The organism is Pseudomonas sp. KBN12P06040 (assembly GCF_037574965.1).
Classification (GTDB): Bacteria; Pseudomonadota; Gammaproteobacteria; order Pseudomonadales; family Pseudomonadaceae; genus Pseudomonas; species Pseudomonas aeruginosa.
In genome coordinates, this window is record NZ_JBBELS010000001.1 from 564,020 (window position 1) to 618,671 (window position 54,652).

At 67.7% G+C, this 54,652-nt stretch carries 58 protein-coding genes (2 of these 58 cut by a window edge); 30 read left to right on the forward strand and 28 right to left on the reverse strand.

Going from position 1 to position 54,652, the window contains the following annotated elements; all coding sequences use genetic code 11:
• The 6 genes from rloA2 to VQ067_RS02595 all read left to right on the forward strand — a co-directional run.
• On the forward strand, window positions 1-57 hold the 3' portion of the coding sequence (gene rloA2, locus VQ067_RS02570) for a retropepsin-like aspartic peptidase RloA2 (protein ID WP_003084733.1). It extends 453 nt beyond the left edge of the window; the window shows 57 of its 510 coding nt (coding positions 454-510); its start codon lies off the left edge, out of view; it ends in the stop codon at window positions 55-57.
• Window positions 58-141: 84 nt separating this feature from the next.
• Window positions 142-831: a two-component system response regulator CreB gene (gene creB / locus VQ067_RS02575; RefSeq protein ID WP_009315076.1), complete on the forward strand. Its 690-nt coding sequence runs from the start codon at window positions 142-144 to the stop codon at window positions 829-831.
• Entirely contained in the window at window positions 831-2,255 is a 1,425-nt protein-coding gene (gene creC / locus VQ067_RS02580) for a two-component system sensor histidine kinase CreC (protein WP_003084735.1), read from the forward strand. Before creB ends, creC begins: the two co-directional genes overlap by 1 nt.
• A 101-nt stretch (window positions 2,256-2,356) precedes the next feature.
• On the forward strand, window positions 2,357-3,715 hold the full coding sequence (gene creD / locus VQ067_RS02585) for a cell envelope integrity protein CreD (RefSeq protein ID WP_003084736.1): 1,359 nt from the start codon (window positions 2,357-2,359) through the stop codon (window positions 3,713-3,715).
• A 49-nt stretch (window positions 3,716-3,764) separates the two neighbouring features.
• Complete coding sequence (locus tag VQ067_RS02590; protein ID WP_003084737.1) at window positions 3,765-4,067, forward strand: hypothetical protein; 303 nt, start codon at window positions 3,765-3,767, stop codon at window positions 4,065-4,067.
• Window positions 4,064-4,249, forward strand: a complete 186-nt coding sequence (locus VQ067_RS02595; protein WP_003084739.1) for a hypothetical protein — start codon at window positions 4,064-4,066, stop codon at window positions 4,247-4,249. Before VQ067_RS02590 ends, VQ067_RS02595 begins: the two co-directional genes overlap by 4 nt.
• Here VQ067_RS02595 and VQ067_RS02600 read toward each other — a convergent pair.
• Together VQ067_RS02600 and VQ067_RS02605 are read right to left on the reverse strand one after the other, a co-directional pair.
• The gene (locus VQ067_RS02600) at window positions 4,212-4,832 is read right to left on the reverse strand and encodes a glutathione S-transferase (protein WP_003084740.1); all 621 of its coding nucleotides are present in this window, start codon (window positions 4,830-4,832) and stop codon (window positions 4,212-4,214) included. The two genes, VQ067_RS02595 and VQ067_RS02600, sit on opposite strands and share 38 nt — an antisense overlap.
• A gap of 18 nt (window positions 4,833-4,850) precedes the next feature.
• A complete protein-coding gene (locus VQ067_RS02605; protein ID WP_003111755.1) occupies window positions 4,851-5,801 on the reverse strand; it encodes a Vgb family protein in 951 nt (316 codons plus the stop codon).
• 85 nt (window positions 5,802-5,886) lie between these two features.
• Between VQ067_RS02605 and VQ067_RS02610 the strand changes: the two genes are divergently transcribed.
• On the forward strand, window positions 5,887-6,744 hold the full coding sequence (locus VQ067_RS02610) for a PP2C family serine/threonine-protein phosphatase (protein WP_003084748.1): 858 nt from the start codon (window positions 5,887-5,889) through the stop codon (window positions 6,742-6,744).
• Window positions 6,745-6,916: 172 nt separating this feature from the next.
• Here the strand turns inward: VQ067_RS02610 and fiuA are convergent, their stop codons facing one another.
• The 3 genes from fiuA to VQ067_RS02625 all read right to left on the reverse strand — a co-directional run bounded on the left by fiuA (window position 6,917) and on the right by VQ067_RS02625 (window position 10,900).
• Window positions 6,917-9,310, reverse strand: coding sequence for a TonB-dependent ferrichrome receptor FiuA (gene fiuA, locus VQ067_RS02615; RefSeq protein ID WP_003084757.1), 2,394 nt, complete (start codon window positions 9,308-9,310; stop codon window positions 6,917-6,919).
• Between the two features lie 103 nt (window positions 9,311-9,413).
• Window positions 9,414-10,385, reverse strand: a complete 972-nt coding sequence (locus tag VQ067_RS02620; protein ID WP_003084760.1) for a FecR domain-containing protein — start codon at window positions 10,383-10,385, stop codon at window positions 9,414-9,416.
• A complete protein-coding gene (locus VQ067_RS02625; protein ID WP_003084762.1) occupies window positions 10,382-10,900 on the reverse strand; it encodes an RNA polymerase sigma factor in 519 nt (172 codons plus the stop codon). The genes VQ067_RS02620 and VQ067_RS02625 overlap by 4 nt, the downstream gene beginning before the upstream one ends.
• Window positions 10,901-11,068: 168 nt before the next feature.
• Between VQ067_RS02625 and VQ067_RS02630 the strand changes: the two genes are divergently transcribed.
• From VQ067_RS02630 to VQ067_RS02640, 3 genes are all read left to right on the forward strand, one after another.
• A complete protein-coding gene (locus tag VQ067_RS02630; RefSeq protein WP_003084765.1) occupies window positions 11,069-11,818 on the forward strand; it encodes a glutathione S-transferase family protein in 750 nt (249 codons plus the stop codon).
• Window positions 11,819-11,957: 139 nt separating this feature from the next.
• Window positions 11,958-12,362: a PaaI family thioesterase gene (locus tag VQ067_RS02635; RefSeq protein WP_003084769.1), complete on the forward strand. Its 405-nt coding sequence runs from the start codon at window positions 11,958-11,960 to the stop codon at window positions 12,360-12,362.
• Window positions 12,363-12,411: 49 nt separating this feature from the next.
• Complete coding sequence (locus VQ067_RS02640; RefSeq protein WP_003084771.1) at window positions 12,412-12,981, forward strand: TetR/AcrR family transcriptional regulator; 570 nt, start codon at window positions 12,412-12,414, stop codon at window positions 12,979-12,981.
• 33 nt (window positions 12,982-13,014) lie between these two features.
• Here the strand turns inward: VQ067_RS02640 and VQ067_RS02645 are convergent, their stop codons facing one another.
• Together VQ067_RS02645 and VQ067_RS02650 are read right to left on the reverse strand one after the other, a co-directional pair.
• Window positions 13,015-14,742 carry an NCS1 family nucleobase:cation symporter-1 gene (locus VQ067_RS02645; RefSeq protein ID WP_003084774.1) on the reverse strand — a complete coding sequence of 576 codons (1,728 nt, stop codon included), beginning with the start codon at window positions 14,740-14,742 and terminating at the stop codon, window positions 13,015-13,017.
• A gap of 347 nt (window positions 14,743-15,089) precedes the next feature.
• Window positions 15,090-16,016, reverse strand: coding sequence for a LysR substrate-binding domain-containing protein (locus tag VQ067_RS02650; RefSeq protein ID WP_023435396.1), 927 nt, complete (start codon window positions 16,014-16,016; stop codon window positions 15,090-15,092).
• A gap of 87 nt (window positions 16,017-16,103) precedes the next feature.
• Between VQ067_RS02650 and VQ067_RS02655 the strand changes: the two genes are divergently transcribed.
• On the forward strand, window positions 16,104-16,580 hold the full coding sequence (locus VQ067_RS02655; protein ID WP_003084777.1) for a GNAT family N-acetyltransferase: 477 nt from the start codon (window positions 16,104-16,106) through the stop codon (window positions 16,578-16,580).
• Between the two features lie 78 nt (window positions 16,581-16,658).
• Here the strand turns inward: VQ067_RS02655 and VQ067_RS02660 are convergent, their stop codons facing one another.
• Complete coding sequence (locus tag VQ067_RS02660; RefSeq protein WP_033990537.1) at window positions 16,659-17,597, reverse strand: LysR family transcriptional regulator; 939 nt, start codon at window positions 17,595-17,597, stop codon at window positions 16,659-16,661.
• Between the two features lie 103 nt (window positions 17,598-17,700).
• Here VQ067_RS02660 and pcaD point away from each other — a divergent pair, with 103 nt between their 5' ends.
• Both pcaD and VQ067_RS02670 read left to right on the forward strand, forming a co-directional pair.
• Complete coding sequence (gene pcaD, locus VQ067_RS02665) at window positions 17,701-18,498, forward strand: 3-oxoadipate enol-lactonase (protein WP_003121785.1); 798 nt, start codon at window positions 17,701-17,703, stop codon at window positions 18,496-18,498.
• A 43-nt stretch (window positions 18,499-18,541) separates the two neighbouring features.
• Window positions 18,542-18,985 (forward strand): hypothetical protein, encoded by a 444-nt coding sequence (locus VQ067_RS02670; RefSeq protein WP_033990538.1) that lies wholly within the window; start codon window positions 18,542-18,544, stop codon window positions 18,983-18,985.
• A gap of 47 nt (window positions 18,986-19,032) precedes the next feature.
• Here VQ067_RS02670 and VQ067_RS02675 read toward each other — a convergent pair whose 3' ends face one another.
• Entirely contained in the window at window positions 19,033-21,210 is a 2,178-nt protein-coding gene (locus VQ067_RS02675) for a malate synthase G (RefSeq protein WP_003111109.1), read from the reverse strand.
• A gap of 306 nt (window positions 21,211-21,516) precedes the next feature.
• Here VQ067_RS02675 and VQ067_RS02680 point away from each other — a divergent pair, with 306 nt between their 5' ends.
• Both VQ067_RS02680 and VQ067_RS02685 read left to right on the forward strand, forming a co-directional pair.
• Window positions 21,517-21,960 (forward strand): GNAT family N-acetyltransferase, encoded by a 444-nt coding sequence (locus VQ067_RS02680; protein WP_003105215.1) that lies wholly within the window; start codon window positions 21,517-21,519, stop codon window positions 21,958-21,960.
• A 31-nt stretch (window positions 21,961-21,991) separates the two neighbouring features.
• Window positions 21,992-22,507, forward strand: a complete 516-nt coding sequence (locus tag VQ067_RS02685) for a glycine cleavage system protein R (RefSeq protein WP_003084789.1) — start codon at window positions 21,992-21,994, stop codon at window positions 22,505-22,507.
• A 689-nt stretch (window positions 22,508-23,196) separates the two neighbouring features.
• On the opposite strand, the gene rarD is transcribed toward VQ067_RS02685, so the two are convergent.
• From rarD to VQ067_RS02720, 7 genes are all read right to left on the reverse strand, one after another.
• Window positions 23,197-24,093, reverse strand: coding sequence for an EamA family transporter RarD (gene rarD / locus VQ067_RS02690; protein ID WP_003121788.1), 897 nt, complete (start codon window positions 24,091-24,093; stop codon window positions 23,197-23,199).
• Between the two features lie 202 nt (window positions 24,094-24,295).
• A complete protein-coding gene (locus VQ067_RS02695; RefSeq protein WP_003084794.1) occupies window positions 24,296-25,270 on the reverse strand; it encodes a serine/threonine protein kinase in 975 nt (324 codons plus the stop codon).
• Window positions 25,271-25,331: 61 nt separating this feature from the next.
• The gene (locus VQ067_RS02700) at window positions 25,332-26,090 is read right to left on the reverse strand and encodes a TOBE domain-containing protein (protein WP_003103305.1); all 759 of its coding nucleotides are present in this window, start codon (window positions 26,088-26,090) and stop codon (window positions 25,332-25,334) included.
• Window positions 26,091-26,157: 67 nt separating this feature from the next.
• The gene (locus tag VQ067_RS02705) at window positions 26,158-26,478 is read right to left on the reverse strand and encodes a YfiM family lipoprotein (protein ID WP_015502244.1); all 321 of its coding nucleotides are present in this window, start codon (window positions 26,476-26,478) and stop codon (window positions 26,158-26,160) included.
• Between the two features lie 41 nt (window positions 26,479-26,519).
• Window positions 26,520-27,245: a ComF family protein gene (locus tag VQ067_RS02710; RefSeq protein WP_004365178.1), complete on the reverse strand. Its 726-nt coding sequence runs from the start codon at window positions 27,243-27,245 to the stop codon at window positions 26,520-26,522.
• A gap of 138 nt (window positions 27,246-27,383) precedes the next feature.
• On the reverse strand, window positions 27,384-27,677 hold the full coding sequence (locus VQ067_RS02715; protein ID WP_003084806.1) for a hypothetical protein: 294 nt from the start codon (window positions 27,675-27,677) through the stop codon (window positions 27,384-27,386).
• A 53-nt stretch (window positions 27,678-27,730) separates the two neighbouring features.
• The gene (locus tag VQ067_RS02720) at window positions 27,731-28,657 is read right to left on the reverse strand and encodes a LysR family transcriptional regulator (RefSeq protein WP_003129068.1); all 927 of its coding nucleotides are present in this window, start codon (window positions 28,655-28,657) and stop codon (window positions 27,731-27,733) included.
• Between the two features lie 117 nt (window positions 28,658-28,774).
• Between VQ067_RS02720 and VQ067_RS02725 the strand changes: the two genes are divergently transcribed.
• From VQ067_RS02725 to VQ067_RS02745, 5 genes are all read left to right on the forward strand, one after another.
• Complete coding sequence (locus VQ067_RS02725; protein WP_003111232.1) at window positions 28,775-29,533, forward strand: 5-oxoprolinase subunit PxpA; 759 nt, start codon at window positions 28,775-28,777, stop codon at window positions 29,531-29,533.
• 76 nt (window positions 29,534-29,609) lie between these two features.
• Entirely contained in the window at window positions 29,610-29,858 is a 249-nt protein-coding gene (locus tag VQ067_RS02730; RefSeq protein WP_003084813.1) for an acetyl-CoA carboxylase, read from the forward strand.
• A 10-nt stretch (window positions 29,859-29,868) separates the two neighbouring features.
• Window positions 29,869-31,245, forward strand: coding sequence for an acetyl-CoA carboxylase biotin carboxylase subunit (locus tag VQ067_RS02735; RefSeq protein ID WP_023092334.1), 1,377 nt, complete (start codon window positions 29,869-29,871; stop codon window positions 31,243-31,245).
• Window position 31,246: 1 nt separating this feature from the next.
• A complete protein-coding gene (locus VQ067_RS02740; protein WP_023092335.1) occupies window positions 31,247-32,125 on the forward strand; it encodes a 5-oxoprolinase subunit B family protein in 879 nt (292 codons plus the stop codon).
• Complete coding sequence (locus VQ067_RS02745; RefSeq protein ID WP_003084819.1) at window positions 32,115-33,092, forward strand: 5-oxoprolinase subunit C family protein; 978 nt, start codon at window positions 32,115-32,117, stop codon at window positions 33,090-33,092. The genes VQ067_RS02740 and VQ067_RS02745 overlap by 11 nt, the downstream gene beginning before the upstream one ends.
• 43 nt (window positions 33,093-33,135) lie before the next feature.
• Here the strand turns inward: VQ067_RS02745 and VQ067_RS02750 are convergent, their stop codons facing one another.
• Window positions 33,136-33,345, reverse strand: a complete 210-nt coding sequence (locus VQ067_RS02750; protein ID WP_074241054.1) for a fimbrial protein — start codon at window positions 33,343-33,345, stop codon at window positions 33,136-33,138.
• Window positions 33,346-33,694: 349 nt separating this feature from the next.
• Between VQ067_RS02750 and bioB the strand changes: the two genes are divergently transcribed.
• From bioB to VQ067_RS02795, 9 genes are all read left to right on the forward strand, one after another.
• Complete coding sequence (gene bioB, locus VQ067_RS02755; RefSeq protein WP_033990540.1) at window positions 33,695-34,753, forward strand: biotin synthase BioB; 1,059 nt, start codon at window positions 33,695-33,697, stop codon at window positions 34,751-34,753.
• Between the two features lie 105 nt (window positions 34,754-34,858).
• Window positions 34,859-36,064: an 8-amino-7-oxononanoate synthase gene (gene bioF, locus VQ067_RS02760; RefSeq protein ID WP_033990541.1), complete on the forward strand. Its 1,206-nt coding sequence runs from the start codon at window positions 34,859-34,861 to the stop codon at window positions 36,062-36,064.
• Window positions 36,057-36,779 (forward strand): alpha/beta fold hydrolase, encoded by a 723-nt coding sequence (locus VQ067_RS02765; RefSeq protein ID WP_003084828.1) that lies wholly within the window; start codon window positions 36,057-36,059, stop codon window positions 36,777-36,779. Before bioF ends, VQ067_RS02765 begins: the two co-directional genes overlap by 8 nt.
• The gene (gene bioC / locus VQ067_RS02770; RefSeq protein ID WP_015502249.1) at window positions 36,772-37,596 is read left to right on the forward strand and encodes a malonyl-ACP O-methyltransferase BioC; all 825 of its coding nucleotides are present in this window, start codon (window positions 36,772-36,774) and stop codon (window positions 37,594-37,596) included. The genes VQ067_RS02765 and bioC overlap by 8 nt, the downstream gene beginning before the upstream one ends.
• Window positions 37,597-37,599: 3 nt before the next feature.
• Complete coding sequence (gene bioD, locus VQ067_RS02775; protein ID WP_033990542.1) at window positions 37,600-38,286, forward strand: dethiobiotin synthase; 687 nt, start codon at window positions 37,600-37,602, stop codon at window positions 38,284-38,286.
• A gap of 108 nt (window positions 38,287-38,394) precedes the next feature.
• The gene (locus VQ067_RS02780; protein ID WP_003084835.1) at window positions 38,395-38,625 is read left to right on the forward strand and encodes a hypothetical protein; all 231 of its coding nucleotides are present in this window, start codon (window positions 38,395-38,397) and stop codon (window positions 38,623-38,625) included.
• Window positions 38,626-38,965: 340 nt separating this feature from the next.
• Window positions 38,966-40,771: a phenylacyl-CoA dehydrogenase gene (locus VQ067_RS02785; protein ID WP_003084842.1), complete on the forward strand. Its 1,806-nt coding sequence runs from the start codon at window positions 38,966-38,968 to the stop codon at window positions 40,769-40,771.
• Window positions 40,772-40,983: 212 nt separating this feature from the next.
• Complete coding sequence (locus VQ067_RS02790) at window positions 40,984-42,780, forward strand: acyl-CoA dehydrogenase C-terminal domain-containing protein (protein WP_033990543.1); 1,797 nt, start codon at window positions 40,984-40,986, stop codon at window positions 42,778-42,780.
• A 274-nt stretch (window positions 42,781-43,054) separates the two neighbouring features.
• The gene (locus VQ067_RS02795) at window positions 43,055-44,833 is read left to right on the forward strand and encodes an acyl-CoA dehydrogenase C-terminal domain-containing protein (protein WP_020751128.1); all 1,779 of its coding nucleotides are present in this window, start codon (window positions 43,055-43,057) and stop codon (window positions 44,831-44,833) included.
• 334 nt (window positions 44,834-45,167) lie between these two features.
• Here VQ067_RS02795 and nirN read toward each other — a convergent pair whose 3' ends face one another.
• The 11 genes from nirN to nirS are packed head-to-tail and all read right to left on the reverse strand — an operon-like array spanning window position 45,168 to window position 54,160.
• The gene (nirN, locus tag VQ067_RS02800; protein ID WP_033990544.1) at window positions 45,168-46,649 is read right to left on the reverse strand and encodes a dihydro-heme d1 dehydrogenase; all 1,482 of its coding nucleotides are present in this window, start codon (window positions 46,647-46,649) and stop codon (window positions 45,168-45,170) included.
• A complete protein-coding gene (gene cobA, locus VQ067_RS02805; protein WP_033990545.1) occupies window positions 46,640-47,482 on the reverse strand; it encodes a uroporphyrinogen-III C-methyltransferase in 843 nt (280 codons plus the stop codon). Before cobA ends, nirN begins: the two co-directional genes overlap by 10 nt.
• 10 nt (window positions 47,483-47,492) lie before the next feature.
• Entirely contained in the window at window positions 47,493-48,656 is a 1,164-nt protein-coding gene (gene nirJ / locus VQ067_RS02810; RefSeq protein ID WP_003084852.1) for a heme d1 biosynthesis radical SAM protein NirJ, read from the reverse strand.
• Window positions 48,650-49,165 (reverse strand): siroheme decarboxylase subunit beta, encoded by a 516-nt coding sequence (gene ahbB / locus VQ067_RS02815; protein WP_003084858.1) that lies wholly within the window; start codon window positions 49,163-49,165, stop codon window positions 48,650-48,652. The genes nirJ and ahbB (VQ067_RS02815) overlap by 7 nt, the downstream gene beginning before the upstream one ends.
• Window positions 49,140-49,583 (reverse strand): Lrp/AsnC family transcriptional regulator, encoded by a 444-nt coding sequence (locus VQ067_RS02820; protein WP_003084860.1) that lies wholly within the window; start codon window positions 49,581-49,583, stop codon window positions 49,140-49,142. Before VQ067_RS02820 ends, ahbB (VQ067_RS02815) begins: the two co-directional genes overlap by 26 nt.
• Window positions 49,576-50,100 carry a siroheme decarboxylase subunit beta gene (gene ahbB, locus VQ067_RS02825; protein ID WP_003111534.1) on the reverse strand — a complete coding sequence of 175 codons (525 nt, stop codon included), beginning with the start codon at window positions 50,098-50,100 and terminating at the stop codon, window positions 49,576-49,578. Before ahbB (VQ067_RS02825) ends, VQ067_RS02820 begins: the two co-directional genes overlap by 8 nt.
• Complete coding sequence (locus tag VQ067_RS02830; RefSeq protein WP_003084864.1) at window positions 50,097-50,549, reverse strand: AsnC family transcriptional regulator; 453 nt, start codon at window positions 50,547-50,549, stop codon at window positions 50,097-50,099. Before VQ067_RS02830 ends, ahbB (VQ067_RS02825) begins: the two co-directional genes overlap by 4 nt.
• 8 nt (window positions 50,550-50,557) lie before the next feature.
• Entirely contained in the window at window positions 50,558-51,736 is a 1,179-nt protein-coding gene (gene nirF, locus VQ067_RS02835) for a heme d1 biosynthesis protein NirF (protein WP_003084866.1), read from the reverse strand.
• Window positions 51,733-52,092, reverse strand: a complete 360-nt coding sequence (gene nirC, locus VQ067_RS02840) for a cytochrome c55X (protein ID WP_033990546.1) — start codon at window positions 52,090-52,092, stop codon at window positions 51,733-51,735. The genes nirF and nirC overlap by 4 nt, the downstream gene beginning before the upstream one ends.
• Entirely contained in the window at window positions 52,089-52,403 is a 315-nt protein-coding gene (gene nirM / locus VQ067_RS02845) for a cytochrome C-551 (RefSeq protein ID WP_003084872.1), read from the reverse strand. Before nirM ends, nirC begins: the two co-directional genes overlap by 4 nt.
• Window positions 52,404-52,453: 50 nt before the next feature.
• Entirely contained in the window at window positions 52,454-54,160 is a 1,707-nt protein-coding gene (nirS, locus tag VQ067_RS02850; RefSeq protein WP_003111532.1) for a nitrite reductase, read from the reverse strand.
• Between the two features lie 215 nt (window positions 54,161-54,375).
• On the opposite strand from nirS, the gene nirQ reads away from it, so the two are divergent.
• Window positions 54,376-54,652: the 5' end (the start) of a transcriptional regulator NirQ gene (gene nirQ, locus VQ067_RS02855; RefSeq protein WP_003084875.1), read on the forward strand. 506 nt of this gene lie beyond the right edge of the window; 277 of the gene's 783 nt are visible here — the first part of the coding sequence; the start codon lies at window positions 54,376-54,378; the stop codon falls past the right edge of the window.

Consider the following 54,652-nt stretch of genomic DNA (forward strand, 5'->3'; position numbering starts at 1 on the left):
CACGTCGCGGTCGATCCCTCCGAGCGCTTCGTCGCCGACAAGCCCACCTGCAAGTAAGCGTCCTACGCCACCGGCGGCGCGATTGACGCGCGCGCCGGCTTGCGGCACCGTTCCGGCATTCCCGTCAGCCGCCGTCACGCCATGCCGCATATCCTGATCGTCGAAGATGAAGCCGCGATTGCCGACACCCTGCTCTACGCCCTGCAGGCCGAAGGCTTCGCCACCACCTGGGTGACCCTCGCCGGCGAGGCGCTGGCGTTGCAGGAGCGCCAGCCGGCGGACCTGCTGATCCTCGACGTCGGTCTGCCGGACATCAGCGGTTTCGAGGCCTGCAAGCGCCTGCGGCGGTTCTCCGAGGTGCCGGTGATCTTCCTCACCGCGCGCGATGCCGAGATCGACCGCGTGGTCGGCCTGGAGATCGGCGCCGACGACTACGTGGTCAAGCCGTTCAGCCCGCGCGAGGTGGCGGCTCGGGTCAAGGCCATCCTCAAGCGCATGGCGCCGCGCCCGGCGGCGCTGGAAGGGGCCACGCCGAGCGGGCCGTTCCAGGTCGACGAGGAGCGCGTGCGGATCCACTACCGCGACACCCCGCTCAACCTCACCCGCCACGAGTTCCGCCTGTTGCAGACGCTGCTCGGGCAGCCCGAGCGGGTATTCAGCCGCGAGCAGTTGCTCGACGCCCTCGGCGTCGCCAGCGAGGCCGGCTACGAGCGCAACATCGACAGCCACATCAAGAGTCTGCGCGCCAAGCTGCGCCAGGTGAACGAACGCGGCGAAGCGATCCAGACCCATCGCGGCCTGGGCTACAGCTACAGCCCGGACCACGCCTGATGCCGCTCGGCGTTCGGATCTTCCTGGTCTACTTCCTGTTCGTCGGTCTCACCGGCTACTTCGTGCTGAGCACGGTGATGGACGAAGTGCGCCCCGGCGTGCGCCAGTCCACCGAGGAAACCCTGGTGGACACCGCCAACCTGCTCGCCGAGATCCTCCGCCAGGACGTGAAGAACGGCACTCTGGCACAGAGCGACCTGCCGGAGATGCTCGAGGACTACGGCAAGCGGGTGCCGCAGGCGGATATCTGGGGCTTGCGCAAGGAGGCGGTGAACCACCGCATCTACGTCACCGACGCCAGCGGCAAGGTGCTGCTGGACTCCGCCGGGGTGGCCGTCGGCCAGGATTATTCGCGCTGGAACGACGTCTACCTGACTCTTCGGGGCCAGTACGGCGCGCGCTCCAGCCGCGAAGACCCGGACGACCCGGATTCCTCGGTGATGTACGTGGCGGCGCCGATCAAGGATGCCGGGAAGATCATCGGGGTGGTTTCGGTGGCCAAGCCGAACAGCAGCCTGCAACCCTACATCGACCGCTCGCAGCGGCGCCTGGCCTGGCTCGGTGCCGGGCTGATCGCCCTCGGGCTGCTGGTCGGCGGCCTGCTCTCCTGGTGGCTCAGCGGCGCGCTGCGGCGCCTCACCCAGTACGCCCAGGCGGTCAGCGAGGGGCGCCGCGCCGAGCTGCCGCGCTATCGCGGCGGCGAGATGGCGCAACTGGCCGACGCGGTGGAGCGCATGCGCACGCAATTGGAGGGCAAGGACTACGTCGAGCGCTACGTGCATACCCTGACCCACGAATTGAAGAGCCCGCTGGCGGCGATCCGTGGCGCCGCCGAGTTGCTCGACGGCGAGATGCCGGCCGAACAGCGGGCGCGCTTCGTCGGCAACATCGCCGGCGAGAGCGAGCGCCTGCAACAACTGATCGAGCGCCTGCTGAGCCTGGCCCAGGTGGAGCAGCGGCAAGGCCTGGAGGAGGTCGGCAAGGTCGACCTGCGGGAGATCGCCGCGTCCCTGCTGGAAGGCCAGGCGGCGCGTATCCAGCGCCAGCGATTGCGGGTGGAGAATCGCCTGGAAGGTCCCTGCGAGGTTCGCGGCGAGCAGTTCCTGCTGCGCCAGGCGCTGGCCAACCTGCTCGACAACGCCCTCGACTTTACCCCGCCCGGCGGCATCCTTCGCCTGCTCGCCGAGGCCGACGGCGAGGGTATCGCCCTGCGCCTGTTCAACCAGGGGCCGGCGATTCCCGACTACGCCCTGGCGCGCCTCACCGAACGCTTCTACTCGCTGCCGCGCCCGGCCAGCGGGCGCAAGAGCACCGGGCTGGGACTGAACTTCGTCGCCGAGGTGGCGCAACTGCATGGCGGCCGGTTGCAGGTCGGCAATCGCGACGACGGCGTCGAGGCGCTGCTCTGGCTGCCGCGCGGCTGAGGCGTCTCCACGGAAACTCCATCGACTCTCCACACGGCGACCCGAAGCCCGCCATCGCGGCGCCGCAGACTTTCCGCCATCACCCCGACGGAGAGTCCCCCATGAACCGCACGCTGGCCTACAAGCTCGGCGCCATCGCCCTACTCATCCTGCTATTGCTGATTCCCCTGTTGATGATCGACGGCCTGATCCGCGATCGCCAGGAGGTTCGTGACGGCGTGCTGCAGGATATCGCCCGCAGCTCCAGCTACAGCCAGCGCCTCACCGGCCCGCTGCTGGTGGTACCGTACCGCAGGACGGTGCGCGAGTGGGTCACCGAGGAGAAGACCGAGAAGCGCGTGTTGCAGGAGCGCGAGCAGCGCGGCGAGCTGTACTTCCTGCCCGACCGCTTCGCCCTCGACGGGCAGATGCGCACCGAGCTGCGCTACCGTGGCATCTACCAGGCGCGCCTGTACCACGTCGACAACAAGGTTGCCGGCTACTTCCAGGTGCCTGCGCACTATGGCATCGAAGAAGACTTGGAGGACTACCAGTTCGAAACGCCGTTCCTGGCGATGGGCATCAGCGACATCCGCGGCATCGAGAATGCCCTGCGCCTGTCCCTCAACGGTGCCAGCGTCGACTTCGAGCCGGGTAGCCGGGTCGGCCTGCTCGGCAGCGGTGTGCACGCACCGCTGCAAGGCGTCGACGGGCGCCAGGCGCAGCGCCTGGAGTACGCCTTCGACCTGTCGTTGCTCGGCAGCGAGCGGCTGGACATCGTGCCGGTGGGCCGCGACAGCCAGGTCATCCTGAAGGCCGACTGGCCGCACCCGAGCTTCGGCGGCGAGTTCCTGCCCAGCGAGCGGGAGATCACCGCCCAGGGCTTCACCGCGCGCTGGCAGACCAGCTTCTTCGCCACCAACATGGAAGAGGCGCTGCGCAGTTGCGTGGAGGAGCAGCGCTGCGACGGTTTCCAGGCGCGCGCCTTCGGCGTCGGCCTGGTCGATCCGGTGGACCAGTACCTGAAGGCCGACCGCGCGATCAAGTACGCGCTGCTGTTCATCACCCTGACCTTCGCCGGCTTCTTCCTCTTCGAGGTGCTCAAGCGCCTGGCGGTACACCCGATCCAGTACGCGCTGGTCGGCCTGGCGCTGGCGTTCTTCTACCTGCTGCTGCTGTCGCTGGCCGAGCATGTCGGCTTCGAGCTGGCCTACCTGGTCTCCGCCGGAGCCTGCGTCGGCCTGATCGGCTTCTACCTGTGCTTCGTCCTGCGCAGCGTGGCCCGAGGGCTGGGCTTCAGCGTCGGCCTGGCAGGGCTGTACGGCCTACTCTACGGCTTGCTGAGCGCGGAGGACTACGCCTTGCTGATGGGCTCGCTGCTGCTGTTCGCGGTGCTTGCCGCGGTGATGGTGCTGACCCGCCGCCTGGACTGGTACGGGGTCGGCCGCAAGGACCTCCCGGCGGTACCCGCCAGGGCCTGACGACGAGGGCGGCGGCGCCGGCCGCCGCCGATTTCCAAGGAGGAAAAGCATGCGCCTGTTCTTCGAGTTCACCCTCTGTGCCGCCCTCGGCCTGCTGGTCAGCGGCGTGATCCTGATCTTTCTGCTGTTCTTCGGCAAGTTCGGCCTGATCGAGTACTGGATCGCCAGCGGCAAGCCCCTGGCCCACGCCATGCTGGTGCTGATGCCGGACGGATTCTGGGAAGGCCTCAGCGGCATCGAGGGCGCCGCCGGCAATCCGCACGTGCGCTCCTTCCTGGAGCTTTGCATGGGGCTCGGACAGAGCGCGCTGTTGCTGGGCCTGCTGCTGTTCCGCCTGGTGTGCTGGAAATGAACGGCTATGTCGGCCTGCGCGACGACCGTCGCGACGGCGAGCGCCTGGCGGCGCGGATCGGCCTGCTGTTCCCCGGCCCCTCGGCGGCCTGGCTGCAACGCGCCGAACGTCTGCGGCGGCAGCAGGCGTCGGCGGGCCTCGGGGTCAGGCGTGGGTGGCCTGCATCGACGGGCGCTGGCTGACTTCGGCGAACCAGGCGGCGAGTCGCGGGTAGCGGCCGCGCCAGTCCCACTCCGGCTGGCGCAGGTCGAGATAGCCCAGGGTGCAGGCGACGCCGATGGCGGCGATGTCGAAGCGCGCCTGCAGTTCGGCGATGCAGTCGCTCTCCAGCCATGCCAGGGACCGCGCGATCTTTTCCCGCTGTGCCTCGAGCCAGGCGTCCCAGCGCTTCTCCTCGGGGCGGACGAAGGTCTCGTAGCGGGTCAGCACCGCGGCGTCGAGGACGGCGTCCGCCAGCGAGGCGATGGTCAGGCGTCGCCAGCGGGCGCTGCCTTCGCGGGGGATCAGCGGTTCGCCGACGTGCTGCTGGTCGAAGTAGTCGCAGATCACCCGGCTGTCGTGCAGCACCTGGCCGTCCGGCAGGCGCAGGGCGGGAATCTTGCCGGCCGGGTTGCTGGCGTTGAGCTGCCGGATGGGCGCGACCGGCGTCGGCGTGACTTCCTCGAGCGCCACGCGCTCGCGTTGGCCGGTTTCGTGGAGCAGGACCAGGACCTTGCGCACGAAGGGCGAGGCGGCGGCGTAGAACAGCGTATGGGTAGCGCTCATGCGGGCTCCTTGGAAGGATCAGTCGCGGACGACGCGCAGACGATCGGCGGCAGGCTCGGCGCTCCAGGTTTCTCCGGGGCGACCGCCGAGCAGGGCGTTGCCGGGCGCCGGCCGGTCGCTGGGCAGGACGCGGAATGTCGCCTGCTCACTGTCGAAACGCAAGAGCGCCCCGCTGGCGGCGTCGTGCAGCCAGACACGGTCCATGGCGTCAACCCGCAGGCTGTCCGGGCGGGCCTGGCTGTCCGGCAGCGGCCAGCTCTGCCACGAGGCATCGCTGGGATCGTAGCGGTACAGCCGGGCGCCACCGCTGTCGCTGGCCCAGAGCCTGCCGATGGAGTCGGCGCCGATCCCGCGCAAGGCCTTCGTGCCTTCAGGCGCGGGCAACCGCTCGGCGCTGCCGTCGAGCGGATCGACATGCACCAGCGCGTCGTCCTGCGCGTACCAGACCTCGCCGTCCGGGGTGACGCAGATGCCGTTCGCCGCCTTGCCCTGGGGCGAGGGCCAGACCTCCACCAGGCGCCTGGCTGGGTCGAGGCGACCGTGGAAGCCGCGGCTGCCGGTGAACCAGAGGCGCCCGTCGTCGTCGAATACCGCGGACTCGAGCCCGGCCGGCGCGGCCTTGGCCGGTAGCGGGAAACGTTCGCTGCCCAGGCGCTCGCCGCCGATGCGAAGGATGGCGTTGAGGCCACTGTCGAGCACCCAGGCGTTGCCGCTCTCGTCGCTGACGATGGCTCGCGGCCGCGCGCCTTCGCCGAGCGGCACCTGCACGCTCTCGCCACTGGTCGGGTCGAGGCGCCCCAGCGAATGCCCGCCGTCCGCGCCGTACCAGACCGCACCCTGTGCACTGGGCGCGACCGCGTAGGGCGCGGAGCCCTTGTCCAGCGGGTAGTACTGTTCGCCGGCCAGGGCGGCGCCGGTCGACGACAGGGCCAGGAGCAGGCCCAGCAGCGGGTAGGGCAGGTGACGCATACGGTTCTCCCGGAACGACGAGCGGAACGTGGAAAGGCTCTGTCTTGCTATTCTGGCAGCGCATTGAGCATAGGAGGAACTGCGAATGGCCACAGTGGAAATACTCGGGGCGGAATGCCGCGCGGGGGGCGCGGTGAACGACGATGCGCTGGGCTGCACGGCGCAGGCCGCCTGGGTGATCGACGGTGCCACCAGCATCGGTCGCAGCGTGCTGGGCGTGGAAAGCGACGCGCGCTGGCTGGCCCAGGCGGTGGACCGGCACCTGCGGTTGCTGCTGGAAGTCGAGCCCGAGCAATCCAGCGAGACCCTGCTGCGGCGCCTGCTCAACGATATCCAGGGCGACTTCCGCGCCCAGAGCGGCCGCGACTGGCACGACCTCGAAGACATGCCGGCGGCCTGCCTGAGCCTGCTGCGGATTCGCGGCGGAGAAATCGAACTGCTCAACATCGGCGACAGCCGGATTCTCGTCGAAGGCGCCGACGGCCAGGTACGCAGCTTCGGCGATTCGGCCCTGTACGAACTGGATCGGCAATCCCTGGCGCATTTCTGCCGGATGCGCGAGGAACATCCGCAGTGGGATCACGCCGAACTGTTCAAGGCCAGCCGCCCGCGCGTACGGCAGAACCGCCTGCTGATGAACAAGCCCGAGGGCTACTGGGCGCTGGACATCAGCGACCGCTGGCTCGGCCAGGTGCAGCGCGAGACCTTGCCGCTCGCCGCGTTGCGTTCCTTCGTGCTGATGACCGACGGCTTCGACCGGCTGGTCGAGCCTTTCCGCCGCTATACCGACGAACAGTTGCTGCGGCGCCTCGAGGACGTCGGAGTGAGCGCCATGCTCGACGAGTTGCGCGAGATCGAACAGGGCGACGACCAGGCCCTGGCTTTCCCGCGTTTCAAGATCCACGACGACGCCAGCGCGCTGTGGGGTCGGATCGCGGGGTGAACGACGATCTCCGGCGCCCGGAATGCAGGTCCTCCCCGATGCGCCGGCTACCGATATCCCGGCCCTCTCCCACAGGCGGGAGGAGGGCATCCGGTGCCCGGAAGGTACGTTCTGCGGTAGGGCGGATAACCGCGAAGCGGTTATCCGCCGTTGCGCACCTGTGACGCGTCGCTCACCACTTGTAGCTGACGCTGCCCACCACGCTGCGCTGGTCGCCGTAGTAGCAGTAGTAGCCGTCGCAGGACGCCAGGTAGTCCTTGTTGAACAGATTGTTGGCATTGACCGCCACGCTGACGCCTTTCAGGCTGCCGTTCAATTGGCCCAGGTCGTAGCGCACGGCGGCGTCGTACAGGGTGTACGAGCCGGCGTAGCCGTCGTAGGTGTTGGCCTGGTCGCCGTAGGTCGAGCCTACGTAGCGGGCGCCGGCACCCACGCTGAAACCGTTCAGCGTACCCTCGTGCCAGGTGTAGTCGGCCCATAGCGAGGCCTGGTTGCGCGGCGCCTGTTGCAGGCGGTTGCCTGCGTACTGGCCTTTTTTCACTTCGGTGTCGGCGTAGCTATAGGCGCCGATCATCTTCAGGTTGTCGGTGACGTTGCTGGTGGCTTCCAGCTCTATCCCGGAGACCTTCACTTCGCCCGTCTGCGAAGTGACCGGCGTGCCGCCTATGTTCTGCGACACGCTGACGTTCTCCTGGCGCAGGTCATAGACCGCGGCGGTGAACAGCGAGTCGGAGCCCACCGGCTGGTACTTCACACCGATTTCCCATTGCTTGCCTTCGGTCGGCTTCAGCGAACTGGTGCTGTTCATATCGGCGCCAGTGGTGGGTTGGAACGACTCCGCATAGGAGATGTAGGGCGCCACGCCATTGTCGAAGATGTAGCTGAGCGCCGCGTTGCCGCTGAACTTCTTGTCGCGGCTGGTATTGGTGGCGTCGCCCTTGTTGTAGAAGGTGGCCCCGGTGTGCACCCAGTCCTCGCGACCGCCGAGGGTCAGGCGCCAATTGTCGAGGGCGATCTGGTCCTGGACGTAGAGGCCGGTCTGGTAGGTCTTCTGCTTGTAGTCGTAGAAGGCCGTCGAACGATCCGGTTTGACGATCGGCTGGCCGTAGATCGGGTTGTTGACGTTGCTCGGCGGCGCGCTGCCAAAGATTGATGTGTATTGATTGTCGGTGCGGTTGTGATCCAGGCCTAGCAGCAGGGTGTGGCGCAGGGCGCCTGTTTCGAAGTCGGCCTGGAAGTTGTTATCTACTACGAACTGACTGACGTCTTCATCCACCGAGGTGGTGCTGCGTTCCAGTGTGCCGTCGGCATGAGCTGTGCCTGCTGTAACCGCCTGGAACGACAGGTCGTTGCGCAGGTAACGCAGGTTCTGGCGGAACTGCCAGACATCGTTGATCCGCTGCTCGAAGGCGTAGCCCAGCCAGTAGTAGGTGCGGTCGTAGTATTCCCAGTCCGGATCGCCGAGGTTCTTGTGGTGGGAAACCTTGCCGAACGGCGCGTCGTACTTGGTTCCGCGCAGCGGCAGGAACTGGCTGGTGATGCCGGTATCGTCGCGGTTGAACTGGCCGAGGAAGGTCAGCCTGGTGTCGTCGTCGATGTTCCAGGTCAGGCTCGGGGCGATGTTGTAGCGCTTGTCGTCGATATGGTCGACCTGGGTGTTGCTGTCGCGCACCACGCCGGAGACGCGATAGAGAAAGCGTCCCTCGTCGTCGAGCGGGCCGGTGCTGTCGAAGCTGACCTGCTTGTGGTTGTAGTTGCCGACCTCGGCCTTCACCTCGTGACTGGCGACGTTCTGCGGACGCAGGCTGACCATGTCGAGCATGCCGCCGGGCGGGGTCTGGCCGTAGACCGAGGAGGCCGGGCCGCGCAACAGGGCGACACGCTCCAGGTTCCAGGTTTCCAGCTTCGGGTTGTTGTAGACGCCGACCGCCATCGGCAGGCCGTCGAGGAACTGGGTCGGCTTGAAGCCGCGCACCTTCAACCAGTCGGAGCGGGTGTCGCTGCCGAAGCTGCTGGCGACGACGCCGGGCATGTAGCGCACCGCGTCGTCGAGGTTGTGCACGGCGCGGTCGGTCATCTGCTGGCGGGTCGCCACCGAGATCGAGCGTGGGGTCTCGAGGATCGGCGTATCGGTCTTGGTCCCGGTCATGCTGCGCTTGGCCACGTAGCCGCTGGTCGGCCCCAGTGGGTCTTCCTCGGCGCCGCTGACCGTCATCGCCTGCAACGACAGGGTGTCTTCCGGCACCTTGCGCAGGCTGTAGGTGCCGCCGACATTTTCCACCAGCTCCAGGCCGCTGCCCTTGAGCGCTTCGCGCAATGCGCCGGGCGCGTCGAAGCGACCTTGTACGGCGTGGGCGCTGCGTCCTTCGGCGAGCGCCGGGTCCAGGGTGAGGACCAGGCCGGCCTGGGCCGCGATGCGGTTCAGGGTGCCTGCCAGCGGCCCGGCGGCGATGCGGTAGTCGCGCACGCTGGCCTGTTCGGCCGGGGCGGCGTGGAGGAACGGTGCGGGAACGGCGAGGGCGATGGCTAGGGCGAGCAGGCCGGGACGGAACGTCGGGCGGGGCATGTGCGGGGCTCCTGGATGGAAACGAGTCTCAATGCCTCCTTGCCGGACGAGTCGGAAAAAGTGATAGGGCCGGCGGGAAAAATTTTTCGCCGGCCCGTTCGGTTCAGCGTGGCACCACTTCGAACCACCAGGCGTTGTGCCTCACGCTGCGCACCGGCAGGCTCGGCTCCAAAGCCTGAAGGGCGAGGCGGGTGTCCTTCAGCGGGAAACTGCCGGTGACGCGCAGGTCGGCGATGCTCGGGTCGACCCGCAGCAGCGCCGGCGAATAGCGCCCCAGTTCCGCCACCAGGTCGGCCAGCCGGGCGTTCTCCACCACCAGCATGCCTTGTGCCCAGGCGCCGGCCATGGCCGGGGCCGCTTCGCTGGCCTGCAGGCCTTGCGGCAGGATCAGCACCTGCTGGCCTTCCTTGATCACACGCTCTTCGCTGAGCGTTTCCGCGCGCGCGGCCACCGCCGACTGCAACACGGTGAGGCGCGTGCCGGGTTCCTCGCGGCGCACCAGGAAGCGCGTGCCGAGGGCGCGCATGTCGCCATCGGCGCTGCTGACCACGAAGGGGCGCGGGTCGCCATGGGCGGTTTCCACCAGGATCTCGCCGGCCAGTAGCACGACCTGGCGGCGTTCGCCGTCGAAGCGGACGTCGATGGCGCTGCGGCTGTTCAGGCGCACATGGGTGGCATCCGGGAGGGTCAGCTCGCGCTGCTCGCCGGTGGCGCTGTAGGCGTCGGCCAGCAGGTAGCGGACCGGGACGTAGCGGTTGGCCACGCCGAGCCCGACGCCCAGCGCCAGCACTAGCCCCAGGGCGCTGCCGCCGAGCCGGCGCAGGCGGCGCTTGAAGCGTGCGTTGCCGGACAGCAGGGCGTTGCGCGCCGGCCCGTTGGCGGCTCTCGCCAGGTGCCGGTCGAGGCCGCCGAGCTGTTCCCAGGCGCGTTCGTGTTCGGGATGCGCCGCGTACCAGCGGTGGAAGGCGCGGTGATCGTCGGGATGGGCTTCGCCGGAGTCGAGCAGCAATTGCCAGGCGATGGCTTCGTCGAGCACCCGCGCGCGTACCGGCGAATGACGATCGTCGGCGTTCACCGGGGCTCTCCGTAGAGGGCGATGTAGCACTGGCGCAGGCCCTGGGCCAGGTATTGGCGCACGCGCGGCACCGAGACTCCGAGACGCTCGGCGATCTCCGCGTGGGGCATGCCGTCCAGGCGGCTATAGAGAAACGCGCTGCGCGCCTTCAGCGACAGCGTGCCAAGCAGGCGATCGATCTCGCGGAGATCCTCGAGAATCAGGTACTGCTCTTCGGCCGAAGGCTGCTCCGCTTCCGGAACCAGCGCCAGTTCGGCGAGATAGGCCTGCTCAAGGGCGGCGCGGCGGAAGTGGTCGATCATCAGGCCGCGCGCCACCTTCGCCAGGAACGCGCGCGGTTCGCGCAGGCCGGGCAGCTCCGGGCGGCCGAGGAGGCGAACGAAGGTGTCCTGGCTGAGGTCTTCGGCGCGCTGGCGGCAGCCGAGGTTGCGGTTCAGCCAGGCAAGCAGCCAGCCGCGGTGGTCCCGGTACAGGCTACCCACGAATTCGCTGTTGCTGACGTCACCCGCCGACACGGCCGCTCCCCATCCCGAAACGGGATTGAATGGAAAAACGAGAATTATTCGCAAATGATCGCAAAGTGCGACTATCCCTGCAATTGGCGTCCGTCGGGAAGCCACTTGAGTCGTCCCACCGGTTTGCCGGAGGATCGGCGTTCCCATAACAAGAACAGGAGTCTCGCCGTGGCCGAACCTTTGCTGATCATCGGTTCCTATCTGTCCCCCTATGTGCGCAAGGTGCTGGTGCTGCTGGAACTGAAAGGCATCGCCTACCGCATCGACCCCATCGTGCCGTTCTTCGGCGACGAGGCCTTCGAGCGCCTCAGTCCGTTGCGCCAGATTCCGGTGCTGGTGGACGGTGACTTCGTCCTCAACGATTCCAGCGTGATCTGCCAGTACCTGGAGGAGCGCTACCCGCAGCCGAGCCTGTATCCCGCCGACATCGGCCAGCGCGCCCAGGCCCGCTGGCTGGAGGAATACGCCGATTCGCGGCTGGGCCAGGTGATCATCTGGCAGTTGTTCCACCAGTTGGTGATCAACCGCGGCATCTGGCAGCGCGAACCCGACCAGGCGATCCTGCAACGCACCTACGACGAAGACCTGCCATCGATCTGCAACTACCTGGAAGGGCGGGTCCCGCCAAGCGGCTGGTTGTGCGGCGAGCTATCCATCGCCGATGTCGCCGTCGCCTGCCTGTTCCGCAATGCCCAGTTGGCGCGCTACCAGGTCGACGGCGAGCGCTGGCCGCGCCTGGCGCGCCTGTTGGCTGACGCTTTCGCCCTGCCGGCCTTCCAGCATCTGGCGCGTTTCGAGAAGGCCACCGCGCAGACCCCGGTCGCCGAACAGCGCCAGGCGCTGCGCGAGGCCGGTGCGCCGCTCAGCGCGACCAGCCACGCCCGCGAGCGGCCGGTGCGCGGTCCGATGAGCCGCTGAGAGGGAGTGCGGGCGGCGCCCAGGGCGCCGTCCTGATGAAGCGCCATTCAGCGCCTCGATAAGACCTTCGCGGCGCTGGTGGATCCAGCGTCCGGGCATATTTTATATAGACCAGTCTATATAGAACGGAGGCCGCACCGTGATGAACGTCCCCGAAGGGTTCCAGCCGCTGTTCCGCAGCAGTCCGTTGCTCGACCTGCTCGGTCCTTTCTTCTGCCGGCACGACGCCCAGCGCCAGTTGGTGGTGGCGCTGCGCATCGACGAAAAGCACTGCAACCACGGTGGCACCGCCCACGGCGGCCTGCTCTCGACCCTGGCCGACGTTGGCCTCGGCTACGCCATGGCGTTCTCCCGCGAACCGCCGCAGCCGATGGTCACCGTCGGCCTGCGCCTGGACTTCTGCGGGGTCGCGCGGGTCGGCGACTGGCTGGAGGTGCATACCCGGGTCGACAAGCTCGGCCAGCGCATGGCCTTCGCCTCGGCCCGGCTGCACAGCGGCGAGCGCCTGGTGGCCAGCGCCAGCGGCGTGTTTCATCTGCCCTGAGGCTCGGGCATGCTTGCCCGGTCGTCTGCCGTGAGTTGGGGAGTCAGGTTTGCCGAAGAAGTCCAATGCCGCCGAACGGATCGTCCATGCCACCGCCTCGCTGCTGGCCAGCCGCGGGTATTTCGGCACCGGGCTGAGCGACATCATCGCTCGCGCCGAGGCGCCGAAAGGCTCGCTCTATCACTATTTCCCCGAGGGCAAGCCGCAGATCGCCAGCGCCGCGATCGGCTTCGTCGCCGACGAGGTGGCGTCCTTCCTCGACCGCGCCGGGACCCAGGCTCCCCATGCGCGCAACGTCCTCCGCCAGTTCACCGCGACCCTGCGTGGCTGGCTGGAGCATTCGCGTTTCGAAGAGGCCTGCCCGGTGCTTTCCACCAGCCTGAGCATCGACGCCGAGCTGGCCCCGGTGCATGCCGAATGCCGCCGGGCGCTCCGCGCCTGGCACGCCAGCATCGAGCGTGCGTTGCGCGCCGACGGACTGGCGGAAAAGCTCGCCGCCTCGCGCGCCTGGCTGATCCTCGCGGCGCTGGAGGGGGCGGTCGCGGTGGCCCGCGTCGAGCGGTCGTTCCAGGCGCTGGATGCGATCGAGGAAGAATTGCAGGCGCTACTGCCGGCCTAGGCGGGTGTCGCGCCCAGGCCGGCCAGGTATCCGTCAGTGCTGCACGCTGTCCACCGCGATCGCTTCGCCGGAAACTTCGCGGTAGGCCGTGCGGCGCTTGGCCAGGGCGTAGTGGATCAGGCCGGCCAGGCCGGCGCCGAAGAACCAGGAGAACGGCGATAGCTCGGCGAATGCCGGCAACAATGCCAGCAGGGTGGAGATGATCGCCGCCGGGACGAACGCGGCGATGGCCCGCGGGTTCACCCCTCGCGCGTAGTGATAGGCGCCGGCGCGGCTTTCGGTGTACAGCTCCGGCAGGTTCACCCGGCCTTTCCGCACCAGGTAGTAGTCGACCATGATGATCCCGTACAGCGGGCCGAGCAGCGCGCCGAGGCCGCCGAGGAAGTAGAGGATCACCCCGGGGCTGTTGTACAGGTGCCAGGGCAGGATCAGCACCGCGATGGTCGCGCTGATCAGCCCGGCGCGGCGGAAGTTCAGCAGGTTCGGCGCCAGGTTGGTGAGTACGTAGGCCGGGGCGACGAAGTTGGCCATGATGTTCACCGCCACGGTGACGATCAGCAGCGCCAGGCTGGCCAGCACCAGGAAGAGGGTGTCGGGGATCGCGGCGACGATGTCGGTGGGGCTCTGGATGAGCTGGCCGTCGATCCTGAACTGGGCGCCGGCGAGGACCACCGCGAACAGGCCGAACAGCAGGATGTTCACCGGCAGCCCCCAGAAGTTGCCGACGCTGATGGTGCGCCGATCCGGGCAGCCGCGGGCGAAGTCGCAGAAGTTCAGGATCATGGTGCCGTACAGGGTCACCCAGAACGCCGCGCCGCCGAAGATCTTCAACCACATCTGCGAACCGCTCATGGGTTCGCCGCTTGACCAGGCGATGGAGGCGCCGGCGCGCAGGTACATCCAGGCGGCGAGGGCGGCGACGGTGAGCAGGATCACCGGTCCGGCGAAGGATTCGTAGCGACGCACCATCTCCATGCCGTAGGCGAAGATCAGCAGTTGCACGCACCAGATGGCGACGAAGGTCGCCCAGCCCAGGCTCGACAGGCCGAGGATGGCGTCCTGGTCGTAGGCGGCCAGCCCCGGCCAGATCGCCGTCAGCAGCACGCGCAGGACGATGGAGGCGAGATAGGTCTGGATGCCGAACCAGGCGATGGCGATCACCGCGCGGATCAGCGCGGGGAGTTGCGCGCCGTGGATGCCGAAGGCGATGCGGCACATCACCGGGTAGGGCAGCCCGGTCTTCTGGCCCATGTAGCCGGACAGGTTCATCAGCCCGTAGACCATCAGCGCGCCCAGGGCCAGCGCGGCGAGGATCTGCGCGCCGCTCATGCCGAGGGCGAAGAGACCGATGGCGAAGGAGTAGTTGGCGATGTTGTGCACGTCGTTGGTCCACAGCGCGAACAGGCTGTAGCGTCCCCAGCGGCGCCCTTCGGCCTTGGTCGGGGCGAGATCGGCGCTGTACAGGCGCGGGCTCAGCGGCGGCAGTTCGGGGCCCGCGTGATGGCTGGCGCGGGGCAGGCAATCGAGACTGGCGGGAGTGCCCAGGTCCAGGCGCGCCGCCGAGAACTCCGCTGCGCGCAGCCCGGCGCGTGGCAGGCAGTCGAGACTGGCCGGAGTGCCCAGGTCGAGCAGTGAGGCGGAGAACTCCGCGCTCCGCTGACCGGCGCGCGGCAGGCTGTCGAGGCTTTCCAGGGTGCCGAGGTCGAGCAGCGAGGGAGAAAACTCGCGGGGCGAGGCGGGCGGCTTCGGGGTGCTGGACATGGCGGTCTCCTCCGGCAGTCGGAAGAACTCGGCGCGAGGTCGGGTTCGTCTATTGTTTTTGTATACAAGAATTTCGAAGATTTAAGCCAGTTATGTGCCAACCGATCCTCGACCGACTTTTCCGTGTTCTGCGGAAACCGGCCTTTCACCGGCAAGCCCCTGAAACCGCTTGGGAAAAAGCTGTCGCCTCGATCAGGTAAGAATTTCGAACCGATTCATGGGCTTATGCGGACGGACGAGGGAGAGGGGAAAAAAGCGTGGCGCCAGGAGAGCGTATTGGGAAAATTGTGCACAATAATTGTGCCCAGTGTTACCGCCGCGCCCGTCGACGGTGCGCGGCGCGAAGCTCAGCCCGTCCGGGAAATATCCAGGCCCTTCAACTGCCCGATCATCCACGCATGGGCATCACGCCCGACATGCTGGACGTGGCTGTAGAGCCGCAGCACGTAGGGCGGAATGTCGAACGGCGCGGGATACAGGGCGAGGCCGGCGGCTTCCGCCAGGGCCTGTGCGGCATGTCGGGGAGCGGTGAGCAGGAAATCGGTGGAGCCTGCCAGGAACAGCGCCGCCAGCACCGTCGGCAGTTGCACCGCCACTTCGCGACGCAGGCCGGAGCGGGCCAGCAGCCGGTCGATCACCCCACTGTCCTCGTTCCACGGCGTCACCACCGCATGCCGTTCGGCCAGGTAGCCCTCCAGCGTCGGCGCCCCGGCGAGGCGCGGGTGGTCGCGCCGCGCTACCACCACGTAGCGGTCGGCGAACCAGTCATGGGCCTGGATGCCTTCGGGCAGGCGCTCGTGTTCCTCGTCGTAGCCGAGGGCGAAATCGATCCGCCCGCTGGCCAGGGCCTCCACCGACAACTTGCGTTCCGCGTTGACCAGGCGCAGGCGCACTCCGGGCGCGCTGTGCTGCAGGCGGTTCATCAGCGGCGGAAGCAGGGCGAAGGCGGTGTAGTCGGTGGCGGCGAAGACGAAGGTACGCTGGCTCTGTCCCGGTACGAACGGCCGCCACTCTTCCAGCCCCTCGCCGAGGGCGCGCAGGGCGGCGGCCACCGCAGCGGCCAGGTGCTCGGCACGCTGGGTCGGCTGCATGCGATTGCCCTGGCGCAGGAACAGTTCGTCGTCCAGCCCCTGGCGCAGGCGCCCCAGCGCATGGCTGAAGGCCGAGGCGCTGATCGCCAGTTCGCTGGCTGCGGTGCCGACGTTGCGGTGGCGATACAGGGCGTCGAAGACAAGCAGGAGGTTGAGATCGAGACGGCGCAGCAGGGGATGCATGTTATTCAGTTGCCGATGAGAAGAATGCACTTCATGCATCTTAGCAGTCGCACTAGGATGGCCGGATCCTCCACCGGAAGGTTGCCCATGACTCTCGAAATCCGTCCCGCCGTACCGGCCGACGCCGAACAGATCCTTGCCTTCATCATCGAACTGGCCGACTACGAGCGCGCCCGCCACGAGGTGGTCACCGATGTCGAAGGCATCCGCCGCAGCCTGTTCGCCGAAGGCTCGCCGACCCGCGCGCTGATGTGCCTGAGCGAAGGCCGGCCGATCGGCTATGCGGTGTATTTCTACAGCTACTCGACCTGGCTGGGGCGCAACGGCATCTACCTTGAAGACCTCTACGTCACCCCTGAGTACCGTGGCGTCGGCGCCGGTCGCCGGCTGCTCCGCGAGCTGGCCCGCGAGGCCGTGGCCAACGACTGCGGACGCCTGGAGTGGAGCGTGCTGGACTGGAACCAGCCGGCCATCGACTTCTACCGCTCCATCGGCGCGCTGCCGCAGGACGAGTGGGTGCGCTACCGGCTGGATGGCGAGGCGTTGCGCAAGATGGCGGAGTAGCTGGCGGCAAGCCGGCGTTGATGCCGGGGGAGTGTGTGGGGGTAGGACGAATAGCGCCTGGCGATATCCGCCAGTTTCTCACCGAGGACGCCTGGCGCCCTCCGCCCTGTCGCCGCTTTTCCCCCGCAACGTCGTAGCGTTGTCCCGCAGGAACGCCCACAGGCGTTCCGCTACCGGGCCCTGCGCGCGATCGCGCCGGCGCGCCGCCACCACCTCTTCGCTGCGTCCTGGCAGATGCGGCCCGGCCAGGGCGAGCAGGCGGCCGTCGGCCAGTTCCTCGTCGACCAGGAAGTCCGGCAGGTGCCCCCAGCCGAGGCCCTGGAGGATCACCTCTTTCTTCGTTCGCTGGTCCGGCACGCTGCACTGTCGCGCGCCGGCGAGCATGAAATAGTCCGTCGGCGGCGAATGGCGGGCGCTGTCGCGCATCACGCACTGGGCGAAGGGGCGCAGTTGGTCCGGGCGCACCGATCGCGGCGGAGGATCGCCGAGCAGGCCCGGCGCGATGACCGGGACCAGCCCGACCCTGCACAGGTCGAGCCATTCCAGGCGTGGGTCGGACTTGTCCACGCGATGCAAGATCAGGTCGGCCTCGCCGTCCAGCAGGCGCTCCAGCGGGCCGCTGACGGTTTCGAACAGCAATTGCAGGCGGGTCTGCGGCTGGCTGCCGAAGAACCCTGCGAGCAGCGCCAGGGCCGGGCGCGGCGGGCAGAGGTCGCCCAGTACCACGCGCAGCTCGCTTTCCTCGCCCTGGGCCAGGTGCGCGGCGTGGCCCCGCAGCCCTTCCAGTTCGTAGAGCAGGGCCTGGGCACGCTGGTGGAAGGAGCGACCGGCGGCGGTCAGGCCGACCCGGTAGCCGCCTCGTTCCAGCAGCACCAGGCCGAGCTGGCGCTCCAGCCTGGCAACGGCGGCGAACACCGCCGGATGGGAGCGGTGCAGGCGCTGTGCGGCGGCCTGGAAGCCGCCGGCGTCGACCACTGCGTCGAAGCATTGGAGGTCGTGGAGGGTGAAATCGTGCATGTCAGCTTCCCTGACAGAGTCGTTCCATTCTTTGTAGTTTTTCCCAGGGGCCGTCGCAACTAGCCTGGCGTGCATGGCAATCACCCTGACCCCGGAGGCTCCCATGGGCAACCTGTCTTTTCTCGCTACTAGCGATGGCGCCAGCCTCGCCTATCGCCTGGACGGTGCGGCGGAGAAACCGCTGCTGGCGCTCTCCAACTCCATCGGTACCACCCTGCACATGTGGGATGCACAACTCCCGGCACTGACCCGGCACTTCCGCGTCCTGCGCTACGACGCCCGTGGCCATGGCGCCTCCAGCGTGCCGCCGGGGCCCTATACCCTGGCCCGGCTGGGCGAGGACGTACTGGAGCTGTTCGACGCGCTGGAGGTACGGCGCGCGCATTTCCTCGGCCTGTCCCTGGGCGGGATCGTCGGCCAGTGGCTGGCGCTGCATGCGCCGCAGCGGATCGAGCGGCTGGTGCTGGCCAACACCTCGGCCTGGCTTGGCCCGGCGGCGCAGTGGGACGAGCGCATCGCCGCGGTGCTGCAGGCCGAGGACATGAGCGAGACCGCCGCGGGCTTCCTCGGCAACTGGTTTCCGCCGGCGCTGCTGGAGCGCGCCGAGCCCGTCGTCGAGCGCTTCCGGGCGATGCTCATGGCCACCAACCGGCACGGCCTGGCCGGCTCCTTCGCGGCGGTGCGCGATACCGACCTGCGCGCGCAACTGGCGCGGATCGAGCGGCCGACCCTGGTGATCGCAGGGGCGTACGACACGGTCACCGCCGCCAGCCACGGCGAGCTGATCGCCACGTCGATTGCCGGGGCCAGGCTGGTTACGCTGCCGGCGGTGCATCTGTCGAACGTCGAGTTCCCGCAGGCGTTCGAAGGCGCGGTGCTGAGCTTTCTCGGCGCAGCCTGATTAGGCTATCGTCGCGGCTTTTTCCCTCGGCGCAGGAGCCGACATGAACGAGCCGGGCAGTTTCATCTGGACGTGGTACGGGCAGGATGAGCATCGATGGGTCCTGCTCAGCGCAGAGGCGTTCCTGGCGCTCGATTTCCTGGCCCTTGACGGTGCCATGCAGAGAGAGACCATCGGCAGTTGCCCGGGCTGCTCTACCTGGTCGGAGAAGATCGTGCCGCTGCACGAGTGGCTCGAAGGCTGTCCGGGTCACCAGGCCGGGAGTTTTCGCGATGCCTTGAGGCGTGTCTGGGCGCTGTGCAACGAGCTGCCCGAGGAAGCGCTGGGCTGCTTCGACTTCGACATCTATGCCCACCCCGGATGGCAGGCGGTACGTCGAGAGGCCTGGGAGGCGCTGCGGCAGAACGGTTGGGGCAGCATCCGTAGCCATGCCGAGGAGCTGCGTGACGACTGTTGGGAGCGTGTGCATGGCTACCCGAAGAAATGAAAAAGCCGCCCCTCGGGGCGGCTTTTCGTTGCGCTGCGGCGAACGGCCTACAGCCCGTTCTTCGCCTTGAACTCGCGGCGGCGGCGATGCAGGACCGGCTCGGTATAGCCGTTCGGCTGCCGGGTGCCTTCCACCACCAGCTCCAGGGCGGCCTGGAACGCGACGTTGTCGTCGAAGTTCGGCGCCATCGGCCGGTAGGACGGGTCGCTGGCGTTCTGCCGGTCGACCACCACGGCCATGCGCTTGAGGCTCTCGACCACCTGCTCCTGGCTGATCACGCCGTGACGCAGCCAGTTGGCCAGCAGCTGGCTGGAGATGCGCAGGGTGGCGCGGTCTTCCATCAGACCGACGTCGTTGATGTCCGGCACCTTGGAGCAGCCGACGCCCTGGTCGATCCAGCGGACGACATAGCCGAGGATGCCCTGGGCGTTGTTGTCCACCTCGTTCTTGATCTCTTCCGCGGTCCAGTTGGTGTTCGGCGCCAGCGGAATGGTCAGGATGTCGTCCACCGAGGCCGGGGTGCGCTTGGCCAGCTCGGCCTGGCGGGCGAACACGTCGACCTTGTGGTAATGCAGGGCGTGCAGGGTCGCGGCGGTCGGCGACGGGACCCAGGCGGTGTTGGCGCCGGCCAGCGGATGGCCGATCTTCTGCTCGAGCATGGCGGCCATCAGGTCGGGCATGGCCCACATGCCCTTGCCGATCTGCGCCTTGCCTTGCAGGCCGGTGGCCAGGCCGACGTCGACGTTGTTGTTCTCGTAGGCGCCGATCCACTTCTCCGACTTCATGGCGCCCTTGCGCACCACGGCGCCGGCTTCCATGGAGGTGTGGATCTCGTCGCCGGTGCGGTCGAGGAAGCCGGTGTTGATGAACACCACGCGATCCTTGGCCGCCTTGATGCAGGCCTTCAGGTTCACGGTGGTGCGGCGCTCCTCGTCCATGATGCCGACCTTCAGGGTGTTGCGCGGCAGGCCGAGGACGTCCTCGACGCGGCCGAACAGCTCGTTGGTGAAGGCGGCTTCTTCCGGACCGTGCATCTTCGGCTTGACGATATACACGCTGCCGGTGCGGCTGTTCTTGCGGCTGGTGTTGCCGTTCAGGTCATGAATGGCGATCAGGCTGGTGAAAAGGCCGTCCTGGATGCCTTCCGGCACTTCGTTGCCGTCCTTGTCGAGGATCGCATCGTTGGTCATCAGGTGGCCGACGTTGCGCACGAACAGCAGCGAGCGGCCGTGCAGGGTCAGTTCGGAACCGTCGGCCCTGGTGTAGACGCGGTCCGGGTTCATGGTGCGGGTGAAGGTGCTGCCGCCCTTGCTGACTTCCTCGGCCAGGTCGCCTTTCATCAGGCCCAGCCAGTTGCGGTAGATCACTACCTTGTCGTCGGCGTCGACCGCGGCGACCGAGTCCTCGCAGTCCATGATGGTGGTGAGGGCGGCTTCCATCAGCACGTCCTTCACGCCTGCGGCATCGGTCTGGCCGACCGGGCTGCTCGGGTCGATCTGGATTTCGAAGTGCAGGCCGTTGTGCTTGAGCAGTACCGCTTGCGGCTTGGCGGCGTCGCCCTGGAAGGCAAGGAACTGGCCAGCGTTCTTCAGGGCGGTTTCGCTGCCGTTCTTCAGCGCGACGACCAGCGCGCCGTTCTTCACGCTGTAGGAAGTGGCGTCGACATGGGAGCCGGACTCCAGCGGCGCGGCCTCGTCGAGGAAGGCGCGAGCGAAGGCGATGACCTTGTCGCCGCGAACCTTGTTGTAGCCCTTGCCTTTCTCGGCGCCGCCTTCTTCGCTGATCACGTCGGTGCCGTAGAGCGCGTCGTACAGCGAGCCCCAGCGGGCGTTGGAGGCGTTGAGGGCGAAGCGCGCATTCATCACCGGCACCACCAACTGCGGGCCGGCCATGCGGGCGATCTCGTCGTCGACGTTCTGGGTGCCGGCCTGGAAGTCTTCCGCCTCGGGCAGCAGGTAGCCGATTTCCTCGAGGAAGGCCTTGTAGGCAGCGGCGTCGTGGGCCTGGCCGGCGCGAGCCTGGTGCCAGCCGTCGATCTTGGCCTGGAGTTCGTCGCGCTTGGCGAGCAGGGCTTTATTCTTCGGCGCCAGGTCGTTGATCACGGCCTCCGCACCGGTCCAGAACGTGTCGGCAGAGACGCCGGTTCCGGGGATGGCTTCGTTGTTCACGAAGTCGAACAGGACTTTGGCGACCTGCAGGCCACCGACTTGAACGCGTTCAGTCATTGTTTGCCTCACTCTGCTCTAGACCAGCTCTGGACCCGGGCCGCACGGCCTTGTAGTCCGAGCCGCGGCATACTACATGATGCCGCGGGAAAAATCAGTGGTTACGCGTCGCGTTACGACTGGATGACGCTTCACGGTCACGTTGGCCAGGCTCAATGTTCGCAAAAAAACTGTACTTTGTTCCAGATAAATCTAAAAACAGTACACGATTTATCGCGAGCCCAACTGCGGCGCGGCGTCGCAGGATGTTTCACTGCGCTGCGAGCGCCTTGCCTATACTCCCGGAATCGCCCCAGGAGCCTCGCCATGCCCGTCCATGCCGCATCCCTCGCCGATCTCGCCGACCTGGTTCCGCTGTTTTCCGCCTACCTCGACTTCTACGAAGTGCCGGCGCCGGAAGAGCAGGTCCGCGCATTCCTCGCCGAGCGCCTGCGCCAGGGCGATTCGACCCTGTTCCTGGCCAGGGATGCCGAGGCGCGGGCGCTGGGCTTCGTCCAACTCTATCCGCTGTTCGCCTCCCTGGCGCTACGACCTTCGTGGTTGCTCAGCGATCTCTACGTCCGCCCGGAGGCGCGTCGCCGGGGTGTCGGCGAGGCCCTGATGAACCAGGCCCGGGGTTTCGCCGAAAGCATGGGCGCCTGCGGCCTGCAACTGGAGACGGCGAAGACCAACCACGCCGGGCAGTCGCTCTACGAGCGCCTCGGCTATGTCCGTGACGAACAGTTCTACACTTACTGGCTGCAGCTCTGAACTCCCATTCGTCCCAGCAGGAGGCAAGCTCATGGATCACCTGGTCCTGACCGTGATCGCCACCGACCATCCCGGCCTGGTCGAGCGCATCGCCCAATGCATCGCCTCCCACGGCGGCAACTGGCTGGAAAGCCGCATGTCGCGGATGGCCGGGCAGTTCGCCGGGATACTGCGGGTGGCCGTGCCGGCGGAGGGCTACGACGAACTGGTGGAAGGGCTACAGGGCCTGTCCAGCCACGGCATTCGCGTGCTCCTGGCGGAAAGCGGGATCGAGCCGGTATGCAACTGGAAGCCTATCCACCTCGACCTGGTGGGCAACGACCGCCCCGGTATCGTGCGCGACATCACCCGGTTGCTGGCCGAGCACGGGGTGAACCTGGAGAGCCTGTCCACCGAAGTGCGCCCGGCGCCGATGAGCAGCGAACCGCTGTTCCATGCCGATGCGCTGCTGGCGGTGCCGCTGACCCTGTCGCTGGACACCCTGCGCGAGCGACTGGAAGACCTGGCCGACGACCTGATGGTGGAGTTGGTGCTGGACGCGTCCTGAAGTTGTTCAGGAAAGCCGGGGACGGGCCTGTGGAAAAGCCTTGGGTGAAACCCTGAAGCCCAGGCGCCGCGAGGCTTGGAGGTCGTAGCGCGTTTTTTGACCAGCTACGTTGCGGTTATTCCCAAACCAGGTGGACCAGCCTGTGGGTATTCTGTGTGGATAACCTTGCAGGCCTTTATCCATGGGCGATACAAGGGTTTGCTCGTTTTCTGAGCAGCCTCTCTTGCGCTTTTTCTTGTGGATTAACCTTCGCCGCTGTCATTGCCCCTGTGCACAAATAACGTGGAGCAGTCTGTGGGTAAGCCGGGGAAGAATCCATGCAGGCCTTTATCCATCGGCACTCCAAGTATCCGTACGTTTTTTGATCGATGGCTCTTCCGGTTCATCCACAGTTGCTCACAAAAGCCTTGGGCAGCTTTGTGGATAAGCCTTGTGTATATCGCTGTAACCCTTGGTGAGCCTGGCATGTAGCGGTATGCTCAAAGACTGAACAGGCGCTTTGCAGGGCCTCTTCCGACCAGTTATCCACGCGCCTGCGGGGAGGAGAAGGCAGGTCTATGCACAAAGTACGTGCATGAACCTGTGGAAAAGCCTGGGGTGGATCGCTGAGCGTCAGTATTGACAGGGGCTAGGAAGGAGTGCGCGTTTTTTCGCCAGGCTTGCGGAGTTCCGCAAGCCTGGGGATAACGTCAGCCCGGTTGCGGCAGGCGGCGCAGGCTGCGCCAGGCGTCGAAGCTGTAGACGGCCAGGGCGAGCCAGATGAAAGCGAAGGCGGTCAGGCGGCTGGAGTCCAGGTGCTCGCCGAACAGCAGGATCGCCTGTAGCAGGACCAGCGTCGGTGCCAGGTATTGCAGGAAGCCCAGAGTGGCGTAGGGCAGGTGCCTTGCCGCAGCGTTGAAGCAGACCAGCGGAACCAGCGTCACCGGGCCCGCGGCGACCACCCACAGGGCTTCCGGGGTGCTCCAGAAAGCCGTTTCGCTGGTCGGCCCGTCGGCGAACAACAGCAACCAGACCAGCGCCAGTGGCAGCAGCAGCCAGGTTTCCACCACCAGTCCGGGCAGCGCGGCGACCGGCGCCTTTTTGCGGATCAGGCCGTAGAAGCCGAAGGTCAGGGCCAGCACCAGCGACACCCAGGGCAGGCTGCCGAGTTGCCAGACCTGCTGCGCCACGCCCAGCGAAGCCAGGGCCACCGCCAGCCATTGCAGAGGACGCAGGCGTTCCTTGAGCAGCAACATGCCGAGCATCACGTTGATCAGCGGATTGATGTAGTAGCCCAGGCTGGCTTCCAGCATGTGGCCGTTGTTCACCGCCCAGACATAGGTCATCCAGTTGCTGGCGATCAGCAGTCCGCTGGCGGCCAGCACGACGAAGCGCTGCGGATTCTGGCGCAGTTCGCGCCACCAGCCCGGGTGTTTCCAGAACAGCAGCAGGACGGCGCCGAACAGGGCCGACCAGACCGCGCGCTGGACGATGATTTCCACCGCGGGAATGCGTTCGAGCAGTTTGAAGTAGAGCGGGAACAATCCCCAGATCACATAAGCCGTCAGGCCGAGGACATAGCCCCGACGGAGGTTGGCGGTCGCCATGGAGAATCCTTGAAACGTCAGGCAGGTAAGAATGGCCGTGCACGGCATGCACGAGCGGATGACCTGTGAATTCTAGTAGGGGGGTGGCGGGCTTGTCTGCGCACAGTTCCCGCGGAAAAGCACCGGCACACTTGCCGTTCCCTCGCCTGCCCCGCGGCGGGACGGATAGCGCCGCGCGCCATTCGCCCTGTCCGCAGGAGGCTCAGAACAGCCGCAGCGGTTCCTCGTCCAGCGCCGCCAGTTGTTCGCGCAGCACCAGCACCTGCTCGCCCCAGTAACGTTCGCTGCCGAACCAGGGGAAGCTCGGCGGGAACGCCGGGTCGTCCCAGCGCCGCGCGAGCCAGGCGCTGTAGTGCATCAGGCGGAGGCTGCGCAGGCCTTCGAGCAGCGGTAGTTGGCGCGGGTCGAAGTCGTGGAACTCGTTGTAGCCGTCGACCAGTTCGGCAATCTGCGCCAGGCGTTCGTGGCGCTCGCCGGCGAGCATCATCCACAGGTCCTGGAGGGCCGGGCCCATGCGGCAGTCGTCGAGATCGACCATGTGGTAGACCTCGTCGCGGCACAGCAGGTTGCCTGGATGGCAGTCGCCGTGCAGGCGGATCGGCTGGTAGGGCACCTCGGCGAACAGGGCGTCGAGGCGTTTCAGCAGGTCGCGGGCGACCGACTCGTAGGCCGGCAGCAGGCTCCTGGGGATGAAATTGCCTTCCAGCAGGGTGGCCAGCGAGGCGTGGCCGAAGTTATCCACAGCGAGCGCCTCGCGGTGCTCGAACGGCCGCGTGGCGCCGACCGCGTGCAGGCGGCCGAGCAACTGGCCGAGGCGGTAGAGCTGGTCGAGATTGCCCGGCTCGGGCGCGCGCCCGCCGCGCCGGGGGAACAGGGCGAAGCGGAAGCCGGAGAATGCGAACAGGCTTTCGCCGTCGCGCGACAGCGGCGCCACCACCGGCACCTCGCATTCCGCCAGCTCGGCGGAGAAGGCGTGCTCCTCGCGGATCGCCGCGTCGCTCCAGCGGTCCGGTCGGTAGAACTTGGCGATCAGCGGCTCGCCGTCCTCGATGCCGACCTGGTACACGCGGTTTTCGTAGCTGTTGAGCGCCAGCACCCGTGCGTCGCTGAGATAGCCGAGGCTTTCCACGGCATCCAGGACGAGGTCGGGGGTCAGTTGGTCGAAGGGATGGGACATGACGGGGCATCCAAGGCTCGAAAGACCCCTAGTGTACGCAAGCCGGCGCGGGCCGGCAGGTTCACAGCGGCGTGCCGAGCAGGACCTGGGCTGGATCGAAGGAGGCGATCACCTTCTGGCCCTTCTTCAGCCCCAGGCTGGCCAGGCGTTCGCCGGACAGCAGCGCGCAGAGGGTAAGACCGCTGCCCAGGGCGATGCGCACCTCGCTGGGACCGGCCTTGGCCGCGAGGATTTCCTCCAGGGTGCCTTGCAACTGATTCGGCTGGTCCTCGCGCGGTTCCAGCCCGACGTCCAGCCAGCCGGCCTTTATCAGCGCCAGTACCGGGCGGCCGCGACCGAGTTCGAGTTGCTCGGTGCTGGCGCGGGTGATCAGCGCCTCGATGCGTTGCTGGCCTGGCAGCTCGATGGCGATGCGGTCGTGGAAGCCTTCGCCATGGATCGACAGGACCCGCCCGTGCAATTGGTTGCGTGCGCTGGTGCGGAGCATCAGGCGGCCGATCAGGTTGAGGTCCTCGGCGTCTTCAGCGGCCTGCAACACCTGCGCTTGCAAGGCTTCCAGGCGCCGGTAGAGAGCCAGCAGGCGTTCGCCCTCGGCGGTCAGCCGGGCGCCGCCGCCGCCCTTGCCGCCGACGCTACGCTCGACCAGCGGACGCTCGGCCAGGTTGTTCAGTTCGTCGATGGCGTCCCAGGCGCCCTTGTAGCTGATGCCCACGGCCTTCGCCGCACGGGTGATGGAGCCCAGTTCGGCGATCTGCGCGAGCAGGGCGATGCGTTGTGGGCGACGGGTGACGTGCTGGGCGAGAGTGGAGAGTGCGGACATGGAAGCTTCGCTATGAGCGGACGTATACGGCGAAGGCTCCAACAGCCATGGGCAAAACGCAAGGGCGTCACTCGGCGGCCTGGTAGAGACCGTAGCCGGCGGCGGCGCCGGCCAGGTCCCAGGCGAGGTCCTTCCAGCTCCAGCCGCTGCCGGCGGAACGGCTGTCGTAGAACTCCTTGCCGACGCCGAAGGCGAGCGAGAAGCTCAGGCCGAAGCGTGCCTGGCGAGCACCGTGCAGGCCGCGGTCGTGGGCCATCTGCATGCCCGCCGCGGCAAGGGCCGCGGAACTGGCGAAATGCAGGGCCTTGTCTTCGCCCAGCCAGTCGTCTTCGGCGAAATGGCTGCAACCGCCGAGCAACAGGCAGGCCGCGACCAGCAGTGCGCGCATGGATCCTCTCCCGTATCGGTTGCGCGGCAGTTTAGCCCAGCTCAGCCGGGCTTCGGCGTGCGCGCCAGGCAGTAGACGTCGACCCGCGCGGCGCCCGCCCGGCGCAACAGACGGGAAAGGCACTCGGCGGTGGCCCCGGTGGTGAGCACGTCGTCCACCAGTGCCAGGTGCAGCCCGCGAACATCGCTGGCGGGCGCCAGGGCGAAGGCGTGGCGCAGGTTGCGCCGCCGCACCGTCGCGTCCAGGCCCTGCTGGGCCGGAGTATCCAGCACTCGCCGCAGGCTGTGCGGATCGCTGCGCAGGTCCAGCTCGCCGGCCAGTCGCTCGGCGAGCTGTTGCGCCTGGTTGAAGCCGCGCCGACGTTCGCGCCGTGGCGCCAGCGGGACCGGCAGCAGGCGTGCCGGGCGCGGCAGGCCTTCGGCGTAGCGTTGCCGCAGGTGTTCCGCCAGCAACTCGCCGAGCAGCCGCCCCAGCGGCCAGGCCGCCTGGTGCTTGAAGCGGTTGATCAGGCTGTCGAGCGGAAAGGCGTAGCGCCAGGGCGCGATCGCCTGTTCATAGGCCGGCGGGCGGCGCAGGCACTCGCCGCACACCTGGCCGTCCAGCGGCAGGGGCAGGGCGCAGCGCCGGCACTGCTGGCGCGACCAGGGCAGGTCGGCGGCACAGGCGCGGCACAGCGGGCGGGGCGGCTGGTCGCTGCGGGCGGCGCAGAGCAGGCAGGCCGGCGGCGGCAAAAGCCAGCGCGTGAGAGGACGAAGCGGGAACGACATGGCGGGACTTCCTGGCGGATGTCGCACCATGCAACCGCAGGCGCGCGCCGCCGACCAGCCGTTGCCAGCGGGTTCGGAACTCGCCTGTGGATAACCGAAACCTTCCTTCGCTCCTTGCGGAAACGGCCGACGCGTGGATCAGTGGATGAGCCAGCTCATGACGATCAGGCCGAGCACCGTCCAGATCACCCCGCCGACTATCGAGCGGCGCATGAAGGCGCGTATGCCGCTGTAGAGCAGCAACAGGCCGAGCACCAGGAAGACGAAGCTGAACAGCGATGCGTCCATGCCGATGGCCCTGGCCAGGCCGTGGAGGAAGTCGTCCATGGCGCCCCAGATGCCGCCCAGCAGGCCGGAGAGCAGGTCCACCACGAAGCGGATCGCCCTGCCCAGCATCTCGCCCAGTCCGTCGAAAAAGCCTTCTGTACCCATGAGTGTCCTGTCCTGAGTGTTCCCAGCGTTGGATCAGAGATTAGCCGCCGGGTTCAGCGCCGGCTGCTGCTTTGCTGCGGAGCGAGGAACGACTGGCGGAAGTATTCGCGGAACGCGCGCATCCCGGCGCTCGCTTCGGTGTCGCGGCGCCAGGCCAGGCCGACGCTCATCGACGGCACCGGGTCGACCAGCGATAGCGTCTCGATGCGTTTGCCTTCCAGCGACCAGGGCCGGTACACCAGATCGGAGAGGATGGCCACGCCGGAGCCGTTGGCGACCATGCTGCGCACCGCTTCCACCGAACTGGTATGGAGGATCACCTGCGGCCGGTGGCCGCTCTGTTGCCAGTAGCGCAGCGCGCTCTGCCCGGCCTCGTCGACGGTGAGCATGATGTAGGGCTCGCCGGCCACGTCGGCCAGGCCCAGGTCGGCCTTCTCGCCCAGCGGATGGCGGCTGGGCAGCCACAACCGGCGCTCGGAGTTGAACAGGGTTTCGGCGGCGATCCCGGGCTCGGTGAGATTGCCGGTGAGCAGCACGGCGATGTCGTAGCGACCGTCGAGGAGGCCGCGCTCGATGCTGGCGCGCTCGTCCTCGAACAGTTGCAGCTCCAGTTCCGGGTACCACTGCGCCAGGCGTTGCAGGTGGTGGGGGAGGAAATAGCCCATCACGGTATAGCTGGCGGCGACCTTCAGGGTGCCGTCGACCCGGGTGTCCGGTTGCGGGCTGTTGAGCGCGTCGTCGACGCTGCGCTGGATCGAATAGGCGTGGTTGAGGAAGTGCCGGCCGCTGTCGGTCAGGTTCATGCCCTGGGCCGTGCGGGTGAACAGGGCGACGCCGAGCATGCCCTCCAGTTCCTGGATCGCGCTGGTCACCGCCGACTGCGAGATGTTCAGGTGGATGGCGGCCTGGGAGATCTGGCCGAACTCGGCGGTGGCGATGAAGTAGCGAACCTGGCGGAGGGTCAGGGCCATGGGCAGCATCCGGAAGAGGTATCTGTTTTTCAGAAACCAGTCTATCGAATAATAAATCTACCCAATACCTTTCCCGGCTTTTACCGTGGCTCCATCCAACAACAAGGCAGATGAGGCCAGCCGGCAATGACTGAAGTCGACCTCAATTCCGACATGGGCGAAGGCTTCGGCCCATGGACCATCGGCGATGGCGTGGACGCGGCGATCATGCCGCTGATCAGCAGCGCCAACATCGCCACCGGTTTCCATGCCGGCGACCCGAGCAGCATGCGCCGCACCGTGGAGATGGCCGCCGAGCATGGCGTGGCCATCGGCGCCCATCCGGGCTTCCGCGACCTGGTCGGCTTCGGTCGCCGGCACATCGCCGCGCCGGCCATCGAGCTGGTCAACGACATGCTCTACCAGCTTGGCGCCCTGCGCGAATTCGCCCGGCTGCAGGGCCTGTCGCTGCAGCACGTCAAGCCCCACGGTGCGCTCTACATGCACCTGGCGCGCGACGAGGCCGCCGCGCGCCTGTTCGTCGAGACCCTGCAACGCCTGGAACCGGAACTGCTGCTCTATTGCATGCCCGGTTCGGCCACCTGGCGCATCGGTCGGGAACTGGGCCAGCCGCTGGTGCGCGAGTTCTACGCCGACCGCGACTACGACCGCAGCGGCTCCATCGTCTTCACCCGGCGGGTCGCCGCCCTCGATCCGCAACAGGTCGCCGACAAGGTCCTGCGCGCCTGCCGCGAGGGTAAGGTGCGCACCGTCGAGGGCGAGGACCTCGACATCGCCTTCGACTCGGTGTGCATCCACAGCGACACCCCCGGCGCCCTGGAGCTGGTCGCCAGCACCCGCGCGCGCCTGGAAGGCGCCGGCATCCGCATCAAGGCGCCGCGTTGAGCGCCGCTCGCCTCGGCGAGCCTCGCGACAAGCTTTTCTGCCATTTCCTACAACGTTCGAATAATGAGGATTCGTCATGGCCGAACATAACGTGCAGTCCCCCTTGCCCGGCACCTTCTATCGCAAGGCCAGCCCCGACGCGCCACCCTACGCGGAGGTCGGGCAGGCGGTCGAGGCCGGCAGCGTGATCGGGCTGATCGAGGTGATGAAGCAGTTTTCCGAAGTGCAGGCCGGGCAGGCCGGCATACTCCAGGCGTTCCACGTGGAAGATGGCGAGGCCATCGAGCCGGGACAGGTGCTGGCGGTGATCGCCAGCGCTACCTGAGGAGGACGCCATGCACAAGCGACTGAACAAGCTGCTGGTGGCCAATCGCGGCGAGATCGCCGTGCGCATCATCCGCGCCGCGCAGGCACTGGGCATTCCCACGGTAGCGGTGTGCAGCGAGGCGGATCGCGATTCGCTGGCCGCGCGGCTGGCCGATGAGGTACGTCTGATCGGCCCTGCGCGGGCCGAGCGGAGCTACCTGGATATCGAGGCGATTCTCATGGCGGCGCGGGAAACCGGTGCCGACTCGATCCATCCCGGCTACGGTTTCCTCTCCGAGAACCCTGCCTTCGCCGAAGCGGTGCAGGCGGCCGGACTGGTCTTCGTCGGTCCGGATGCGCAGACCATCCGCCGCATGGGCGACAAGGCCGAGGCGCGGCGTACCGCGATGGCCGCCGGGGTGCCGGTGGTGCCGGGCTCGCCCGGCGAGCTGGACGACCTCGACGCGGCGCTGGCCTGCGCCGAAGAGGTCGGCTATCCGCTGCTGGTCAAGGCCTCCGCTGGCGGCGGCGGGCGTGGCATCCGTATCGCCCACGACGCCGACGAACTGCGTCGGGAATTCCCCATCGCCCAGCGCGAGGCGCAGGCCGCCTTCGGTTCGCCGGCGGTGTACCTGGAGCGCTTCATCCGCCAGGCGCGGCACATCGAAGTGCAGATCCTCGGCGATGGCGAGCGCGCGGTGCATCTGTTCGAACGCGAATGCTCGCTGCAGCGGCGGCGCCAGAAGGTCTTCGAGGAGGCACCTTCGGCGGCGCTGGACGGCGCGCAGCGCCAGGCCCTCTGCGAGAGCGCGGTGCGCCTGGCGCAGAGTCTCGGCTATCGTGGCGCGGGCACCCTGGAATACCTGTTCGACGCGCACAGCGGCGAGTTCTTCTTCATCGAGATGAACACCCGTATCCAGGTCGAGCATCCGGTCAGCGAGATGGTCACCGGCATCGACCTGGTCCAGGCCATGCTGCGCATCGCCGCCGGCGAGGCGCTGCCCTGGCGCCAGGAGGACATTCGCCTGAACGGCGCGGCGCTGGAGATGCGGATCAACGCCGAAGACCCGGCGCGCAATTTCTTCCCCAGCCCCGGCACCGTGGAGCGCCTGGAATGGCCGCAGGGCGAGGGCGTGCGAGTGGACAGCCACCTGTATCCCGGCTACCGGGTGCCGCCGTACTACGATTCGTTGCTGGCCAAGCTGATCGTCCATGGTCGCGACCGCGACGAAGCGTTCGCCCGCGCGCGCCAGGCGCTGGAGCGCACCGTGCTGGCCGGCATGGCCACTACCCTGCCGCTGCACCGCTGGCTGCTCGTCGATGCGCGGGTACAGGCCGCGCAGTTCGATACCGCTACCCTGGAAACCTGGCTCGCCGAGCGGACCGCAGCCGCGCAGGAGGTTTGAGATGCACGCCAACATCCGCTACAGCTTCGGCGGCGACGAGCACCTGTTCGCCGAGGTCGCCGAAGCCATGTCGCTGGAAGCCTTCTTTCGCGGCATGGCGATCACCCGCGCGATCGAGGCCCTGCAATTGCCCGGGGTGCTCGACGTGTGCCTGGCCAACGCCTCGTTCCAGGTCCGCTTCGACCCCGACCGGCTGGCCCCGGAGGCGCTGCTGGAGACCGTGCGCGGCCTGGAAACCGAGGCGGTCGCCGCGCGCAGCATCGAGACGCGTATCGTCGAAGTGCCGGTGTTGTACAACGATCCCTGGACCCACGAGACCCTGATGCGCTTCCGCGACCGTCACCAGGACCCGGACTCCACCGACCTCGAGTACGCCGCGCGGATCAACGGCTACGCCGACGTGCAGGCGTTCATCCAGGCGCACAGCGGCACGCCGTGGTTCGTCTCGATGGTCGGTTTCGTCGCCGGCCTGCCGTTCATGTACCAGATGGTCGAGCGCGAGCGGCAGTTGCAGGTGCCCAAGTACCTGCGTCCGCGCATCGACACGCCGAAGCTGACCCTCGGCCACGGCGGTTGCTTCGGCTGCATCTATTCGGTGCGCGGTGCCGGCGGCTACCAGATGTTCGGCGTGACTCCGGCGCCGATCTTCGATCCCCGCCAGGGCTTGCCCTATCTCGAGGAATCGATGGTGTTCTTCCGCGCTGGCGACATCGTCCAGTTCCGCCCCATCGAGCGGACCGAATACGAACGCATGGCGGCCGAAGTCGAAGCGGGCACATTCGACCTGCGCATCCGTCCGGTGAGTTTCGATCTCGACGCGTTCCTCGCCGATCCGCGAGGCTGCACGCAACGTCTGCAGGAGGTGCTGTATGTCGATTAAGGTGCTCAAGCCCGGCCTCGCCACCTCGGTGCAGGACGCCGGCCGCGAAGGCCACTATCACCTGGGTATCCCGCCGTCCGGCGCGCTCGACCAGTACGCCCTGCGCGCGGCCAACCTGCTGGTGGGCAACGCACCGACCGCCGCCGTGCTGGAGTGCGCGCTGCTGGGTCCGCAGCTGGAGTTCCAGCGCGACGCCCTGGTGGCCGTGTGCGGGGCGCGCATGACGCCTCGCCTGGAGGGCGCGGAGATGCCGCTGGATACTTCCTTCCGGGTTCGCGCCGGCCAGGTCCTGGGGTTCGACTTCATCCGTGCCGGCGCCCGTGGCTATCTCGCCATCGACGGCGGCATCGCGGTACCCGAGGTGCTGGGCAGCCGTTCGACCTACGGTCTGGGGGCGATCGGTGGCTTGCAGGGACGGCGACTGGCGGAGGGCGACCTGCTGCCCCTGGGGCCTGCCTCGCCCTCTGCCGTGGAGGGCTTGGCGCTGCCGCGTTCGTTGCAGGTGGAGGTCGGTGGCGAGGTGAGCTTGCGGGTGGTTCCCGGGCTCTACGTTCATCGCCTGACCCCCGACGCGGTCGAGCGTTTCTTCGCCGAGACCTGGACCGTCGGCTCGGAGGCGGACCGCACCGGCTACCGCTTCAAGGGCGGCACGGCGCTCCGGTTCGAGCCGCGCGAACAGCCATTCGGCGCAGGCTCGGACCCGTCCAACATCGTCGACGCCTGCTATCCCATCGGCTCGATCCAGGTACCGGGCGGGCTCGAACCCATCGTCCTGCATCGTGATGCGGTATCCGGTGGGGGATATGCCACGCTGGGCACGGTGATCAGCCCCGACCTGAACCGGCTGGCGCAGATGCAACCGAACCAGAAGGCGCGTTTCGTCGCCGTCAGCCTGGAGGAAGGTCTCGAGGCGCGTCGCCGTTACAACTGGCAAGTGCAACGACTCCAGCACTTCTTCCTGCGCTGAGTCGTCGATACCGGCCGCTTCCGTCTGCGAAGCGGCCTCCCGCTCACTTGTAGTAGATATCTATCGCAGTGGTGGCATTGAATCGACCCAACGTAGGTGCGTTGGTCATGCATTTCAGTTGGGCCAGGAAGTTCTTCACCACGACCTGGTCTTTGCTGTGTTCCACCAATTGGAATTCTTTGTTGAAGGGGACGATGCGACGGTCTTCTTGCCTGAGCACGGTGATGCCTACGGACTTGTTGTCTCCCGGCACCAACGTGGTCGCCTACGGTGCTGGAAGAATTCACGGGTCTCAGAAGGGCTCCCAGGCCATAGGCGCTATTGCAGTTCTTGCTTGCAGTGATCTGGAAGGGCTTTTCCTTGATGGTCTGGTTGGTGGCGGCTTGAAGCGCTTGAAGTAGGCCGAAGTCGAGTGTCTTGGGTGAAATGCTCAGGGGCGACGATCGCCGATGAAATGATCAAATATTGATCAGGTGTATACCTGTGTCCTGGTCTGGGTTGACAGCGTCCTAGAGCCACTTATGATGCCCCTTAAGCCTGACCCCGGCGTGCCGGGGCTCCCCGACAAAAGGCGCCATGCAAGCGTCGAAGGAATCTTCCCCATGAGTGCAACCGCTTCCGTCGCCACCCGTCACGACTGGTCCCTCGCCGAAGTCCGTGCCCTGTTCGAGCAGCCGTTCAACGACCTGCTGTTCCAGGCGCAGACGGTGCATCGCGCGCACTTCGACCCGAACCGCGTACAGGTCTCGACGCTGCTGTCGATCAAGACCGGCGCCTGTCCCGAGGACTGCAAGTACTGCCCGCAGTCCGGCCACTACAACACCGGCCTGGACAAGGAGAAGCTGATGGAGGTGCAGAAGGTCCTCGAGGCGGCGGCCGAGGCCAAGGCCATCGGTTCGACCCGCTTCTGCATGGGCGCTGCCTGGAAGCACCCGTCGGCCAAGGACATGCCCTACGTCCTGGAGATGGTGAAGGGCGTGAAGAAGCTCGGCCTGGAGACCTGCATGACCCTCGGCCGCCTGACCCAGGAACAGACCCAGGCGCTGGCGGACGCCGGCCTCGACTACTACAACCACAACCTGGATACCTCGCCGGAGTTCTACGGCAACATCATCACCACCCGCACCTACAGCGAGCGCCTGCAGACCCTGGCCTACGTGCGCGAGGCGGGGATGAAGATCTGCTCCGGCGGCATCCTCGGCATGGGCGAGTCGGTGGACGACCGCGCCGGCCTGCTGATCCAGTTGGCGAACCTGCCGGAGCACCCGGAGTCGGTGCCGATCAACATGCTGGTGAAGGTCAAGGGCACGCCCCTGGCGGAAGAGAAGGACGTCGATCCCTTCGACTTCATCCGCACCCTGGCGGTGGCCCGGATCATGATGCCGAAGTCCCACGTGCGCCTGTCCGCCGGCCGCGAGCAGATGAACGAGCAGATGCAGGCGCTGGCCTTCATGGCCGGGGCCAACTCGATCTTCTACGGCGAAAAGCTGCTGACCACGAAGAACCCGCATGCCGAAAAGGACATGCAGTTGTTCGCCCGTCTCGGCATCAAGCCGGAAGAGCGCGAAGAGCACGCCGACGAAGTGCACCAGGCCGCCATCGAGCAGGCGTTGGTGGAACAACGCGAATCGAAGCTGTTCTATAACGCCGCTTCCGCCTGACCATACTGGAAGGGAGGGCGCCGCCGTCCCTTCGTTGCAGCCGCTGATGTCGGCCCTGCGTGGACGGGTGCGCCTGCGTCCGTCCAGCAACACGAGCGACCTGCCATGTCCTTCGATCTCGCTTCCCGCCTCGCCAGCCGGCGCGCGGAAGACCTCTACCGCCAGCGGCCGCTGCTGGAGTCGGCCCAGGGCCCGGACGTCGTGGTCGACGGCCAGCCGCTGCTGGCCTTCTGTTCCAACGACTACCTCGGCCTGGCCAATCATCCCGAAGTGATCGCCGCGCTGCGCGGCGGCGCCGAGCGCTGGGGCGTGGGCGGCGGCGCCTCGCACCTGGTGGTCGGCCACAGCGGTCCGCACCACGAACTGGAGCTGGCCCTCGCCGAATTCACCGGGCGGCCGCGCGCGCTGCTGTTCTCCACCGGCTACATGGCCAACCTTGGCGCGGTGACCGCGCTGGTCGGCAAGGGCGACACGGTGCTGGAGGACCGCCTCAACCACGCTTCGCTGCTGGATGCCGGATTGCTCTCCGGCGCGCGTTTCTCGCGCTACCTGCACAACGACCCGGCAAGCCTCGCCGCGCGCCTGGACAAGGCCGAGGGCAATACCCTGGTGGTCACCGACGGGGTCTTCAGCATGGACGGCAATCTCGCCGACCTGCCGGCCCTGGCCGCCGTGGCGCAGGCCCGCGGCGCCTGGCTGATGGTCGACGACGCGCATGGCTTCGGCCCGCTGGGCGCCAGCGGCGGCGGGATCGTCGAACACTTCGGCCTCGGCCAGGAGCAGGTGCCGGTGCTGATCGGCACCCTCGGCAAGGGTTTCGGTACCGCCGGCGCCTTCGTAGCCGGCAGCGAGGAACTGATCGAGACCCTGATTCAGTACGCCCGGCCCTACATCTACACCACCAGCCAGCCGCCAGCGGTGGCCTGCGCCACCCTGAAGAGCCTGGAGCTGCTGCGCCGCGAAAGCTGGCGGCGGCAACACCTGGCGGCGCTGATCGCCCGTTTCCGCCATGGCGCCGAGGCGCTTGGCCTGACCCTGATGGACAGCTTCACGCCGATCCAGCCGATCCTGGTCGGCGGCAGCCGCCAGGCCGTGGCCCTGGCCGGCATGCTTCGAGCCCGCGGCATCATGGTCGGCGCGATCCGCCCGCCAACCGTGCCGGCCAACAGCGCGCGGCTGCGCGTCACGCTGTCCGCCGCGCACAGCGAAGCGCAGGTCGACCGCTTGCTCGAAGCCCTCGGCGAAAGCTGGCGACAGCTGTCGTCTAGCCTTCTGGCAGAGATCGAAGCCGAGGAGGGAGACGATGCGTGACCACCTGATCCTGTTGCCGGGCTGGGGCCTGGGCAGCGCACCGCTGGAACCGCTGCGCGACGCGCTGCACGAGCGCGAGCCGCACCTGAACGTGTTGATCGAGCCGCTGCCGTCGCTGGACGATGCCGCCGACTGGCTCGACGAACTCGACGACAACCTGCCGCGCGATAGCTGGCTGGCCGGCTGGTCGCTGGGAGGCATGCTCGCCGGCGAACTGGCGGCGCGCCGCGGCGACGATTGCCGGGGCCTGCTGACCCTGGCCAGCAATCCGTGCTTCCGCGTGCGCGAGGACTGGCCGAACGCGATGCCGGCGGAAACCTTCGAGGACTTCTTCGAGGCTTTCCTGCTCGAACCGCACCTGACCCGCAAGCGTTTCACCCTACTGGTCAGCCAGGGTGCGCGCGACCCTCGGACCCTGGCGCGGCAACTGCAGGTGGCGCTGCCGCAGCTGGAGCGCGAGGCGCTGGTCGCCGGCCTGCAGTTGCTCGGCCAACTGGATACCCGGGCCGCCCTGGAAAACTTCCGCGGGCCGCAATTGCATCTGTTCGCCGAAGCCGATGCGCTGGTGCCGGTGGCCGCCGCCGAGGCCCTGCTCGAGTGGCTGCCGGACGTCGAGGTCTCGACCCTGGCGGCCAGCCACGGCCTGCCGCTGGAATGCCCGGACGAGGTGGCCAGCGCAATCCTGAGATTCCTTCGCGAGGGTGACGATGCCTGACGATTCCGCGCCGCTGCTGGCGCCCCATGGCGTTGCCGCGCTGCCCGACAAGCGCCGGGTCGCCGCGTCGTTTTCCCGCGCGGCGGCCAGCTACGACGCGGTGGCTGAACTCCAGCGCGGCGTCGGCGAGAGCCTGCTGTCGGCATTGCCGGAAGGCTTCTCGCCGCGCCGCTGGGTCGATCTCGGCTGCGGCACCGGTCATTTCAGCCGGGCCCTGGAACGCCGCTTTGGCGCGGCCGAGGGCCTGGCTGTGGACATCGCCGAAGGCATGCTGCGGCATGCCCGCGCGCGCGGCGGCGCCAGCCATTTCATCGGCGGCGACGCCGAGAGGCTGCCGTTGCGCGACGGCAGTTGCGACCTGCTGTTCTCCAGCCTGGCCATCCAGTGGTGCGCCGACCTCCCGGCGGTGCTGGCCGAGGCGCGGCGGGTCCTGCGGCCGGGCGGCGTGCTGGCGTTCAGCAGCCTGTGCGTCGGTACCCTGGGCGAGTTGCGCGACAGTTGGCGGGTGGTGGACGGCTTCGTCCACGTCAATCGCTTCCGCGCCTTCGCCGACTACCTGCAACACGCGGCCGGCAGCGGTCTGCTGCCGCTGACCCTGCGCCACGAGGACCGGCTCCTGCATTTCCCCGACCTGCGCAGCCTGACCCACGAACTCAAGGCGCTGGGCGCGCACAACCTCAACCCCGGGCGGCCCGACGGCCTGACCGGGCGCCAGCGTATCCGCGCGCTGGTCGCCGCCTACGAGCGTTTCCGCCAGCCCGAGGGGCTGCCCGCTACCTACCGCGTCGTCTTCGGCGTGCTGCGCAAGGATTCCTGAACCATGCCGGCGTTCTTCGTCACCGGTACCGACACCGAGATCGGCAAGACCACCATCGCCGCCGGCCTGCTCCACGCGGCCCGGCGTGCCGGCCTGAGCACCGCCGCGGCGAAGCCGGTGGCCTCCGGCTGCGAGCCCACGGCGCAAGGCCTGCGCAATGGCGACGCGCTGGCGTTGCTCGGCCAGTGTTCGCTGGCGCTGGCCTACGAGCAGGTCAACCCGCTGGCCTTCGCGCCGGCCATCGCCCCGCACCTGGCGGCGCGCGAGGCCGGCGTCGAACTGAGCGCCGCACGCTTGCACGAGGCGGTGCGCGAGGTGCTGGCGCTACAGGCCGAACTCACCTTGGTGGAGGGCGCCGGCGGTTGGCGCGTGCCGTTGCAGGGTCGCGAGAACCTCTCCGACCTGGCGCGCCTGCTGGCGCTGCCGGTGGTGCTGGTGGTCGGCGTGCGCCTGGGCTGTATCAACCATGCGCTGCTCAGCGCCGAGGCGATCCTGGGCGACGGCCTGGCGCTGGCCGGCTGGGTGGCCAACGTGGTCGACCCGGCTACCTCGCGCCTGGAGGAGAACCTGGCGACCCTCGCCGAGCGCCTGCCGGCGCCCTGCCTGGGCCGGGTACCGCGCCTGGAGGAAGCCACTCCCGCGGCCGTGGCCGCGCACCTCGACCTGCGGCCCCTGGGCATCGGGCTATAAACAGCGGGCCGTCCATAACCAACGGGCGGTACCCAGCGCCGGCCAAGTCTGCTTGAATAGAAGCCACTTGCTATCGTAGCGGCGCGTGCGCGTCCCCAGGAGTAGACGGTGGAAATTTCCGGCAACGCTTTCGTCAGTGGCCTCAATGCGGTGCAGTCGGGTAGCGCCCGCGTCGCCCAGGCCGGCAGCGAGATCGCCCGCAACACCGTGGAGGCCCGTTCGCCCCAGGCCGAGCAGATGGTCGAGCTGACCCGCGGCAACCTCGAGGCGCAGAGCGGCGCCCGGGTCATCGAGGTAGCCGACGAGACCCTCGGCACCCTGATCGACACCCACGCCTGACTCCCTGGCGGCCGGCAGCGGTCGCCCCCGACTCTTTCTTTTCCGACTGTCACCCGGCGGCCCCTGAAGCCTGCCGGGCGCTTCGCCATGGGCTTTACTGAGAGAGACGAAAGCGCTTTGGATGGTCGTTGCAGCCAGTGATTTCGGGCATGACCGAGCGGTCGGTTCGGATGCTTGACAAGGGATTGGCGTAAACGTATGTTTCAAACGCCTGTTTGAGAGTCGGGACGCATGAGTGCGTCCGGCAAGGCGACCGGGAGCGATCCCGCACTGCGACCGCAGACTCTGGACATCCGTCCGGTCGCCGATTAACCAGAACCCTTCGTAGAGGTTGACTGCTATGCCTGATTACAAGGCCCCCTTGCGTGATATCCGTTTCGTTCGCGACGAGCTGCTGGGCTACGAAGCGCACTACCAGAGCCTGCCGGGCGCCGAAGACGCGACTCCCGACATGGTCAACGCCATCCTCGAGGAAGGTGCGAAGTTCTGCGAACAGGTGATCGCTCCGCTGAACCGCGTTGGCGACCTGGAAGGCTGCACCTGGAGCGCCGACGGCGTGAAGACCCCGACTGGCTTCAAGGAGGCCTACCAGCAGTTCGTCGAAGGCGGCTGGCCGAGCCTGGCCCATGACGTCGAGCACGGCGGCCAGGGTCTGCCGGAATCCCTCGGGCTGGCCATCAGCGAGATGGTCGGCCAGGCCAACTGGTCCTGGGGCATGTACCCGGGCCTGTCCCACGGCGCCATGAACACCCTGCATGCCCACGGCACCGCCGAGCAGCAGGCGACCTACCTGACCAAGCTGGTCTCCGGCGAGTGGACCGGCACCATGTGCCTGACCGAGCCGCACTGCGGCACCGACCTGGGCATGCTGCGCACCAAGGCCGAGCCGCAGGCCGACGGCAGCTACAAGGTCACCGGCACCAAGATCTTCATCTCCGCCGGCGAGCACGACATGGCCGACAACATCGTCCATATCGTCCTGGCCCGCCTGCCCGACGCCCCGCAGGGCACCAAGGGCATCTCGCTGTTCATCGTGCCGAAGTTCCTGCCCAACGCCGAAGGTAACGCCGGCGAGCGCAACGCGGTTTCCTGCGGCTCCATCGAGCACAAGATGGGTATCCACGGCAACGCCACCTGCGTGATGAACTTCGACGCCGCCACCGGCTTCCTGATCGGCCCGCCGAACAAGGGCCTGAACTGCATGTTCACCTTCATGAACACCGCTCGCCTGGGTACCGCGCTGCAAGGCCTGGCCCACGCCGAAGTCGGTTTCCAGGGCGGCATCGCCTATGCTCGCGAGCGTCTGCAGATGCGCTCGCTGACCGGTCCGAAGGCGCCCGAGAAGCCCGCCGACCCGATCATCGTGCATCCTGACGTGCGCCGCATGCTGCTGACCATGAAGGCCTTCGCCGAAGGCAACCGCGCGATGCTGTACTTCGCCGCCAAGCAGGTCGATATCGTCCAGCGCAGCCAGGACGAAGAGCAGAAGAAAGCCGCCGACTCGATGCTGGCCTTCCTCACGCCGATCGCCAAGGCGTTCATGACCGAAGTCGGCTTCGAATCCGCCAACCACGGCGTGCAGATCTTCGGCGGCCACGGTTTCATCGCCGAGCACGGCATGGAGCAGAACGTCCGCGACAGCCGCATCTCGATGCTGTACGAAGGCACCACCGGCGTTCAGGCCCTCGACCTGCTGGGCCGCAAGGTGCTGATGACCCAGGGCGAGGCGCTGAAGGGCTTCACCAAGATCGTGCACAAGTTCTGCCAGGCCAACGAAGCCAACGAAGCCGTCAAGGAATTCGTCGCTCCGCTGGCACAGTTGAACAAGGAGTGGGGCGACCTGACCATGAAGGTCGGCATGGCCGCCATGAAGGATCGCGAGGAAGTCGGCGCCGCTTCGGTGGACTACCTGATGTACTCCGGCTACGCCTGCCTGGCCTACTTCTGGGCCGACATGGCGCGCCTGGCCGCCGAGAAGCTGGCCGCCGGCACCGGCGAGGAAGCCTTCTACAAGGCCAAGCTGCAGACCGCGCGCTTCTACTTCCAGCGCATCCTGCCGCGTACCCGCGCCCACGTCGCCGCCATGCTGTCCGGCGCCAACAACCTGATGGAGATGGCCGAGGAAGATTTCGCCCTCGGTTACTGATGGAACGGGCCGCTGGTGGCCCGTTCCCCAGGTGAGAAAGAGCCCGCCCTTCGGCGGGCTTTTTCATGCCTGCGATCCGCTGCATCCTGGCCTTTCGACCTCGGGGTTATGGCGTTGCATTCAGCGTCCGCAGCGTGATTGTAGGCGCCCGCCCGGCGCAGTAGCTTCGAGGGATTCGCGCCTGTGGGGCGCCCCTGCCGAGGAGAACAGAGATGCCGGAATACAAGGCTCCGCTGCGCGACATGCGCTTCCTGATCGATGAGGTATTCGACTTCCATGGGCGCTACCAGGCGCTCGGCGCCAGCGACGCGACCCCGGACATGGTGGCGGCGATCCTCGATGAAGGGTCGAAATTCTGCGAACAGGTTCTGGCGCCGCTGAACCGCTCCGGCGACGAAGAGGGCTGCCACTTCGACAACGGCGTGGTGACCACGCCCAAGGGTTTCAAGGAAGCCTATGCACAGTACGTCGAGGGTGGCTGGAACGGTGTCGCCAGCGATCCCGCGTACGGCGGCCAGGGCCTGCCGCACTCGCTGGGTCTGCTGCTCAGCGAGATGATCGGCGCCAGCAATGTCTCCTGGGGCATGTACCCGGGCCTGACCCGCGGCGCCATGTCGGCGATCCACGCCCACGGCAGCCAGGCGCAGAAGGACCTCTACCTGGCGCGGATGACCGCCGGCACCTGGACCGGCACCATGTGCCTGACCGAGCCGCACTGCGGCACCGACCTGGGCATCATCAAGACCCGCGCGGTGCCGAACGCCGACGGCAGCCATGCGATCAGCGGGACGAAGATCTTCATCTCCGCCGGCGAGCACGACCTGAGCGAGAACATCGTCCACCTGGTGCTGGCCAAGCTTCCCGATGCGCCGGCCGGGACCAAGGGTATCTCGCTGTTCATCGTGCCGAAGTTCCTTCCCGACGCCGAAGGTAACGTGGGCGCGCGCAATGCGGTCTCCTGTGGCTCCATCGAGCACAAGATGGGGATCAAGGCCTCGGCCACCTGTGTGATGAACTTCGACGGCGCCACCGGCTACCTGATCGGCGAGCCGAACAAGGGCCTGCACTGCATGTTCACCATGATGAACCACGCCCGCCTGGGCACCGGCATGCAGGGCCTGTGCCTTGGCGAGACCAGTTACCAGGGCGCCGTGCGCTACGCCCGGGAGCGCTTGCAGATGCGCTCGCTGACGGGGCCGAAGGCGCCGGACAAGCCGGCCGACCCGATCATCGTGCACCCCGACGTACGGCGCATGCTGCTGACCATGAAGGCGTTCAACGAAGGCAACCGCGCGCTGGCCTACTTCACCGCCCAGTTGCTCGACACCGAGCACCTGTCGCAGGACGCCGCCGAGCGCGAGCGGGCCGCCGATCTGCTGGCCTTCCTGACACCGATCTGCAAGGCCTTCATGACCGAGACCGGGCAGGAGGTGACCAACCTCGGCATGCAGGTCTACGGCGGCCACGGCTACATCCGCGAGTGGGGCATGGAGCAGTTGGTCCGCGATTGTCGCATCGCACAGATCTACGAAGGCACCAACGGCATCCAGGCCCTCGACCTGCTTGGCCGCAAGGTACTGGGCAGCCAGGGCAAGCTGTTGCGCGGTTTCACCAAACTGGTCCACCAGTTGTGCCAGGCCCAGGCCGAGCATCCGCAACTGAAGGGACAGGTCGCGCAACTGGCGGCGCTGAACGCGCAGTGGGGCGAACTGACCCAGCAGGTGGGCCTGGCGGCGATGAAGAATGCCGACGAAGTGGGCGCCGCCTCGGTGGACTACCTGATGTTCTCCGGCTACGTGACCCTGGCCTATTTCTGGTTGCGCATCGCCCTGGTGGCGCGCGAGAAGCTGGATGTCGGCAGCGGCGAGGCCGCGTTCTACGAAGCCAAGCTGGCCACCGCCGACTTCTACTTCAGTCGCCTGCTGCCGCGCACCGCGGCGCACGCCGCGGCGATCCAGGCCGGCGCGGCGGGCCTGATGAGCCTGTCGGCGGAGCAGTTTTCGCTCTAGCGGCTGCCGGGGCAGGGGCGCGGCGCTTCTTCCCCCCGGTTTCTCCCCCACCCGCCGGGCCCGTCGGACTCCCGGCGAACTCGCTCGAGCCCGCGAAAAGCGGGCTTTTTCATGCCTGTCGCATAGAAGACCGATATAGACTTAATGGTCACGACGTGACGCTGCAAGTCCGAAATGTTGGTGGTGTAGACTCGGCCGCGGCACGCCTTTCGTGCCTCCATTTTGTTGCCGCTGGCCCCCGGCCGGCGATCGGTACGATCGAGGATTCCCCCACATGGCTGATTACAAAGCTCCGCTGCGCGACATGCGCTTCGTCCTCAATGAGGTGTTCGAGGTCTCCCGGCTCTGGGCGCAACTGCCGGCGCTGGCCGAAGTGGTCGACGCCGAGACCGCCGCGGCGATCCTCGAAGAGGCCGGCAAGGTCACCGCCGGTACCATCGCCCCGCTGAACCGTCCGGGCGACGAGGAAGGCTGCCAGTGGAACGCTGGCGCGGTGAGCACCCCGGCCGGCTTCCCCGAGGCCTACCGGACCTACGCCGAAGGCGGCTGGGTCGGCGTCGGCGGTGATCCGGCCTACGGCGGCATGGGGATGCCCAAGGTGATCTCGGCGCAGGTCGAGGAACTGGTCAACTCGGCCAACCTGTCGTTCGGCCTGTATCCGATGCTGACCGCCGGCGCCTGCCTGGCGCTCAATGCCCATGCCAGCGACGAATTGAAGGACAAGTACCTGCCGAACATGTACGCCGGTATCTGGGCCGGATCCATGTGCCTGACCGAGCCGCATGCCGGCACCGACCTGGGCATCATCCGCACCAGGGCCGAGCCGCAGGCCGACGGCTCCTACAAGATCAGCGGGACCAAGATCTTCATCACCGGCGGCGAGCATGACCTGACCGAGAACATCATCCACCTGGTGCTGGCCAAGCTGCCCGACGCCCCGGCCGGGCCGAAGGGCATCTCGCTGTTCCTGGTGCCGAAGGTGCTGGTCAACGCCGACGGTTCGCTGGGCGAGAAGAACAGCCTGGGTTGCGGCTCCATCGAGCACAAGATGGGGATCAAGGCCTCGGCCACCTGCGTGATGAACTTCGACTGCGCCACCGGTTGGCTGGTGGGCGAGGTCAACAAGGGCCTGGCGGCGATGTTCACCATGATGAACTACGAGCGCCTTGGCGTCGGCATCCAGGGCCTGGCCACCGGCGAGCGCTCCTACCAGAGCGCCATCGAGTATGCCCGCGAGCGTATCCAGAGCCGCGCGCCGACCGGCCCGGTAGCCAAGGACAAGGCCGCCGACCCGATCATCGTGCACCCCGACGTGCGCCGCATGCTGCTCACCATGAAGGCGCTGAACGAAGGCGGCCGCGCCTTCTCCAGCTACGTCGCGATGCAGCTGGACACCGCCAAGTACAGCGAAGACGCGGTCACCCGCAAGCGTGCGGAAGAGCTGGTGGCGCTGCTGACCCCGGTGGCCAAGGCATTCCTCACCGACATGGGACTGGAAACCACTATCCATGGCCAGCAGATCTTCGGCGGCCACGGCTTCATCCGCGAATGGGGCCAGGAGCAACTGGTGCGCGACTGTCGCATCACGCAGATCTACGAAGGCACCAACGGCATTCAGGCGCTCGACCTGGTGGGGCGCAAGGTGATCGGCAGCGGCGGCGCCTTCTCCCGTCACTTCACCGACGAGATCAAGGCCTTCGTCGCTTCCGCCGACGAGGCCCTGGGCGAGTTCAGCAAGCCGCTGGCGGCCGCCGTGGAGAATCTGGAAGAGCTGACCGCCTGGCTGCTCGACCGTGCCAAGGGCAACCCCAACGAGATCGGCGCGGCGTCGGTCGAATACCTGCATGTGTTCGGCTATACCGCCTACGCCTACATGTGGGCATTGATGGCGCGCACCGCGCTGGCCAAGCAGGGCGAGGACGACTTCTACGCCAGCAAGCTGGGTACCGCGCGCTTCTACTTCGCCCGCCTGCTGCCGCGCATCCATTCCCTGAGCGCCTCCGTGCGCGCCGGCAGCGAGTCGCTGTACCTGCTGGACGCCGAGCAGTTCTGAGGCCTGGCGCCTGAGACGGAAAGCCCCGCGATGCGGGGCTTTTTTCTGGGCGCCGGGGGCTCGGCGCGCGGGACGGGTGGGGGTGGATATCCGCTTGCGGCTATCCGCCATTCCCAGGGTTTTCTCGGGGCCGTGATGGGACAGGGTGATCGGCGGATAACGCCGTTGGCGTTATGCGCCCTACGGCTCCTCGCGTAGGGTGGGCGGTAGGGCGAATAACCGCTTGCGGTTATCCGCCATTCCCGTGGTTTTTCTCGTGCCGTGATGGGACAGGGGTGTCGTGGCCCGTCGCGGAGGATACGGGGATATCCGTTGATGGCGTCTCGCCCGAGCCTCAGTGCGAGGTTCCCTCCGCATAGCCGATCTTGTTGCCGACGTTGTACTTGCCCGACGGCTTGTTCATCGGCAGTCGCTTCACTTCCTCCAGGCTGTGCGCGTCGTAGACCACCAGCGCGCCGTCGCGGTCCCAGACGCTGAGCAGGGCGTAGCGGCCGTCGCGGGTGAACTCGACGTGGCCGGCCACCTTGCCCGGGCTGGGGCGCAGGCGATGGGCGATTTCCAGGGTCTGCTTGTCGATCAGCAGGATCTCGTCGTGTTTCTTGCCAAGGAAGGTATCGGTCCAGGCGTAGGGCGAGTCGGCATGGCTGCGCATGAAGAAGCCGGGGCCGTCGGTGACGATTTCCTTCAACGGCTTCCAGTTTTGCAGGTCGATCACCGAGATCACCCCGCGGCTGATGTTCGGCGTAGCGAACACCCAGCGCCCGTCGCGCTTCCAGTAGATGCCCGAGCCGAGGTGCGGCATGCCCGACAGCGGGATCGAGGCGACCCGCGCGCCGCTGTCCAGCTCGATCACCTCGCCGCCCCTGGCCTGCCGCGAGCTGCCCAGCAGGTAGCGGTAGTCGGGGCTGAAGGAGAAGTCGTCGAGGTAGTCGGCCACCGCCAACCGTTTCGGCGCGACCGGCTTGCCGTTGGCATAGGGCAGCTCCCACAGCTCGTGGACGTCCTTCAGGGCGACCACGAAGCTGTGCCGCGGCGGTGCCGTGTATACCGCGCTGACCCGCGAGGCCTGGCCCTGGGCGTCGGCCGCCGGGATGACCTGCACCAGGGACAGGTCGCGGGCGTCCAGCAGCACCAGGTTGCCGGGCAGGTAGTTGCCCACCAGGACCCAGCGCCCGTCGTCGCTGACCGCCAGGTTGCGCGTGTTGAGGCCGGCGCGGACCTCGGCGACCACCTTCAGGTTGTACAGGTCGTAGAGGGTCACCCAGCCGTCGCGCGAGGCGAAGTACACCAGGCGCCCGTCCGGGGAGAACTTCGGACCACCGTGCAGGGCGTAGCGCGATGGGAAGCGGGCGATGGGCTCGAAGCGATCGCCGTCGAGGATGGTCACGTGGTGGTCGCCGGATTCCACCACCACGAACAGGTTCAGCGGGTCGGCCTCGAAGCGCGGCCTGGACGGCAGGGTGGCGAGGGGATGCGGCTGAACCTGGCTGGCCCGGATGTCCTCGGCGCTCCACTGCGGTTCGCGCGGCGGCGTCTGGTAGAGATAGGCGACCAGGGCGTCCGCGGCGGCGGCGTCCAATTGACCGGCAAAGCCGGCCATCTGGGTTGCCGGGCGACCGTGCAGGATCACCTCGCGGGCCTGCGCCGGCTTCAGCCGCGAAAGGCTTTCCGGGAGCAGGGTCGGGCCGCTGCCGCCGAGCCGCCCGGCGCCGTGGCAGGCCTGGCAGTGCTGGCGGTAGAGCGCTTCCCCCGGCGCTTCGCCGGCCTGCGCGAGGGCGCCGAGGAGCAGGCCGAGGGTGAGACCGATCAGGCGCATGCGACGGCCTCGCGGCTGACCGGCGAGCCGGCGCCCAGGTATGAAGGATGCGCCATCGCGCGCTCGGCGAAGAGCGCCACCACCTGGCCGACGACGATCAGCGTCGGCGGCTTCAACTGGTAGCGTCGCGCCAGCGCCGGCAGCTCGGCAAGGGCGCCGCGGGTCACCTGCTGGCCCGCCTGGGTGCCCTGGCTGACCAGCGCCGCCGGGGTGTCGCCGGCGAGGCCGTGCTCGACCAGGCGCGCGGCGATCTCGGCGAGGTTGCCCAGGCCCATGTAGAACACCAGGGTCTGCTTGCCACGCGCCAGGCCGGCCCAGTCGAGGTCGAGGCGGCCGTCGTTCTGCAGGTGGCCGGTGACGAAGGTGCAGGACTGGGCGAGGTCGCGGTGGGTCAGCGGGATGCCGGCGTAGGTACTGCAACCGGAGGCGGCGGTGACGCCGGGGACCACCTGGCAGTCGACGCCGGCTTCGAGCAGGCGCTCCAGCTCCTCGGCGCCGCGACCGAAGATGAACGGGTCGCCGCCTTTCAGGCGGACCACCCGGCGTTGCTGCCGGGCCAGGCGCACCAGCAGCTCGTTGATTTCTTCCTGCGGCAGGCTGTGGTGGCCGCAGCGCTTGCCGACGTAGATGCGCTGGCAGCTTTCCGGCAGAAGGGCGATCAGCTCGCGGGCGACCAGGCGGTCGTAGACCACCACCTCGGCCTGTTGCAGCAGGGCCCAGGCGCGCAGGGTGAGCAGGCCCGGATCGCCGGGGCCGGCGCCGACCAGGGCGACGCTGCCGGCGGGAAAATCGACATCGAGGAGGAGGGACGGCGGAATCACGGTAGTGTTCATGAGGCTTTCCTTAGACGGCGTGCAGCGCGATGCGCTCGAGGCCGATTTCCTGATCGCTGAGGTAGCAGCCGGGGTCTTCGCCCCAGAGTTCGCCGCCGGCCCAGGCGCGGGTGCGGGTGTTGCCGTTGCAGATGTCCAGCCAGCGGCATTGGCTGCAGCGCCCGACCACCGGTCGCGGGCGCTGGCGCAGTTGCAGGAGCAGCGGGTCGGGGCGCTCGAACCAGAAGTCGGCGAAGCGCTGATGGCGGATGTTGCCGACGCTGTGGTGCCACCAGTAGCTGTCCGGATGCACCTCGCCGGTGTTGTCGATGTTGGCGATGCCCTCGCCCGAGGCGTTGCCGCCCCAGTCCAGCAGCAGCTCGCAGAGACGCGCCAGTTGCTGCGGGCGGCGGCGCTTGAGCCAGTCGAGGAGAAGGATCGCGTCGGCGTCGTTGTTGCCGGTGACGAAGTCGCTGTCGCGCCCCTGCCGGATGTCCTCGTCGGCCCGTTCGAAGAGCAGCGCGAGGGCCTCGCGGGTGCGCCGGTGGTGGGCGTCGAGGGCGCGGCTGCGGCGGCCGCGGCCACTGTAGTTGAGGTGCGAGAGGTAGAACTTCTGCACGTCGAGTTCGCGCATCAGGTCGAGCAGTGCCGGTAGTTGCGCGGCGTTCTCCTCGGTCAGGGTGGTGCGCATGCCGACGCGGATATCCGCCTCGCGGCACAGGCGCATGGCCGCCAGCGCGGCGTCGAAGCTGCCCTGCTTCTGGCGGAAGCGGTCGTGGGTCTCGCGCAGGCCGTCGAGGCTGATGCCGACGTAGTCGAAGCGGGCCTCGGCGACGCGCTGGATGTTGCCTTCGTCGATCAGCGTACCGTTGCTCGACAGCGCCACGAACATCCCGGCCTGGCGCGCATGGGCGGCGATCTCGAAGAGGTCCGGGTGCATCAGCGGTTCGCCGCCGGAGAGGATCAGCACGCGCACTCCGGCGGCGCGCAGGTCGTCGATGCCGCGAAGGATTTCCGCGGTCTCCAGCTCGCCACGGAAGTCGCTGTCGGCGGAGGTGGAGTAACAGTGCTTGCAGGTCAGGTTGCAGCGCCGCAGCAGGTTCCAGATCACCACCGGGGCGCGCCTGCCGCCGGCGCGGCGCGGCGCCGGCGCGTCCTCGGCGAGGCTGCGCAGGTAATGGCTGATCCTCAGCATGGACGTTCCTCCTTCTGCGCCAGGCGCAGGCCGGTCTTCTTCAGGATGCGGCTGCTCACCAGCATCTCGTCGGCGCGACAGTCCTCGCCGAGCAGCAGGCGGATCTGCTGGCGGTAGCCTTCGATCTCCGCTTCGCTGCGGCCGTGGACCATGGCGAACAGGTTGTAGCGCCACTGCGGCAGATGGCGCGGGCGCCGGTAGCAATGGCTGACGAAGGACAGCCCGCCTACCAGCCGGCCGAGGCGTTCGATGCGTTCGTCGGCGACGTCCCAGACGGTCATGCCGTTGTGCCGGTAGCCAAGGCGATAGTGGTTGGGCACCGCGGCGATGCGCCGGATCACCCCTGCGTCGCGCAGGCGCTTCAGCAGCGCCAGGGTCTCCGCCTCGCTCAGCCGCAGTTGCGCGGCGATCCACGCCCAAGGGTCGGCGACCAGCGGCAGGCCGGCCTGGGTCAGTTCGATCAGGCGGCGGGCGAGCAGGGCGTCAGAGGGGGAAATGCAGGCCGACATGGTAGGTCGCCTCCTTGGGCAGGTCGAGTACCGCCAGCCCGCTCTCGCGCTCCAGCCGTGCGAGGGTCTCGGCGACCTCCGCCGGGCTGTCGCAGGCGACCACCAGCCACATGTTCAGGGCGTGCTCGCGACGGTAGTTGTGGGCGACCTGCGGCCAGCCGGCGAGCAGCGCGGCGATCTCTTCGAAACGCGCCTCCGGCACGCTCATGGCGGCCAGGGTGAAGGCACCGCCGAGGGGCTCGATATCGAACAGCGGACCGAAGCGGGTCAGGGTGCCGTCGTCGAGCAGGTCGTCGAGGCGGCGCAGGATGTCTTCCTCGCGGCAATCCAGCTCGGCGGCGAGCAGCGCGTAGGGATGCGGCTCCAGCGGCAGGCCGTGTTGCAGGCGGTTCAGCAGGCGCCGGTCGAACTCATCCATGGCGGCGCTCCAGGTCGGCCGGCGGCGCGGTGTAGCGGCCGCCGCACTGCTTGTAGGCGCGCAGGCTGAACAGCCAGCGGTGCGGTGTCTGGCGCAGGGCGTGGCGCTCCAGCAGGGCCTCGATCTGGCGTTCCACTTCGCCGCGCTCGCGGCCGTGGATCATGCAAAACAGGTTGTATGGCCACATCGGCAGGCGACGCGGGCGGCGGTAACAGAGCGAGACGATCGTTTCGTGGGCGAGGGCGCGGCCGACGGCGTCGACCTCCGCGTCGGCGACGTCCAGCACCAGCATGGCGTTGGCGGTATAGCCCAGGGCGCGGTGGTGGAGGATCACTCCGAAGCGGCGGAACAGGCCGTCTTCGTCCCAGCGGCGGACCTGTTCCAGCACTTCGTCTTCGCCGGCGCCGATGCGTTCGGCGAGCACCCGGTAGGGCCGGCTGGCCAGCGGCAGGCCCTGTTCCAGCAGGTAGCGCAGGTGTTGCCGCTGCGGCGCGGCGAGGGGTTCGACGGGGTTCATCGGCTGGCCTCCAGGGGAAACGCGAGGTCGATGCAGTAGGCTTCCTGCATCGGCAGGTCGAGGGGTTGCAGGCCGGTGTCGGCGGCGATCTCCGCCAGTACCCGGTCGAGTTGCGCGCGGTCGCCGGCGGTGAGCACGAACCACAGGTTGTAGCGGTGTTCGCGCTGGTAGTTGTGGTTGACCTCGGCGTACTGGCTGATGCGCTCGGCGACCCGTTGCAGACGCTCCTCGGGCACCGCCAGGGCAGCCAGGGTGCTGGCCCCGGCGCGTTGGTGGCGGAGCACCGGGCCGACCCGCGACAACGCGCCGTCGGCTTCCAGGCGACGCAGCCGTTCGAGCACCTCGGCTTCGCTGCAACCCAGGGTCTCGGCCATCCGCCGATAGGGTTCCGCGCAGATCGGCAGGCCTTTCTGGTAGCGGGCGAGGAGGCGGCGGGAGAGGTCGTCCATGGTGCCTCCTAGAGTCCGATGTGCTGGGCGCGGTGGCTGAAGAAGATGCCGCTCGGGCTGCGGGCCGGAAGGCTGCCGATGCGCTTCAGGCGGTACGGGTCCCAGACCTGCAACTGGTCGGCGTCGCGCACCGAGATCCAGACCTGGTCGCCGCGCCCGCTGAATTCCATGTGCAGTACGCCGGGGCCAGGGCGCAGGGTTTCGATCACTTCGTGGGTCTCGCTGTCGATGACCTGCACCTTGTCGTTGTCCGGGTAGGCGAAGTTGACCCAGATCTGCCGGTCGTCCGGTCGAGTCATGACGAACACCGGCTGGCCGGCGACGTCGATGGCGTCGGTCTGCTTCCAGTCGCGCGCGTCGAGCACCAGCACCTGGTGATGGCCGACCGCCGGGACGAAGGCCTGGTCGCTGGCGATGGTCCAGCCCTCCAGGTGCGGCATCTTGTACACCGGCAGCTTGCGTTGGCCGCGGCCGTAGTCGCCGAGTACGCGCCTGACGCCGCGCTCCGGGTGCCAGAGGTCGAGCTGGGCCATGCCGTCCTCGCCGAACAGCCCGGCCATGTAGTAGCGCCCGTCGGGGCTGATGAGGGCGTCGTAGGGTTGCTTGCCGATATCGCGGAAGCGGGTCAGGTGCGGCGTGTCGCCCTGGCTGAAGTCGGCGATCCAGATCTCGCCGCTGTCGAACAGGCTGAACACGAAACGCTGCCCCGGCGCGTCGACCAGGCCGACCACCCGGGAGTTCCTGTCCTGGCCGGGGAGGCGGGTGGCGGGAATCTCGGCGACCAGCTCCAGGGTGCGGCTGTCGAACACCTTGACCCCGCCCGGCTCGTAGTTGGATACCGCGACCAGCCGACCGTCCTGGCTGATCGCTCCGCCGATGCTGTTGCCGCCCTGGATCAGGCGCTTGTCGATGCGCTGGGCCAGCAGGTCGAGCTTGGTCAGGCCGCCGTCGCGACCGAACACGTAGGCGTAGCGCTGGTCGCGGGAGAACACCAGGGAGGCGTGGGACAGGTCGCCGAGGCCTTCGACCCGCGCCAGCGAGGTCTTCGCCGTGCCGTCGAGGATCTGCACGCTGCCGTCGGCGCGTTCGATCAGCACGCCGAGGTCGCCGCTGCCGCGCAAGGGCGGCTGCTGGCTACAGCCGGCGAGCAGGGCGAGGAAAAGCGGCGCGAGGGGACGCAGGTTCATGGGGCGATCTCTCCTTCGATCAGGCGGTCCACCAGCCAGCCGGCGTCGTCTTCGCTGAGCAGGTCGGCCCAGGGGGGCATCGGGGTTTGCGGACGGCCCATGAGCACGGTGGCGACCAGCGATTCGCGCGGCTTGCCGCGCAGGGCCTCGGGGGTCAGCGCCGGGCCGAGGCCGCCGGTCAGGCGCAGGCCGTGGCAGGAGCCGCAGTCCTGCAACAGCAGGTGACGCAACTGGGCCTGGCGACGGGCATCGGGATGCTCGTCGGCCAGGCCCGGAAGAGGACAGGCGAACGTCAGCGCGAGGGCCAGCCACAAGGCGTGGCTGGCGGCGCGCCGGAAGTCCGGAGGGGCGTTCATTTCTGCGACAGGACCCACTTCGCCAGGGTCTGCGCCTCGTCGTCGCTGACCGCGTTCGGCGGCATCGGGATCGGGCCCCAGACGCCCTGGCTGCCGTTCTTGATCCGCTGCGCGAGTTCCGCTTCGGCGCCGGCCTGGCCGGCGAACTTGGCGGCGACGTCCTTGTAGGCCGGGCCGACCATCTTGGTGTCGATGGCATGGCAGGCCACGCAGCCCTTGTTCTTGAACAGCACTTCGGGGTCTTCGGCCCAGGCGCCCTGGGCGAGCAGGGTGCCGGTGGCGAGCAGCGAAAGCAGTGCGTACGGTTTCATCACGGTTCCTCGTAGGGGGGAGCGTGCGGGGCGTGCCCCGCACGCGGGTCTCAGTACACGTCGTGCTGGGTGTTGTAGACGTTGAACTTGCCGGTCGGGGTGATCAGCCGCGGGTCCTTGACCACGGCCTTGAGCTTCAGGGTCTTGTCGTCCACCACCACCAGCGCGGAGCTGTCGTTCTTGCCGTTCCACACCGAGAACCAGACTTCATCGCCGCGCTTGTTGTACTCGGGCTGCACCACCCGCTTGGCGCCTTCGCCGAGATCGGCCCATTCGGCGATCGGCAGCACCTGGTACTTGGCGTCGAGGTTCTTCAGGTCGAACACCGCGACGCTCTGGCTGATCCTGGCGTCGGGGTTGAAGGTGGTGTCGACGTAGAGGTGCGAGGACTTCGGATGGGTCTTGATGAACAGCGAGCCGCCGCCCTGGCCCTGTAGCTCGGCGACTTTCTTCCAGGCGTACTGCGGATGGTTCTTCGGATCGGTGCCGATCAGCGAGATGCTGCCGTCGCCCAGGTGGCTGGTGCTCCACACCGGGCCGTACTTGGGATGCACGAAGTTGGCGCCACGCCCCGGGTGCGGGGTCTTGCCGACGTCGACCAGGGCCGACAGGCGACGGTCCTTGGAGTCGATCACGGCAACCTTGTTGGAGTTGTTGGCGGCGGTCATGAAGTAGCGGTGGCTGCTGTCCCAGCCGCCGTCGTGGAGGAACGGCGCCGCACCGATGCTGGTGACGGTGAGGTTGTCGATATCCTTGTAGTTGACCAGCAGGACCTTGCCGGTCTCCTTCACGTTGACGATGAACTCGGGGTGCTCATGGGAGGCGATGATCGCCGCCACGCGCGGTTCCGGGTGGTAGGTCTGGGTGTCTACGGTCATGCCGCGGGTGGAGACGATCTGCTTCGGCTCCAGGGTCTCGCCGTCCATGATCGCGAACTGCGGCGGCCAGTAGGCGCCGGCGATGGTGTAGCGGTCCTCGTAGCCCTTGAACTTGGAGCTTTCCACCGAGCGCGCCTCGATGCCGATCTTGATCTCGGCGACCTTGGTCGGCTCCTTGGCCCACAGGTCGATCATGTCGATCCGCGCGTCGCGGCCGATCACCAGCAGATAGCGGCCGGAAGCGGACATCCGCGAGATATGCACGGCATAGCCGGTATCGATGACCTTGACGATCTTCTTGCTGTCGCCGTCGACCAGGGCGATCTGCCCGGCGTCGCGCAGGGTCACCGAGAACAGGTTGGGCAGGTCGAGGTCGTTGAGCTGTTTCTTCGGCCGGTCCTCCGGCTTCACCAGCACCTTCCACGATTCGCGCATCTCCGGCATGCCCCACTCCGGCGGTTGCGGCGGGGTGTGCTGGATGTACTTGGCCATCAGGGTGATCTGTTCCTTGCTCAGCTCGCCGGAGCTGCCCCAGTTCGGCATGCCCAGCGGGGTGCCGTAGGTGATCAGCGCTTCCAGGTATTGCTGGCCGCGTTGCTGGGTGATGTCCGGGGTCAGCGGCTTGCCGGTGGCGCCCTTGCGCAGGACGCCGTGGCAACCGGCGCAGCGTTGGAAGTAGATCTGCTTGGCCTCGTTGAACTCGCTTTCACTCATGTCGGGGGCACCGTTGGTGCGCACCACGTGAGCGGGATCGACGGCGGAAGCGGCACCCTGGTATTGCTCGGCGGCTTTCATGTCGTCCTTGGCGTGAGCGGTGGCCAGGCCCAGCAGCGTCAGCGAGGCGAGCAAGGTGCCCACCAGTGGCTTGCCAAATGGCATGGTCTATCTCCTCAGGAGCCCTGCGAGGCGCTCCCTTAGCAGTGTTTTGGGGGTGGCTGCGTCGGGAACTCCCGGGAATTCATGGCGCGAAAGGATCATAGAAAGCAGGGTCTTTACCCTTGCTTGACCGGAATCAAGATTGCGTTGCTTTGCGCTTGTGGCACCTTCCAACTGTGAATAGCGTGCGGTCCTAATCCCTAGCGCAGGAGTAGGACATGCGGGACGCGACACCCTTCTACGAGGCCACCGGCCATGAGATCGAAGTCTTCGAGCGCGCCTGGCGGCACGGCCTGCCGGTATTGCTCAAGGGCCCCACCGGTTGCGGCAAGACCCGCTTCGTCCAGTACATGGCGCGGCGCCTGGAACTGCCGCTGTACAGCGTCGCCTGCCACGACGACCTGGGCGCCGCCGACCTGCTCGGCCGCCATCTGATCGGCGCCGACGGCACCTGGTGGCAGGACGGCCCGCTGACCCGCGCGGTGCGCGAAGGCG

Coding starts and splice junctions, on each gene's coding strand:
- creB (WP_009315076.1), top strand. CDS start 142: ATGCCGCATATCCTGATCGTCGAAGATGAAGCCGCGATTGCCGACACC.
- creC (WP_003084735.1), top strand. CDS start 831: ATGCCGCTCGGCGTTCGGATCTTCCTGGTCTACTTCCTGTTCGTCGGT.
- creD (WP_003084736.1), top strand. CDS start 2,357: ATGAACCGCACGCTGGCCTACAAGCTCGGCGCCATCGCCCTACTCATC.
- VQ067_RS02590 (WP_003084737.1), top strand. CDS start 3,765: ATGCGCCTGTTCTTCGAGTTCACCCTCTGTGCCGCCCTCGGCCTGCTG.
- VQ067_RS02595 (WP_003084739.1), top strand. CDS start 4,064: ATGAACGGCTATGTCGGCCTGCGCGACGACCGTCGCGACGGCGAGCGC.
- VQ067_RS02600 (WP_003084740.1), bottom strand. CDS start 4,832: ATGAGCGCTACCCATACGCTGTTCTACGCCGCCGCCTCGCCCTTCGTG.
- VQ067_RS02605 (WP_003111755.1), bottom strand. CDS start 5,801: ATGCGTCACCTGCCCTACCCGCTGCTGGGCCTGCTCCTGGCCCTGTCG.
- VQ067_RS02610 (WP_003084748.1), top strand. CDS start 5,887: ATGGCCACAGTGGAAATACTCGGGGCGGAATGCCGCGCGGGGGGCGCG.
- fiuA (WP_003084757.1), bottom strand. CDS start 9,310: ATGCCCCGCCCGACGTTCCGTCCCGGCCTGCTCGCCCTAGCCATCGCC.
- VQ067_RS02645 (WP_003084774.1), bottom strand. CDS start 14,742: ATGTCCAGCACCCCGAAGCCGCCCGCCTCGCCCCGCGAGTTTTCTCCC.
- VQ067_RS02650 (WP_023435396.1), bottom strand. CDS start 16,016: ATGCATCCCCTGCTGCGCCGTCTCGATCTCAACCTCCTGCTTGTCTTC.
- VQ067_RS02655 (WP_003084777.1), top strand. CDS start 16,104: ATGACTCTCGAAATCCGTCCCGCCGTACCGGCCGACGCCGAACAGATC.
- VQ067_RS02660 (WP_033990537.1), bottom strand. CDS start 17,597: ATGCACGATTTCACCCTCCACGACCTCCAATGCTTCGACGCAGTGGTC.
- pcaD (WP_003121785.1), top strand. CDS start 17,701: ATGGGCAACCTGTCTTTTCTCGCTACTAGCGATGGCGCCAGCCTCGCC.
- VQ067_RS02670 (WP_033990538.1), top strand. CDS start 18,542: ATGAACGAGCCGGGCAGTTTCATCTGGACGTGGTACGGGCAGGATGAG.
- VQ067_RS02675 (WP_003111109.1), bottom strand. CDS start 21,210: ATGACTGAACGCGTTCAAGTCGGTGGCCTGCAGGTCGCCAAAGTCCTG.
- VQ067_RS02680 (WP_003105215.1), top strand. CDS start 21,517: ATGCCCGTCCATGCCGCATCCCTCGCCGATCTCGCCGACCTGGTTCCG.
- VQ067_RS02685 (WP_003084789.1), top strand. CDS start 21,992: ATGGATCACCTGGTCCTGACCGTGATCGCCACCGACCATCCCGGCCTG.
- rarD (WP_003121788.1), bottom strand. CDS start 24,093: ATGGCGACCGCCAACCTCCGTCGGGGCTATGTCCTCGGCCTGACGGCT.
- VQ067_RS02695 (WP_003084794.1), bottom strand. CDS start 25,270: ATGTCCCATCCCTTCGACCAACTGACCCCCGACCTCGTCCTGGATGCC.
- VQ067_RS02700 (WP_003103305.1), bottom strand. CDS start 26,090: ATGTCCGCACTCTCCACTCTCGCCCAGCACGTCACCCGTCGCCCACAA.
- VQ067_RS02705 (WP_015502244.1), bottom strand. CDS start 26,478: ATGCGCGCACTGCTGGTCGCGGCCTGCCTGTTGCTCGGCGGTTGCAGC.
- VQ067_RS02710 (WP_004365178.1), bottom strand. CDS start 27,245: ATGTCGTTCCCGCTTCGTCCTCTCACGCGCTGGCTTTTGCCGCCGCCG.
- VQ067_RS02715 (WP_003084806.1), bottom strand. CDS start 27,677: ATGGGTACAGAAGGCTTTTTCGACGGACTGGGCGAGATGCTGGGCAGG.
- VQ067_RS02720 (WP_003129068.1), bottom strand. CDS start 28,657: ATGCTGCCCATGGCCCTGACCCTCCGCCAGGTTCGCTACTTCATCGCC.
- VQ067_RS02725 (WP_003111232.1), top strand. CDS start 28,775: ATGACTGAAGTCGACCTCAATTCCGACATGGGCGAAGGCTTCGGCCCA.
- VQ067_RS02730 (WP_003084813.1), top strand. CDS start 29,610: ATGGCCGAACATAACGTGCAGTCCCCCTTGCCCGGCACCTTCTATCGC.
- VQ067_RS02735 (WP_023092334.1), top strand. CDS start 29,869: ATGCACAAGCGACTGAACAAGCTGCTGGTGGCCAATCGCGGCGAGATC.
- VQ067_RS02740 (WP_023092335.1), top strand. CDS start 31,247: ATGCACGCCAACATCCGCTACAGCTTCGGCGGCGACGAGCACCTGTTC.
- VQ067_RS02745 (WP_003084819.1), top strand. CDS start 32,115: ATGTCGATTAAGGTGCTCAAGCCCGGCCTCGCCACCTCGGTGCAGGAC.
- bioB (WP_033990540.1), top strand. CDS start 33,695: ATGAGTGCAACCGCTTCCGTCGCCACCCGTCACGACTGGTCCCTCGCC.
- bioF (WP_033990541.1), top strand. CDS start 34,859: ATGTCCTTCGATCTCGCTTCCCGCCTCGCCAGCCGGCGCGCGGAAGAC.
- VQ067_RS02765 (WP_003084828.1), top strand. CDS start 36,057: ATGCGTGACCACCTGATCCTGTTGCCGGGCTGGGGCCTGGGCAGCGCA.
- bioC (WP_015502249.1), top strand. CDS start 36,772: ATGCCTGACGATTCCGCGCCGCTGCTGGCGCCCCATGGCGTTGCCGCG.
- bioD (WP_033990542.1), top strand. CDS start 37,600: ATGCCGGCGTTCTTCGTCACCGGTACCGACACCGAGATCGGCAAGACC.
- VQ067_RS02785 (WP_003084842.1), top strand. CDS start 38,966: ATGCCTGATTACAAGGCCCCCTTGCGTGATATCCGTTTCGTTCGCGAC.
- VQ067_RS02790 (WP_033990543.1), top strand. CDS start 40,984: ATGCCGGAATACAAGGCTCCGCTGCGCGACATGCGCTTCCTGATCGAT.
- VQ067_RS02795 (WP_020751128.1), top strand. CDS start 43,055: ATGGCTGATTACAAAGCTCCGCTGCGCGACATGCGCTTCGTCCTCAAT.
- nirN (WP_033990544.1), bottom strand. CDS start 46,649: ATGCGCCTGATCGGTCTCACCCTCGGCCTGCTCCTCGGCGCCCTCGCG.
- cobA (WP_033990545.1), bottom strand. CDS start 47,482: ATGAACACTACCGTGATTCCGCCGTCCCTCCTCCTCGATGTCGATTTT.
- nirJ (WP_003084852.1), bottom strand. CDS start 48,656: ATGCTGAGGATCAGCCATTACCTGCGCAGCCTCGCCGAGGACGCGCCG.
- ahbB (WP_003084858.1), bottom strand. CDS start 49,165: ATGTCGGCCTGCATTTCCCCCTCTGACGCCCTGCTCGCCCGCCGCCTG.
- VQ067_RS02820 (WP_003084860.1), bottom strand. CDS start 49,583: ATGGATGAGTTCGACCGGCGCCTGCTGAACCGCCTGCAACACGGCCTG.
- ahbB (WP_003111534.1), bottom strand. CDS start 50,100: ATGAACCCCGTCGAACCCCTCGCCGCGCCGCAGCGGCAACACCTGCGC.
- VQ067_RS02830 (WP_003084864.1), bottom strand. CDS start 50,549: ATGGACGACCTCTCCCGCCGCCTCCTCGCCCGCTACCAGAAAGGCCTG.
- nirF (WP_003084866.1), bottom strand. CDS start 51,736: ATGAACCTGCGTCCCCTCGCGCCGCTTTTCCTCGCCCTGCTCGCCGGC.
- nirC (WP_033990546.1), bottom strand. CDS start 52,092: ATGAACGCCCCTCCGGACTTCCGGCGCGCCGCCAGCCACGCCTTGTGG.
- nirM (WP_003084872.1), bottom strand. CDS start 52,403: ATGAAACCGTACGCACTGCTTTCGCTGCTCGCCACCGGCACCCTGCTC.
- nirS (WP_003111532.1), bottom strand. CDS start 54,160: ATGCCATTTGGCAAGCCACTGGTGGGCACCTTGCTCGCCTCGCTGACG.